The following is a 57671-nucleotide window of genomic DNA, read 5'->3' as shown; positions in this document are numbered from 1 at the left end:
TTGTCATTATCGGGCTGGTATTAAGGAAAAGGGCTGAACGAAGTAAAGACGATTATCTTTTAGGTGGTAAATCCATTCCATGGTATTTACTGGGGCTTTCCAATGCTTCGGGTATGTTTGACATTTCAGGGACTATTTGGTTGGTTACTTTAATGTTTGTTTATGGTATAAAAAGTGTATGGATCCCATGGCTTTGGCCGGTTTTCAATCAGATCTTCCTAATGGTTTATTTATCCAAATGGTTAAGACGATCAAACGTAACGACAGGTGCCGAATGGATCGGAACTCGATTCGGAACGGGTACCGGCGCTAAATTATCACACATGATTGTTGTTGTATTTGCTTTAGTTGTATGTCTAGGCTATTTAGCATACGGATTTATTGGCTTAGGAAAATTTGTAGAGATTTTCCTCCCTTGGGAAGTTATCAGTAACTATATACCTTTTCAGGTTTCGGCTCAATATGTTCCGCACTTTTACGGCGTTATTTTTACACTTTTTGCTGTATTCTATTCTCTATTGGGCGGTATGTCAGGAATTGTTTGGGCAGATGTAGTTCAATTTGCAATTATGACAGTAGCAGCTTTAGTTATTGGCTATTTAGGTTGGCAAGCTGTCGGAACAGGAAATCTGACCGTACCGGAACATTGGATGAGTCCGTTCAGCGGAGGCTTAGAACTCAATTGGTCTTCTGTGATACCAGAAGTACAAAGCAAAATAAAGTCCGATGGTTTCGGAATCTTCTCGATTTTTCTTTCAATGATGTTATTTAAAGGAATTTTGGTTAGTATCGCAGGACCTGCTCCTACTTATGATATGCAAAAAATATTATCTACCAAAAATGCTATTGAAGCTTCTAAAATGAGTGGTTTCGTATCCGTTATCCTAATGCCGATACGTTACTTAATGATTGCCGGATTTGCTGCCTTAGCTTTGGTTTACTATGAAAAGATAGACCTGTTGACTGCTTCCGGAAATCTGGATTTTGAGCTTATACTTCCTTCGGCTATTAAAACCTTTGTTCCTGTCGGGCTTTTAGGTTTATTACTGGCAGGGTTAATCGCTGCATTCATGTCTACTTTTGCCGGAACTCTTAATGCTGCTCAAGCCTATATTGTAAATGATATTTATCTGAAACATATTAAACCGGAAGCTAATGCTAAACAAATCAGAAATATGAATTATGCCACCGGAATTATCGTTGTGCTTATCAGTATTATATTGGGATTATTTGCTAAAAATGTAAACTCCGTGTTAAACATTATTGTATCTGTTCTTTATGGAAGTTATGTAGGAGCTAACATTTTAAAATGGCATTGGTGGCGATTTAACGGCGAAGGATTTTTCTGGGGGATGCTAACCGGATTAGTAGCCGCTTACTTCACTCCCATGCTTTTTCCTGAAGTAAACGAACTTTATTTGTTCCCCATTTTACTTATCGTCTCTTTATTAGGATCGATTATCGGAACCTATTCTGCACCGGCAACCAATAAAGACATTCTTAAAGAATTTTATTTAAACGTCCGTCCGTGGGGGTTTTGGGGACCTGTAAAAGAAGAAGTAATAGCTGAAAATCCTGATTTTAAATCTGATGCTAATTTCGGTCGTGATATGTTCAATGTATTGATCGGAACAATAGCACAAACGCTATTGGTACTAATACCGACGTACCTGATCTTTCAGCAAACCTTTCCGCTTTATATCTGCATCATTATTCTTGTTATATGCATTGCATTACTAAAAAAATTCTGGTGGAATAATCTAAGTGAATAAAATTTTTAACCGTCAATAATATGGAAATTAAAAACATGAAACATATAACCAATTACGAACAATTAAAGGCTGTACACGAAACCTTTCTGAATATCAGCAACAAACCATACGAGGAATCAAACGGGATTTACATGCGCTATAAAAATGCAATTGTTACCCCGAAACATATTCCTTTGGAATGGCGTTATGACCTGAACGCAGAAAACAACCCTTATGCTATGGAACGTATCGGTTTTAATGCAACATTCAATGCCGGAGCTATAAAATGGAAAGGAAATTATATATTATGCGTACGTGTTGAAGGAAATGACAGAAAATCGTTTTTTGCTCTTGCAGAAAGTCCTAATGGAATTGACAACTTCAAATTTTGGGAAAAGCCATGTGTCATTCCTCAAATCCCCGGAAATCCGGATACCAATGTATATGACATGCGTCTGACACAACATGAAGACGGATGGATTTACGGCATTTTCTGTACCGAAAGAAAAGATCCGAATGCTCCTAAAGGCGATACCAGTAGCGCAATTGCTAATGCCGGTATTGTTCGTACAAAAGATTTGGTTAATTGGGAGCGCTTGCCGGATTTGATTTCCAATACAGGTCAACAACGAAATGTGGTTTTACACGCTGAATTTGTAAATGGAAAATATGCGGTTTACACACGCCCTCAGGACGGCTTTATTGATGTTGGTTCCGGTGGTGGTATCGGTTTAGGTTATATTGACAATATGGAAAACCCTGTTGTTCAAAATGAAACCATTATTTTCTCTAAAAAATACCATACAATCTATGAATTAAAAAATGGCTTAGGTCCTGCTCCGATCAAAACCTCAAAAGGTTGGTTGCATTTAGCACACGGAGTGCGAAACACAGCTGCCGGTCTGCGCTATACACTCTACATGTTCATGACCGATTTGAATGATATAGGAAAAGTAACGTATGTTCCGGCCGGACATTTTATGGCTCCGATCAATGACGAACGCGTAGGAGATGTTTCCAACGTGTTGTTCTCAAACGGTTGGATTACTGATGAAGACGGAACCGTATACATCTATTATGCTTCATCCGATACCCGGATGCATGTAGCCGTTTCTTCTACTGACAGATTAGTAGATTATGTAATGAATACTCCTGAAGACACCTTTATTTCATCAGGATCCGTAGCGACTATTATTGATTTAGTTGATCGAAATAAAAATTTATAATCCTTGATCTTTTGATATGCCAACACCAGAAAGAAAACAAAATTTAAAAAACGAGGTCAGAGAAGAACTTAACCACATTTTAAACTATTGGAAAAGAAACACCATAGACACTGAAAATGATGGTTTTGTAGGACAAATCGATGCTTTTGAAAAAAAAGTTCTGAATGCTGAAAAAGGCTCTGTTCTCAATGCTCGTATTCTTTGGTCTTTCTCTGCGGCTTATCAGATCACACAAGATCCTTCCGATCTTGAAACAGCCACTAAAGCTTATCATTTTATTAATAGTTATTTTTTTGACAAAGAGTTTGGCGGGGTTTTCTGGAGTGTTGCATACGATGGAAAACCTTCTCAAACCAAGAAGCAGATCTATGCTTTAGCATTTACAATTTACGGCTTAGCCGAATACTATAAGATAACTCAGGATCAAAAAGTTTTACAAATGGCTATTTCGCTTTTTGAAACCATCGAAAAATATAGCTTTGACCCTGTAAACAAAGGATATTTAGAAGCCTTTACTCAAGAATGGAATCCAATTGAAGATCTCCGGTTAAGTGCTAAAGATGTCAACGAAAAGAAGACTATGAATACGCATTTACATATTGTAGAGGCGTATGCCAACTTATTTTTAGTTTGGCCAAATGAACTTTTACAAACAAAGATTATAGAAATTTTAGAGACGATCAATCACTATTTTATCAATACTAAAACCGGACATCTAAAACTCTTCTTTAATGAAGAATGGATTGAAAAACCAGATGTCGTTTCCTATGGTCATGATATAGAAGCTGCTTGGCTATTGCTTTGGTGTGCAAGAATTACACAAAATCAAGAACTGATTGAAATCTTTACTAAACACGCCTTACAAATGGCTGATGCTACTTTTGAAGGGATTGACCAGGACGGAAGTCTTTGGTATGAACTTGATCCTCAGAAAAATAATTTAATCACAGAAAAGCATTGGTGGCCACAAGCAGAACTTTTAATTGGGATGATCAATGCTTGGGAATTAACACAAGAAGAGAAATATTTTACTACTGCTGAAAAAAACTGGGATTTCATTAAGCGTTTTATCATAGACAAAGAAAACGGAGAATGGATCTGGGGTATTCATGGAGATTACAGTAAAATAATCAACGATAAAGCAGGTTTATGGAAATGTCCTTACCACAACTCCAGAGCTTGTATAGAACTGATTGATCGATTATAAAAACTATTGAAATGAAACATTATACTCTTTTCTCGGTATTGTTCCTTTTTTGTCTGTTTTCTCATGCACAAAAAAATATCGTTAAAAACGGAGGCTTCGAGTCGGATCTGCAATATTGGAATGGTTCTTCAGCAACCATCTCTCCTTATGATAAAAAAACAGGAAAGAACAGTTGCTTAATCAATCAATTTACCGGTAGCGAATGGAAAGGAATAGACCAGACTGTTAACATTCCGAAAGAAACATTTGCTTTAGAATGTAGTATATGGATAAAAACCGATGCGATTTCCGGAGGGAAAGAGCCTTATAACGCAGGCGTAATGACTGTAGAGTTCCTGACCTCTTCCGGAAAAAATATCAGTTATGAGAATATAGCTCAGATCAAAGGTTCTACCGCCTGGACTGAATATACAAAAACGGTTTTAGTCCCTTCTGATGCTAAAAAGATCCGAATTATGCTCGCGCTGGCTCAAACCGACGGTACTATTCTATTTGATGAAGTACAAGTTAATAAAATTTCTGAAGAGGAATACCATTCCACGGTACAAAAGAAAACCTCAGAAAAAGAGCAAAAAACCATAGTAAAAGTTATTGAACCGGTCTATTTCCAAAACGGTGATTTTGAAAACCAATTAGAATACTGGACAGGTAAAGCCCGTATAACCGACAAAAGCCATCAGGGAAAATTTGCAGTACTGGTATCTTCTCCGGCAAATGAATGGACTGCAATCGAACAGTCAGCAGACCTTCCCGAAGGTGCCGGGAAAATTCATATTTCAGGTTGGTTAAAAGCTGAAAATATTGTTCGGGGAAAAGAACCTTGGAACAACGGAATGTTTATCATTGAATTTACAAAAGACGGAAAAAATAAAACATCGGAAGACCAGCTTCTGGGAACTGTTACCAACTCTACTGAGTGGTTGTACTTTGAAAAAACATTAAGTATTCCTAAAGAGACAAAAAAGTTCAGGATCATGTTAGCATTAAGCAATTGTACAGGAAATTTATATGCTGACAACATCCAAATTAAATACTTCAGATAATGAAAAAAATATTTTTTTTCTTTTACACTACTCTTTTAATCGCTTGTTCCTCAACAGAGGAATCAAATTCCGTTGCTACTACAAATACAACAAATAACAACGGTATAACGCCTCAAAACGTGAGGAACTATATGGTTGATCCTAATGCTACTGATGAAACCGTTGCTTTGTTCTACAACCTGAAAAAAATGGCTGAAACAAAGTTTGCTATAGGTCAACAAGATGCTTTTAACAGCTTTTACAATAACGATAGCTCACAATCAGACATCAAAAAATCGACCGGATATGATCCCGCTCTTTTAGGATGTGATTTCATGTTCATTACGGATGATAATAACACAGGAGAAGCTTCTAATTGGTTCTACCAACAAGAATTAAAAATTATAACAGATGCTAAACAGGCGTATGACAATGGTATGTTTGTTACTTTTTCATGGCACATGCGCGAACCTTATGAGGGCCAAGAATTTTACACAAGTGAAATGACCGATTTCCAAAAATACAATGCTTTGATCAGTCTCCTACCCGGCGGTACAAATCATGAGTATTACAAAACAAAACTGGATAAAATAGCTACTGTATTAACTAACCTGAAAGGAACTGATAATAAACAAATTCCTGTCATTTTAAGACTATTTCACGAATTTGACGGAGGATGGTTCTGGTGGGGAAGCCAGTGGTGTACTGCAGCCCAATATCAGCAGTTATGGCAATTTACTGTTGAGTATTTAAGAGATACTAAATCAGTTCACAATATTCTCTATGCTTTTTCTCCTGACAATTCTTATAATACAGAAAGTCAGTATCTATCACGTTATCCGGGAGACACTTATGTTGATATTTTAGCAATGGACAATTACGGAGATTTTAATAATCAAGGTACTTCAGGAGCAACAACGGCAAACAATAAATTAAAAATGCTTTCTGATCTGGCTATTGCAAAGAAAAAAATTGCAGCTTTGAGCGAGACCGGCTATCAGGTTAGCAATGCCAATCCTCCTATAAATGGTTGGTTCTCGAATTATTTATATACTGCTTTAACCGATCAGAACATCCAAATTGCATATACCATGTTCTGGTATAACACACAAGATGCTTATTATGTACCAACCCCAACTAACTCTAATGTAAACGATTTTATAGATTTTACTAACAAGCCCAAAACGACTTTAGTAAATAATTTACCGAACTTGTACCAATTACCAAACTAAAAAATTATGAAAGCTATCCGTGCCTTTTTGCCCCTTCTTTTGATTATTATTTGTATTTCCTGTAATGTCGAAAAAGACAGTTTTATCAGCATTAAGGAATCTCAATTTATCAAAAACGGAGAACCTTATCATTATGTAGGAACTAATTACTGGTATGGAGGTCTTTTAGGCTGTAAAGAAGGTAATCAAAGTCGTTTACTAAGAGAGTTAGATGACTTAAAATCTAATGGCATTGTCAATCTAAGGATTATGATTGGTGCTGAAGGCGGAGATCAGGATTATACTGTAAGAGAACCTTTGCAACCTCAACAAGGTGTTTTTATTGAATCCCGTTTAGAAGGACTCGATTTTCTTTTATCGGAAATGAAAAAAAGAGATCTGACAGCTATTCTTTATTTTACGAACAATTGGGAATGGAGCGGCGGAATGGCTAAGTACTTAGAATGGAACGGATACGGCGTAGTTCCTAACCCTAATATTGCACCTAATACCTGGCCGCAATTCATGGCTTATACAGCACAGTTCCATACTTGTGAACCGTGTAAAGAAGCTTTAAAAAGTTACATCAAAAAAATTATTACCAGAACTAATTCTGTTTCTAAAGTAAAATATTCAGATGACCCAACTATTATGGCATGGGAAGTAGCCAATGAACCTCGTGTTTTTACTCCGGAAAATGAAAAAGCTTTTACAAATTGGTTAAATGATGTGACCGCCTATATTAAATCTTTAGATAAAAACCACTTGGTAACAACAGGCTCAGAAGGGAAAGCCGGTTCTAACGATGATCTGCTTACTTTTGAACGTACACACAATAATCCGAATATTGATTATTTGACCATGCACATCTGGCCTAAAAACTGGGGTTGGTATAAAATTGAAGACGAGGCTGGCTCTACTCCTGTTGCTATTCAAAATACACTGAACTATATAGAAGAACATATAAAAGTAGCTAAAAAGCTAAATAAGCCTATTGTTTTAGAAGAATTCGGTTATCCGCGAGTTCAGGAAAACTTAGACAGAAATGCATCAGCGGCATACCGCAATCAATTCTATAAAGCTGTTTTCCGGCGCTTGGACAAAGCTATTCAGACTAATGAACCTTTTGTTGCTTTGAATTTTTGGGGTTATGGTGGTTTCGGAAAGAACAATCCTGAAAATGGTAAATGGAATATTGGCGATGACTATACTACTGACCCACCACAAGAGCCGCAAGGTCTGAACTCCGTTTTTGCTACAGAAAAAAGTACCTTAGCTCTTATGAAAGACTTTAATTCTAAGTGGAATAACAACTAAATTATTCCACTTAGAATTGATTCTATTTGTTGCAATTCCTCTTCTGAAAAAGTCAACTGCTCTAAACTTTTTAAGTTTTCGTATAATTGCACAACAGAACTGGCACCTATTAAAACAGAAGTAATTCTTCTATCTTTTAACAACCAGGCGATAGCCATTTGTGCTAACGTTTGGTCTCTTTTTTGTGCCAACTTATTTAACAATTGTATCTTTTGAAGAATGTCTTCCGTTATGTCTGTTGTTTGTAAAGATCCGTTAGGATTTGATGCTCTTGAACCGGCAGGAATTCCTTTTAAATATTTAGAGGTTAATAGACCTTGCGCTAAAGGAGAAAACGCGATACATCCTACTCCATTCTCTTCTAAAACATCTAATAAGCCATCTTCAGGTGAACGCTCAAACATAGAATATTTAGGTTGATGAATTAAGCAAGGAGTTCCCAGATCTTTCAGAATCTTTATGGCTTCCTGAGCCTGCTCAGCATTATAATTACTAATCCCTGCATAAAGTGCCTTACCGCTTTTCACGGCATAATCAAGAGCCATCATGGTTTCTTCAACGGGAGTTTCAGGATCCGGACGATGCGAATAAAAGATATCCACATATTCCAGATTCATTCGTTTCAAACTTTGATTTAAACTCGTAATCAGGTATTTCCTAGAACCCCAATCTCCATAAGGTCCGTCCCACATCTTGTATCCGGCTTTCGTTGAAATGACTAATTGGTCTCGCATAAAACCTTGAAAATTCCGTTTAACGATTCCTCCGAAGTTTTCCTCTGCTGATCCCGGAACCGGCCCGTAATTATTTGCTAAATCAAAATGTGTGATCCCATTATCAAAAGCATTGACAATTATTTGCTCTGCATTTTTAAGATCATCAAAAGAACCGAAATTATGCCATAGCCCTAAAGATATTTGTGGTAACAAAAGTCCGCTTTTCCCACATCTGTTGTAATTCATATTTCTGTTTTTTTTACACAAAAAAGGATTGATGAAAGATCATCAATCCTTTTCAAAACCCTAACAAATTCTAGTATAAATGAAAAACACTATTCTTTGTATCAGAGGAGCTTGTTCCTATAAAAATTTGAAATTTACCGGATTCAACAATAAATTCTCCTTCACTATTATAAAAACCTAACTCTTTTTCAGTTAGTACAAACTCTACGGTTTTAGACTCTCCCTTATTCAGAGATATCATTTGAAAATCTTTTAATTCTTTTACCGGCCGGGTTAAACTTGCCACTACATCACGAACATATAACTGTACCACTTCCTTACCATCATAATTTCCAGTATTCTTAACTGTTACAGAAGCTTTTACAGGTTCTCCTTTTTTATAACTTTCTTTATCAAGAGTTATTTCTGAATACTCAAAAGTAGTATAACTCAATCCGTGACCAAAACTCCAAAGCGGTGTTTTTTCTACATCGCTGTAATGCGTCCAGAACACATTGTTATCTTTATCGATTGGTCTTCCCGTAGCATAATAATTATAGTAAATCGGGCATTGTCCCACATTTCTAGGAAATGACATCGGTAACTTACCGCTAGGATTGTAATCTCCATAGAGCACCTGAGCAACAGCATTTCCTGTTTCAGTTCCTAATTGCCAGGCTTCTACTATAGCCGGGATATGTTTGGCTGCCCAAGGTAAAGCTAGCGGACGTCCGTTATTCAAAACCAAAACAATATTGGGATTCACTTTGTACACTTCTTCTAAAAGTTCTTGCTGTACACCCGGAAGTCCAAGTTCTGTTCTGCTCCTTGCCTCTCCGGTCTGAAACCCGTGTTCCCCGAGAACCATTACTACTATATCACTTTCTTGAGCCGCTTTTTTTGCTGCTTCAAAGCTACTTTTATCAGTAGTGTTGATTTGAACTTCCTGAATAAAACTTACCGAACCTATAGTTACATCTGCTCCTTTTTCATAGCCCAATCGGTTGCCTGTATATTGCTGCATTCCTTCTAAAACAGATACAGCAGTTTCATCATCCGATGCTATGCGCCAACTTCCTAACGGACTGGTTTTATCTGCTGCCAAAGCACCGATTAAAGCAATTCTTTTACCTGTTTTAGGTAAAGGAAGTAATTGTTTGTCATTTTTCAGTAATACAATTGACTTTTTAGCCATATCCAATACAGCTTCTCTGTTTTCTTTACTTCCAATAACCTTTTGCTCGCGTTTTTCATCACAATAGCGATAAGGATCATCAAACAACCCTAATTCAAATTTTACACGCAGAATTCTTCTCACTGCATCGTCAATCAGTTTTTCATCTACTTTCCCTTCCCGAACCAATTTCGCTAATTCGTATACATATAAATGCGACTCCATGTCCATATCAGCTCCGGCTTCAACTGCTTTCAAAGACGCTTCTGTTCCGTCTTCTGCAAATCCCCAATTGATCATTTCTCTGATGGAAGCCCAATCTGTAATCACAAAACCGTCAAAATTCCATTTGTCTTTTAAAATATCACGTTGTAAAAACTTACTTCCTGTTGCCGGTACACCATTTAACGTATTAAATGAGTTCATAAACGTTCGCACTCCTGCATTTTTAGCAGCTTCAAACGGAGGCAGTACTAAATTATATAATGTTGGCATTCCGATATCTACCAAATTGTATTCCTTTCCGGCCTCCACAAAACCATAAGCTGCAAAATGCTTGGCGCAAGCTGCAATAGTATTAGGCAATCCTAAATCTTCTTTAGTCTCACCCTGAAAACCTTTTACTCTTGCTTCAGCTACCTTACTTCCTAAAAAAGCATCTTCTCCGGCTCCTTCCATAACCCTGCCCCAACGAGCATCTCTGGAGACATCTACGTTAGGTCCGAATGTCCAGTTAATACCAGAAGCAGAAGCTTCACCGGCTGCTACCTGAGCTGATTTTTTAATCGCTTCCATATCCCAACTTGCTGCTTCCGCCAGTGGTATAGGGCTTAACGTTTTGTAACCGTGAATCACATCAAAGCCAATGATCAGCGGAATTCCTAAACGGGTTTCCTCTACAGCTATTTTTTGTACGGCTTTAACTTCTTTTACACCTCTGACAGTTAACATGGAACCAACCCAACCTTTTTTAAGGTGCTCATACTTTAAAGCTGCCGAACCTCCTTCCGGAGCCGGACCGGTTACGTCCCAAAATCCGTTATATTGATTCATCTGACCTACTTTTTCTTCCAAGGTCATCTTTTGCAGTAACTGTTCTATTCTGGTTTCAATAGGCTCTTGTTGCTTCATTTTCTTTTTCTTTTGTGCATGGGCATAACTTCCCATGATAAGTAAGGTTAAGATGATTGTTCGTTTCATGGAATGGCAATTTTAAAAGTAGAAGCCGGTAATTCAGCTTCATTGAACAAATTAGACTGAACAGCATTTCCCCAAGCAAAACGGATGTATTCAGGATACTTTACTTTAGAACAACCGACTATTACTTTCCCTTCTACTATTTTGGCTTTCGCCTGATAAAAAACTCCATCATTTCCGGCAATTTCAAATAAATTCTCTTTGGTCGTAAAATGAAGGCTCTCGTTATGTTCAAAAGTAAGTTCAACTCCTTTTTTAACCTTTTTAGCACTTTGGATAGCCGGACTTTCAACAGTTCCTTTTAAAACATTATAATGCTGTTTTAAAGCCATATCCGCTAATCGGGTTCCTACCGTTTTTTTATTGGTCGGATGAATGTCATTTAAAGTTGCCACATCACTGATCACAACCATTCCTGTTTTTGGCAAAGCCAAAACTTGTCGCTGTAAATCACGGGTCATAGCAGCATAAGTACCTTCTCCTTCATATTGATAAGGTGCGATCTGTACATAATAAAAGGACAATTCCTCTTTCCATAGTTTTCGCCACGATTGAATCAATTCGGTAAATAATTGTTGATATGTAGATTCTCCTACATTACTTTCTCCTTGATACCACAAAAAGCCGGCTATTTTATAACCAATCAAAGGATAAATCATGCTGTTGAATGTTTTAGAAGGTTCAACCGGACAATATTCTGACAACTTACGGTCAATGGCCGTTTTATAATACGATTTATCATTTGAAAATACATTCTTAGGCATCCAGACTTCTGCCGGAGTACCTCCCCAAGCTGAAACAATCAAGCCCACCGGAACATCCGGTTCTATTTCCTGTAACCTTCTGGCAAAATAATAAGCAACGGCACTATTTTTTCGCATGGTTTCCGGAGTACAAGTTTCCCAATTGCCAATAGCATTGACCTGAGGATAATCGGCTGTGACCTTAGCAGTCCTGAAAAAGCGGATCTCAGGAAAATCAGCTTTTGCTATTTCTTCTTCTTTATTGTCAATTCCCCAATCGGCCGTCATTTCCATATTAGACTGCCCGGAACAAAACCAAACTTCTCCCAACAAGACATTGGTTAATTGCAATGTATTGTAACCTTTTATTTCCACTTCATAAGGTCCGCCCGCTTGTATTGTCTCAATGGTTAGTTCCCAATAAGCATTCGAATCGGCTTCGGTCTTATATTCTTTTTTATTCCAAGACGGAATTACTGAAACGGGTTCTTTTGGATTTGCCCAACCCCAAATCTTTACTTGTGAATTTTGCTGTAAGACCATTCCATCCGAAAAGCACGAAGGTAAATTTACTTCTGCATTCATAACTTGAATTAAAAACAAACTAAAAATTACAACAATTTTATTCATTTAGTATTTTTTTAAAGGTTTCTTTCAATTGCTGAGCCATAAACTTATGATCTTCTACATCCGGATGGTAATCACATCCTTGGGGTTCCATAGGCTTGTACTCAAAAATAGTAATCGGTTTATGTACGGTGTCTGTTTCAAAAGCTTCTTTAACTTTCTTTAAACATGCCATAAAAACATCGTTTTTTTCTCCTGAAACCATAGGACTGTTCAGTAAAACAAGCTGTGTATCCGGATAACGATTATAAATAGTCTTTATAAACTTGATATAGTTTGCTATGTATTTTTCTTCATTAAAAGGCAAACGTTCCTTTTTACCATCCCCGTCAGACAGGTCATTAGTTCCCAAACATATACTTACTAAATCCGGTTGGAAATCAGTGTTGAAAACTTTAGAAGTATCTTTATCTAAATTTAGATTTTCATAGACCTCCGGTAAATTAGGTTCTGACTCATGTTCATCGTTCCAATTGCGGTACATACCATAACCGGAAACAGAGCTCAGCAAGAAATCGGCATTCAGTTCTCTGGCTAAAACTGGACCATAAGCCCAATATGCATTATGTTGATCGAACCAGAAATCGGTGCTATGACATGGAATTGTCAGATCATTTCCCATGCCACATGTAATGGAATTCCCGATAAATTCAATTCTCTTTTTAGATTCTGCCGAAAAGGGGACTAAATTTGTTATTCCTGAGCCATCGAATAAGACTTTTCCATTGGCTGCTTCTGTTGCTTTAAAAACTTTTACATGATGAATAGTATCTTTTGTTTCTTCAATTTTTACCTTTTCAATACCTATTGAATCAATTGTAAACCGCCCTTTGTAAAACCCGTCTATCTCTAAAACATAATAATTATGATGTTTCCATGTATCAACACTCTCCATGTTAAACTCACAACTATTCCCTTTGTAGCTGAATTCAATTGAAGAAGCCGATCCCAACAGGTAGACCTTACGATCTGAAACGGCGTCAACTCTTCCGCTGGTATGAAACAGTGTTTCAGTTATTTTTTCTTTTTCTCCTGCACAACCTGCTAGCAAAAAAGCTAAAGCAAAAACTTTATAATTAATATTCATTTTTCAAAAAAATTAAGGATTATAAAATTAAGGCTATTTTTTTTGTACAAATAATACAATTACATCAAATTGTTATCAAAAAATAAACTATATCTGTAATGAATCAATCTTATTCTAAGTTTCTTAAAATACGCTTAACCTCTCTTTTTTTAACGTTAATTATTCTAATAAAACTGGTTAAAATGCTTAAATTTGTTAGAGTACATAACAAAATAAAACTAAACTTATGATGACCATAATTGCCACAACTGACTTTTCTGAAATCGCTCAGAATGCAGTTCAATATGCGGCTAACTTAGCTAAAGCAGCCAATATGAATTTAGTACTTTTCCATGCTTTCAATCCACCTATACACGCATCTAATGCGCAATTATCAGCAGAAACTTTTCAGAAACTGTTTGATATTAATTCAGAACGTTTGAAAGAGTTGGCTAAGGAATTAAAAAAGGAACACCATATTGAAACCCAATCAGAGATCACCTATTCTTTTGTTGAAGAACATTTAGTTACTTGCATTGAAAAATACAATGCCGGTTTATTAGTATTCGGTATGGCTGAAAAAAGCTTAGAACAGGAATTAATGGGTAATACAACAACCTCAGCTATCAGGAACATTAATATCCCTATAATCTCTGTTCCGTTAGAGACAAAATTCACACCGTTAAACAGAGTTTTATTTGCCTGCGATACACCGGATGAAATTCCGAGCCATGCTACTTCGCTCATTAAAAGCCTGATCGCTGCTCAAAATACAGAAATAGAAGTTTTCAGTGTTGATACAACTGTTGAAAAAATCAAAAAGGACAATCCTAAAACAAAAGAAGACGACGAAAAGGAGATCAACTATTATTACAAAAATATACAGTCGAAAGAAGTTATCGATGAAATTAAAAAAGAGATCAAAGATTTTAATGCAGACCTGTTAATTATGATGCCTAAAAAATATGGCTTTTGGGACTCAATGGTTCACAGAAGTAAAACCAGAGTTATGGCGTCGGGTTTAAGCATTCCGCTTTTATCTATACCTGCAAGCTATTAAAAATAAAAAGCTCCTAATAAACGGAGCTTTTTTATTTACTTAATATAAAATTCAATCTATTTATCTGGAATAATTCGGTGCTTCTTTAGTAATCGTAACATTATGCGGGTGACTTTCTCCGATACCGCTGGCTGTTAAACGAACAAAACGACCTACCTCTTGTAAAGTCGGAATATTTTTTGCACCGCAATATCCCATTCCGGCACGTAGACCTCCGATAAACTGAAGCATACTTTCCGCTAATTCGCCTTTATAAGGAACACGCCCTACAATTCCTTCCGGAACTAATTTTTTAACATCATCTTCCACATCTTGAAAATAACGGTCTTTAGAACCTTCTTTCATAGCTTCAACAGACCCCATTCCTCTATAAGATTTGAATTTTCTTCCTTCAAAAATAATAGTCTCACCCGGAGATTCTTTGGTTCCTGCCAATAATGATCCGAGCATAACACAATCTGCTCCTGCTGCCAAAGCTTTAGGAATATCTCCTGTATAGCGGATACCGCCGTCAGCTATAACCGGCACTCCGCTGCCTTTAATTGCTGCAGCAACTTCGAGTACGGCTGAAAACTGAGGAAAACCGACACCTGCGACAACACGCGTTGTACAAATGGATCCCGGACCTATACCTACTTTTACACCGTCTGCTCCGGCTTCTACTAAATATTGAGCGGCTTCCGGTGTTGCAATATTACCTACTACAACATCTAACTGAGAGAATTCCGCCTTAACTTTCTTTAAAACGTCTACTACACCTTTTGTGTGTCCGTGGGCCGTATCAATTATAACCGCATCAACACCTGCATTTACCAAAGCTCTGGCTCTTTCAACAGCATCAGCTGTAACACCTAATGCCGCTGCAACTCGTAAACGACCGTATTGATCTTTATTAGCCATTGGTTTCAAGGTTAATTTAGTGATATCTCTAAATGTAATTAAACCAATCAGTTTGAAGTCATCGCTAACAACCGGTAATTTTTCAATTTTATTTTCTTGCAAAATTTCTTCTGCCTGCGCTAAAGTTGTTCCTTGCTTAGCTGTAACCAGATTTTCAGATGTCATTACTTCTGTAATGGCTCTTTTATTGTCTTTTTCAAAACGCAGATCTCTATTGGTTACAATTCCTTTTAAAGTCATATCCGTATCCACTACCGGAATTCCTCCGATACTGAATTCTTTCATCACTCGTTTTGCATCTCCTACATTTGCTTCTAAGGACAAAGTAACCGGATCAATGATCATTCCTGACTCGGCACGCTTTACTTTGCGCACTTCTGCTGCCTGGCGCTCAATTGACATGTTTTTATGCAAAACACCTATTCCGCCTTCTCTCGCAATAGCAATTGCCATATCACTTTCGGTAACAGTATCCATTGCTGCCGAAATAATAGGAACGTTTAATGATATATTTCTGGAAAATTTACTTGAAATATTTACTTCACGAGGAAGCACTTGGGAATAATTAGGAATTAAAAGGACGTCATCATAGGTTAGACCTTCACCTACGATTTTTGAGTTGTGTGCTTTCATCGCAATCTGTTGTAGTTGTTAAATTGCATGCAAATATATAAATTTACTTCCACATTCTAAAACTTTAATACCAGTTTATCATGCAAAGTCTGTCACTTCATATTTTAGAGATCCTATTAGTTGTATTTATAATCTTAGGGATGCATTTTTATAAAAAAAGAGTCGGAATAGGAACGCTTTATGTTTTTATAGGAACGATCCAATTCTTTCAGACGTTATTAGTTTCTAACGTGTATGATAATTATTTAGGGGATTACAGATTTTCACCAGGTTCCACTATATTTTACACTTCTACTCTGTTTGCTATATTACTTTTCTTTCATACTGAAAACCTTGTCAAGACCAAAAGCCTTATTTACGGAATCTTGATCGCTAATATATCCATTACATTCTTTTCTCAATTCTTATTAGTACAAGACCACAGTATTGAACAATCCAGCGGACTGCTTTTAGAAGAGATATTGAGTTTTGAATTGACAATTTTCCTGATCGGGACAAGTTTACTTTATTTAGAAGCAATGTTTATCTTGTTATTTTATGATTTCTTAAATTATAAATTCAAGGATAAAGGTACCTTCCTGAAGATTTTTACAACGATGTCACTTGTATGCATCTTTGATTCTATTGCGTTCTATACGTTCTTTTATTTTACTCATGATAACTTTAAAGATCTGATCATTGGCAATATCATAGGAAAACAGATCACAGTGGGGCTATTTTCTATTTGTCTTTATTTCTATCTGAAATTCAATAAAAACATAAAACCGAAACGAACTCCAAGTGACTTTAAGGAAATATTGAAGATATTTACTTTTTAGTTTCTAGTGGTAGTAATTAAAAACTTTTAACGCCTCATTATAAGCGCTTTCAAAACTCATGGCACGACAATTGGTCTCTGCTTTTTGTGTATTGAAATAGGACAACAACTTCTCTGTCGGCATGTTTCCGGTTAAATCGTCCTTAGCCATAGGACAACCTCCATAGCCTTTTATTGCTCCGTCAAAACGTTTACATCCGGCTTTATAAGCTGCATCCACTTTTTCATGCCATGAATCCGGAGTTGTATGCAGGTGCGCCCCGAATTCAATATCCGGATATTCAGGAATCAAATTTGAAAATAAATAATTGATCACTTCCGGTGTTGAACTGCCAATGGTGTCTGAAAGGGATAAAATAGTAATTCCCATATTGGCCAATTTTTCAGTCCATTCGCCTACAATATCCACATTCCATGGATCTCCGTAAGGATTTCCGAATCCCATTGACAAATACGCCACGACCTCTTTATTAGTTCTGGCAGCTATATTTAATATTTCCTGCAAGGTTACAAATGATTCAGCAATTGTTTTGTGGGTATTTCTCATCTGAAAATTTTCTGAAATAGAAAACGGGAAACCCAAATATTGAATTTCGGAATGTACAGATGCTAACTCTGCTCCTTTAGTATTAGCCACAATAGCCAATAATTTACTTTTTGTTTGCGATAGATCAAGCTGAGCCAAGACCTCAGCAGTATCCTGCATTTGCGGAATAGCTTTAGGCGAAACAAAACTACCGAAATCAATGGTATCGAAACCTACTCTCAATAACGATTGAATGTACTGAACTTTTTTTTCTGTAGGAATAAAGGCTTTGATACCCTGCATGGCATCGCGTGGACATTCAATAATCTTTACCTGAGTAGTATTCATAAAAATCAAATGTAAAAAATTAATTCTTTTCTAACAGTTTTCGGTTGATCGCTTTAACTAAGCCCGGACCTTCATAGATGAAACCGGTATATAATTGTACCAAACTGGCTCCTGCTTCTAACTTTTCTATTGCATCTTCTGCCGAATGAATTCCTCCTACACCAATAATCGGAAATGCCTTATTACTCTTGTCTGAAAGAAAACGAATTACTTCAGTAGAACGCTTTGTCAACGGCTTTCCTGACAAACCTCCTGTTTCCTTTTGATTTTCCGAATGCAAACCTTCTCTTCCTATAGTTGTATTCGTTGCTATTACTCCGGCTATTTTCGTTTCTTTTACAATGTCGATAATATCCAACAACTGTTCGTTCGTTAAATCCGGTGCTATTTTCAACAAAATAGGTTTTGGCTTCTCTGCTCCGCTTGTTGTGGCAGGTTTTTCATTATTCAGATCCTGTAAAGTTTGTAACAACTTTGTTAACGGCTCTTTATCCTGCAACTCACGAAGATTAGGCGTATTGGGCGAACTCACATTAACTACAAAATAATCAACATAAGGGAATAATGCTTCAAAACAAATTTCATAATCTTTAACCGCTTCTTCATTAGGCGTTATTTTGTTTTTACCGATGTTTCCACCAATTAAAACACCTTTATTCTTTTTCAAACGCTCAACCGCTTCTTCTACTCCACCGTTATTAAACCCCATACGATTAATGATCCCCGAATCTTCTTTTAGGCGAAACAAACGCTTTTTAGGGTTTCCGGGTTGGGCTTTAGGTGTTAAAGTACCGATTTCTATAAAACCAAAACCAAAGTTTGACAACTCTTTATATAATTTTGCATCTTTATCAAAACCAGCCGCCAGACCAACCGGGTTTTTAAATTTTAAGCCGAAAACTTCTCGTTCTAAACGCTTGTCTTCAATACAATACAGTGCTTTAAAAAGGGAAGAAAAACCAATTTTATTCAGAAATCGGATCAAAGAAAATGTAAAGTGATGCACTTGTTCCGGATCAAAACAAAATAAAATAGGCCTTATAAATATTTTGTACATAATTTTTGTTGTGTTGCTTTGCAAAAATAAGAATTCAACAGTATTTATAATGAAATAAACTTAATAATTTACAATTCTTCAAAATTTAACCATAAGTAGTATATTTGTGTGAAATTTTAAAAAAGGCATCATGCAAGATATTATCAATCGTTTTATCAGTTACGTTACAATAGATACAGAATCCGATCCGAATTCTAATACTACTCCCAGTACAGAAAAACAATGGGATTTAGCCAACAAACTTGTGGAAGAACTAAAAGCTATGGGCATGCAAGACGTCACTATCGACGAAAATGCCTATATCATGGCAACCTTACCGAGTAATGTTGCTCATGATGTACCTACTATAGGTTTTGTAGCGCACTTTGATACAACTCCTGATTTTACGGGAGCAAATGTAAAACCTCAGATCGTTGAAAATTATGATGGTAGTGATATCGTATTAAATGCCGAACAAAATATTATCCTTTCACCCGATTATTTTGAAGATTTGCTTCAATATAAAGGACAAACTCTTATCACAACCGACGGAACTACACTTTTAGGTGCTGATGACAAAGCCGGAATCACAGAAATTATGACGGCTATGGATTATTTGATCAAGCATCCTGAAATCAAACACGGTAAAATACGTGTCGGCTTTACACCGGATGAAGAGATCGGACGTGGTGCTCACAAATTTGATGTCGAAAAATTCGGAGCTGAATGGGCTTATACAATGGATGGAAGTCAGATCGGTGAATTAGAATACGAAAATTTTAATGCGGCCGGAGCAAAAATCACATTTCAGGGGAAAAGTGTTCACCCGGGTTATGCTAAAGGAAAAATGATCAACTCCATGTTGTTAGCAAACCAATTCATTTCTGAATTACCGATAAATGAAGTTCCGGAGCGAACAACAGGTTACGAAGGTTTCTTTCACTTACACGATATTCACGGAAGCATTGAAGAAACTGTAGTAGAATTAATTATCCGTGATCACAATAAAGATCATTTTGAAGCACGTAAAGCTTTGATCCAAACTATCGCTGATAAGATCAATACTGCTTATGAAAAACAATTCGGCGGTCCTATTTGTGAAGCAATTGTAAAAGATCAGTATTTCAATATGCGTGAAAAAGTTGAACCGGTTTTCCACATTGTAGAAATTGCTGAGAAAGCAATGAAAGAATTAAATATAACTCCTATCATAAAACCGATCAGAGGAGGAACAGATGGCGCTCAATTATCTTTTAAAGGTCTACCTTGCCCTAATATCTTTGCCGGCGGACATAATTTTCACGGAAAATACGAATACGTTCCGGTTGAAAGTATGGTAAAAGCTACAGAAGTAATTGTAAAGATCGCAGAATTAACTGCACAAAAATAATTTATAAAAAGAGCTTTTTTAAAGCTCTTTTTTTATATTTGAGTCTTTAAAATAAATCTAAATAAAAACAACTTACATGACAAAATCTATAACTTCATTTCTACTCGCCTCTACTTTCTGCTGGTATGGTTTTGCCCAAGAAAGCAATTTAAAAAATCTAAGACAACTTACTTTTGGCGGTGACAATGCCGAAGCATATTTCAGTCCGGACGGCAAGAATCTTACCCTACAAATCACCAATCCGCAATTTGGTATACAATGTGATCAAATCTACATGCTGGATTTACAAAAAGACAACCACACTCCGGAAGATTTAAAACTGATCTCTACCGGATACGGACGAACTACCTGCTCATTCTTTATGCCCGACGGTAAACATATTTTATATGCTTCCACTCATGAAGGCGGACATGCTTGTCCTACTCCTCCCAAATCAACTGACGGCAAATATCTTTGGGCCATTTACCCTGAATACGATATCTATGTCGCTGACCTAAAAGGGAATATTGTAAAGCAACTCACCAATTCTCCGGGATATGATGCTGAAGCCGTTGTTTCTCCTGATGGCAAGAAGATTGTTTTTACCAGTACCCGAAGTGGAGATTTAGAACTTTGGATAATGAACATCGACGGTTCTGAAGTAAAACAATTAACATACGGTTTAGGATACGATGGCGGTGCATTCTTTTCACACGATAGTAAAAAACTGGTTTTCCGTTCGTCACGACCAAAAACCGAAGAAGACATCAAAGAATATAAAGAGTTACTAAGCAAAAATTTGGTAGCTCCTACCGAAATGGAGATTTACACCATTAATATTGACGGTACAGACCTGAAACAAGTAACTCATTTAGGCAAAGCTAATTGGGCTCCGTACTTTCATCCTTCGGATAAAAAGATCATTTTTTCATCAAACCATCATTCCACCAGAGGATATGATTTCCAATTGTTTATGATCGATACCGATGGAAACAATTTACGTCAAATAACATGGGAAAGCGAGTTCAATGCCTTTCCGATGTTTTCACCTGACGGAAAAAAACTGGTTTTCTCTAGTAACAGAATGCAAAGTAAACCGAGAGAGACTAATGTATTTATTGCCGATTGGGTAGATACTGATGAAGCCGAAATCGTAAACGATAAAAATCTAAAACAACATATCTCTTACTTAGCTTCTGATGCATTACAGGGTCGATTAACAGGTTCTGAAGGAGAGAAAAAAGCAGCAGATTACCTTGCAGCAGAGTTTAAAAAATTAGGTCTAAAACCATATAACAAGAAAAGTTATTTTCAAAAATTTGATTATAAAGTTCGCTTAAACCCTCATGACAGCACAAGTGTAAAAGCTAATAACGGAACCAATGTCATTGCCGTTTTAGACAATAAAGCAGACCGAACTATTGTTATCGGAGCACATTACGACCACTTGGGACTAAACGAACACCACCACTCTACAAAACCTAATTCTGAAGGAGAAATTCATAACGGAGCCGACGATAATGCGTCCGGTGTTGCAGGTGTCATGGAATTAGCCCGAATGTTATCGCAAAATAAATCCAAAGAAAATGTAAATTATGTTTTTGCCCTTTTCTCAGGTGAAGAAGATGGTCTGATAGGTTCCAAATTCATGGCAGAAACTTTAAAAGAAAAATTTCCGAAAGTGATCACTATGGTCAATATGGATATGATAGGACGCTTAAATAACAATAAAGCATTAGTAGTAGGCGGCGTAGGAACATGTCCGGATTTTTCAGAATTGATTGCGAAAAATAAACCAGCCGGATTCAATGTAACGGAAGAAAATACTGGAATAGGCCCGTCAGATCACACTTCATTTTATTTAAAAGATATTCCTGTTTTGTTTTTCTTTACAGGAACCCATACAGACTATCACAAACCAAGTGATGACGAGGATAAGATCAACTATTATGGTATAAGAGCTATTGTTGATTATGTCTTCAGAATTACGGATGCCATTTCAAATATGGATACGGTAACATTTACTAAGACTAAAGTCGAAGCAGGAAAAAAAGTCCCGGCCTACAAGGTAACATTAGGCATTATGCCTGATTATACAGATTATGGAGACGGTTTACACATTGATGGTGTTACTGACGGGCGACCTGCAGATAAAGCCGGAATACAATCCGGAGATGTTTTAACCCGAATAGGTGATTGTAAAGTAAAAGAAGTATATAGCTATATGGATTGCTTGTCTAAACTGAAAGCCGGTGACGAAAGAGAAGTAACCGTAATGCGTGATGGTAAAGAGTTGAAACTGAAAGTTGTTTTTTAATTAAATGGAAGAACAAAAGAAAAATCCCTGGAACAAGACCAATCAATGGACTGAAGAATTAGAGATACTTTTCTCTATAATCCGAAAAACTGATTTAGCAGAAACAACTAAATGGGGTGGTCCGGTCTTTACCCATAACGGAAAAAATGTAGTGGGAATAGGAGGTTTTAAGTCTTATTTCGGGATTTGGTTCTTTAACGGTGTTTTCTTAAAAGACAAAAAAAAGCTATTAATCAACGCTCAGGAAGGCACAACAAAATCGCTTCGGCAAATGCGTTTTCAATCAAAAGAGGAGATCGAAGAAGCTACTATAATTGCCTATATAGAAGAAGCTATTGCTGTTGAAAACAAAGGCTTATCTGTTAAGCCCGAGAAAAAAGAAGCTATTCATTCTGCCTTTCTTGAAGATTTTTTAAGTGAAAACCCTCACTTTAAAAGCAAATTTGAAAGTCTGACACCCTATAAGCAAAGAGAATATCTGGAGTTCATTGAAACAGCGAAACAGGAAAAAACAAAACTCATCCGTTTGGAAAAAATAAAACCTTTACTTGCAGAAGGTAAAGGTCTCAATGATCGCTATCGATAAAAAAATCCCAATCGTACGATTGGGATTTTTTTATTTCTTTTCATTTAGCTTAGCTGTCATTTCCATTGATAAAGCCGATTTTTCCATTTTAATTTTTCCGGCCATTGTTTCTATCACAACTGTTCCGTCTGAAATTTCAGCGATCTTGCCGTGAATTCCTGCCTTAGTAATCACCTTGTCTCCTACTTTTAAAGTAGCTTCAAATGATTTTTCTTTTTTTGCTTTTTGTTGTTGTGGACGGATCAGTAAAAAATAAAAAATTACTGCCATAAACAACAACTGCATTATAATCGTTGTATTCATTGATCTCTTTTTATTTGGTTAAAACATTAGCCTTAATTGCGAACGTTTCTTTTCCGTTCTCAGTATTAGTTGTCAAAGTAACTGTTTTGTTTTGCATACCTGATTTTCCAGAAGAATTAAAAGATACTTTGATCGGAGCCGATTCTCCCGGTTTTACCGGTTGTTTCGGATAAACCGGAACAGTACAACCACAAGATGCTTTAGCATCAGAGATTACCAGATCAGACTCTCCTGTATTTGTTACTATGAATTCTGTTTCTACAACATCACCTGAATTGATGGTTCCGAAATCATACTCTGTTTTATCAAAGCTTACTTTCGGTAATTTTCCGATCATGGCTTTTTCTGCTTCAACAGTAGCCATATCTTCATCTGTAATTTTGCCTTGAACATTATCTTTACACGAAACAGTTATTAAAGTAATAGCAACTGCTGCTAAGTAAATCATTTTTTTCATAATACTTGTTTTTTAGTTTTATAATAATCCTCTACCCGCTTTTTGCATGCGGTTATCTCTTTGAAAATCTCTTACCAGATTATCCAGAATACCATTGATAAAGATACTACTCTTCGGTGTTGAATACTCTTTGGCAATCTCTAAATATTCGTTGATCGTTACTTTTACCGGAATTGAGGGGAATTTCAATAGCTCACAAATAGCCATTTTTAAAATAATCGTATCCAATTCTGCTATACGATCAGCATCCCAGTTCGGTGTTTTATCAATATACTCTTTAGATAATTCCACTTCATTCAAAACCGTTTTTCTAAACAGGTTTCTCACAAATTCTTTATCGTCTTCGTCTCTGTATAATTTTGGCAAACGAATAGTATCATTTTCATCCTTTAAACCTTTTATTTGTTTTAAAATAAAAGTATTTACCAAAGGAAGATCATCCAACCATGTTAATTTATAATCTTCTAAATAATCGTATAATTGTTCATTAGGAGCTATGATCTGACTAAAAACATCTGCTATAAAATATTTTTCCTCTTCATACGTCCCGACCGGTTTGCTCATATAATCCTTATACAAATCACTAGCCTTAATTTCCCGGATCAGAAACAATATTAAATCGTCATTATTTTTCCAGTTCTTTATACTTCTATCCCCAAGGCTTTCCTGCAATTTCTCATTTTCCGCCAATTGCATTAAAACTTTATTAGAAATAAATTTACGGTTAGGATTGCGTTCTTCTTTAGTTGCCAGATGCTTTTTGGAAGCCATATCAAGGTATTCTTCCTCTTTTTCTCTGATTTCTACAAGGGCAGAAAGCAATAATAAATATAGATCCTGCATAATTTCAATGCTTTGATAAAGAAATCTTTCTTCCTTGTCAAGAACATCAGATTGATGTTGATGCATAGCATAGATTGTCTGCATCACTTTAATACGAATATGTCTTCTGTTTAACATACTTTAGTTTAAGAACTTTTTAAAATTAAGAAAGCGAAAGAGAATTTCTTTCGCTTTGCAAAAATACCAATAATATTTAAAAATTATTTATTCTGTAATTCTTTTTTTCTATCATCAATACGCTTTTGAGCGATAGATAAAGCAGCCTGATGTGTTGTGATGTTGTTTTTATCGGCAAAATCAAAAATTTCTAAAGCCGTGTTATAAATGTTCTCCGTTTTTTCTAAAACCTGCTCTTTTGTTAAATTAGCCAGTTCTGAGTAAACATTGATAACACCTCCGGCATTGATCAAGAAATCAGGAGCATATAAAATTCCTTTTTCTTTCAGAATTTGTCCGTGTGTTATTTCGTTTGCCAATTGATTATTAGCAGCACCTGCAATAACTTTAGCTTTTAATTTACTGATTGTTTCATCATTTACTGTTGCTCCTAAAGCACATGGCGCATAAATATCCACATCAGAAGCATACAGGTCAGTTCCTGTAAAAATCTTAGCACCGTACTTAGCACCTACCTGATGTAATCTGTCTTCATTAATATCCGTAATCGTAACTATAGCACCACTTTCTGTAAGGTGTTTTACTAAAACTTCACCTACATGACCAATACCTTGTACCAAAACTTTCTTACCTTCTAAATTATCCGTACCAAACTGATATTTAGCAGCGGCTCTTAATCCCATGAAAACCCCATAAGCTGTAATAGGTGACGGATTACCTGAACCTCCTTTTTCAACGGAAATCCCTGATACGTGTTTTGTAACTTCTCTTACAATATCCATATCTTTAGTTTCCATCCCAACATCTTCTGCTGTGATATATCTTCCGGATAAAGAATCTACATACTCCCCAAATTTACGCATCAATTCAGGTGTTTTTTCAGTCTTGGCATCACCGATTATAACGGCTTTACCTCCACCTAAGTTTAATCCTGAAATAGAATTCTTAAACGTCATACCACGCGATAAACGCAATACATCGTTAAGGGCTTCCCATTCATTAGCATACTTCCACATTCTCGTTCCTCCCAATGCAGGACCTAAAACTGTGTTATGAATACCAATAATTGCTTTTAAACCTGTATCTTTGTCATGGCAAAAAACAACTTGTTCGTGACCGTCAAAAGAAATTTGCCCGAAAACCGGTGCAACCTTTTGAAGTTCTTTTGCATTTAATACGTCTGCTATCATTTGAATTGAGTTGAAAATTATTCAATATTTTATGGCAATATTACGTAAAAATTTGAAATGATTCAAAAATTTAGTCTTTTTTTAGCAATTCAACAACAAACAACTGCTTTTAAAAGAAAAAATAAATTTTTAAAAAGTTAAGATTTAAACTGTTTTTAATTAAAAAAAAAGCTTTTTTCCGTTTTTAGATGAAAGAATTACAATATTTAAATAAATTTTTTATTAAATACAAATATCGATTCCTACTTGGAATCGTTATTACATTTATAGCCCAGATCTTCTCTTTATTTACCCCTGAACTGGTTGGTGACTCCATTCGATCTATAGAAGAATATACTCATAACAACCACGAAATCAGTATTGAAGTTGCCCAATCATTATTGGGTAAAAACATTATTCTGATCTTGGCTACTACACTTATTTCCGGTTTTTTTACGTTTCTGATGCGACAAACCTTAATCGTAATGTCCCGCTATGTAGAATTTGACCTCAAAAATGAAATTTATAATCATTACCAGATTCTGAGTCAGACCTTCTACAAGCAAAACCGTACCGGAGACTTAATGAGCCGTATTAGTGAAGACGTCAGTAAAGTCAGAATGTATGTCGGACCTGCCGTAATGTATTCCATGAATACACTGGTTCGCTTCTCTATGGTTATTATTTATATGTATAATATTTCTCCAAGACTTACTTTTTATTCTTTATTACCTCTTCCGTTACTCTCATACGGTATTTTTAAGATCAGTTCAGAGATAAATAAAAGAAGTGGCATTTTTCAGGCTAATCTTTCTACCTTGTCCTCTTTTGCTCAGGAAATGTTTTCCGGTATAAGAGTTATAAAAGCATACGCCATAGAAAAACAAAAAGAAAAAGAATTCACTGATCTGACAGAAGATAGTCGTAAAAAATTCATGAATTTAGCTATCGTAAATTCTTTATTCGGTCCTTTAATGATCTTACTTATCGGGTTAAGTAACTTGGTTGTTATATATGTTGGAGGCATGATGTATATCAACGGTTCCATTTCGATAGGGATCATTGCCCAATTCATTTTATATATCAACATGCTGACCTGGCCGGTTGCTTCCTTAGGCTGGGTTTCTTCTTTAGTACAAGAAGCTGAAGCTTCCCAAAAAAGGATTAATGAATTTTTACATACCGAACCTGAAATTACGAATAAAACCGATCACCATTTTGATATTAGAGGAAACATCAGCTTTGAGAATGTAAGCTTCATCTATCCGGATACCCGAATTAAAGCTCTGGATCATGTAAGTTTTCACATAAAACCAGGTGAAACACTGGCTATTTTAGGGAAAACAGGTTCCGGTAAATCGACACTTTTATCCCTTATCAGTCGCTTATATGATATTGAAAAAGGAAAGATTCTGATCGACGGTGTCCCGATTGACCAGGTCAACCTCAACGATCTGCGCAATTCAATCAGTGTAGTTCCTCAGGATGCTTTTCTGTTTTCAGACAGTATTGCAAACAATATTAAATTCGGAAATGAAGATGCCACAGAGGAAGAAGTGATTGAAGCCGCTAAACTGGCCGTTGTTCACGAAAACATTCTCCATTTTAAAGAAGGCTACAACACTGTTTTAGGGGAAAGAGGAATTACACTTTCAGGCGGACAAAAGCAACGTGTTTCTATTGCCAGAGCATTAATTAAACAAGCACCTATCTTATTGTTAGATGATTGTTTAAGTGCGGTTGACACGGAGACAGAAGAGCAAATTTTAGGAAATCTGGGATCTTTTTCTCAGGACATTACAACCATAATTGTGAGCCACAGAGTGTCCTCTGCTAAAAATGCTTCGCAGATCATTATTTTAGACGAAGGCAGAATTATTCAGCAAGGTACACATAATCAACTATTAGCAGCAGATGGTTACTATAAAGATTTATATTTTAAACAGCTTGCAGAAAAAGAAATTATATAAACTATTGCTTAATACATTTTTTTTTTAGACTTTTGAAAAACTTAAAACCATTTAATTGATAGATTGGACTATGAGAGAAAATGAAATGTTAGAACAAGAAGATATCTTTTCTAAAGTATTAAGAGCAGGTAGAAGAACATATTTCTTTGATGTGAGAGCTACTAAAGCAGATGATTACTATATTACTATCACTGAAAGTAAAAAATTCACAGAAGAAGATGGCTCATACCACTTCAAAAAACACAAAATCTATCTTTACAAAGAAGATTTTGCAGCTTTCAGAGACATTCTTGACGAAATGACATCTTTTGTAATTGACAAAAAAGGTGAAGAAGTAATTTCTGAAAGACATCAAAAAGATTTTAAAAGAGATTCTTTTTCAAATGAAACTACAGAAGAATCTGTTTCTGCAAAAAGCTTTACTAACGTAGATTTTGATGATATCTAAAATTTTTTTTATATTTTTAAAATAAAAGCCTCGCAAATGCGAGGCTTTTATTTTATTTCAGGATTTGAGCAGCGTGCTCCTTGGTTTTCACTTTTTCAATCACTTCTTCAATCACTCCGTTCTCATCAATTACAAAAGTTGTTCTGTGGATTCCGTCATATTCTCTTCCCATAAATTTCTTAGGTCCCCAAACCCCGAAAGCATTGATTACTTTCTTATCTTCATCTGCTAATAAAGGAAACGGTAAATCATTTTTTTCAATAAATTTAGTTTGCGCCTTAGCACTATCGGCACTTACACCTAATAACTCGTAATTCTGAGCTTTAAAACGTTCGTAATTATCTCTCAGATCACAAGCCTCAGCCGTACAACCCGGTGTACTTGCCTTTGGGTAAAAGAAAACTACTAATTTTTTTCCTTTATAATCCGCTAATTCATGCTCTTTACCATTTTGATCCAGTCCTGAAAAATTCGGAGCTTTATCTCCGGCTTTTAATGTTATCATAATACTATTAATTTTAATCGTTATTTTTGCTTCAAAGTATAAAATTACAAAAATGACAAAGAACGAAAAAGTAACATTTGTTATAAATACCTTAAATGAATTGTTTCCGGAAGTTCCTATTCCGCTCGACCATAAAGACCCTTATACTTTATTAATCGCCGTACTGCTATCTGCTCAATGCACTGACGAACGCGTAAACAAGATCACGCCTTCATTGTTTGCAAAAGCAGATAACCCATACGATATGATAAAAATGAGTGTCGAAGAAATTGCTGAAATTATTCGTCCATGCGGCTTAACTCCTATGAAATCGAAAGGTATTTACGGACTTTCAAAAATTTTAATTGAAGAACACAACGGAGAGGTGCCACAAAGTTTTGAAGCCCTGGAAAGACTTCCGGCTGTGGGACACAAAACTGCCAGTGTTGTAATGAGCCAAGCCTTTGACGTACCGGCATTTCCTGTAGACACACATATTCACCGATTATTATATCGCTGGGGATTTTCTAACGGAAAAAGTGTAGAACAATCCGAAAAAGATGCCAAACGTTTGTTTCCGATGGAATTATGGAACAAACTCCATTTACAGATCATTTATTATGGAAGATCTTATTCACCGGCAAGAGGTTGGAACTTAGACAAAGACGTTATTACCAAAACTATTGGCAGAAAGACTGTAATCAACGATTATCATAAAAAAAATGCCTCGTAAAATTACGAGGCATTTCCTAATTAGCTATCATTTCAAACGACAATTTCCCCACTTTCGTAACGTTAAGTGCCTTTGAATAGTTTAGTAAAAAAGAAACCGTTTCTTTTTTAGGTAACATCTCTTTTGTAGCTAATTTTTCTTTAGTGTAAAGTTTTGCCATAAATATCTATTAAAATCTATAGAGTTATAACGCACAAAACTTTTGTTTAGTATTTAATTCGTTAAAATTATCTGTTTTTTTTCAATTACTTTACGCAGGTTCATTAGCGCATAACGCATTCTTCCTAAAGCCGTATTAATACTAACTCCCGTTAGATCAGCTATTTCCTTAAAGCTCAAATCCTGATAAATCCGCATCACCAGAACCTCTTTCTGATCATCAGGAAGTTCATCTATTAAACGACTTAGATCCATTTCTACCTGTTCCAGTATGATCTTTCCTTCGATATTAGGATTATCGTCACTCATAAATGAGAATATCGAAAACTCTTCGGTATCTCTCTGCATAGGCATCTTCTTTGATTTCCTGAAATAATCAATAACCAAGTTGTGTGCTATACGCATGACCCAAGGTAAAAATTTACCCTCTTCATTATACGTTTTTGACTTTAAGGTTCTGATCACCTTAATAAAGGTATCCTGAAAGATATCATCACAAATATCTCTATCCTGAATTTTAGAATAAATAAAGCCGTAAATTTTGGATTGATGTCTTTCTATTAATGTAGCTAAAGCTTGTTCATTACCACCTACATAATTTTTTACCAAGACCGCATCGGAAAGTTCATATTTAGCCATAACAATACCTTTTAGTTTACTTGTGGGTTAAGAATCTCTAAAAAAGTATTTTTAAACTATAGGCCGTTTTCTTTACAATTGATTGTCAAATTTAATAGATTTTCTTTCAATTCACCAAATTATTTTCAAACTTTTTATCTAAAAGTTCATTTTTTTTCAATATTCAAGGGAATCACATTTTAAAAAAGCTTACAAATGTCTCAAAACAGGTGGTTATTGCTATTTTAGTTTAATGGCATACTTCTCCGATTCTGTACTTAATTTCCAATCATCAGTTCTAAATGGAACAGCTGGAAATCCTTCTTGATTAAATAGATTGCATTCTGATGCATCGCCCATCCAACCAAATCGAACTGCAACAACATTACTTACTTTATCACAAGTTAAAACAACTTTATTGTCTTCTATAGCAGCTTTTGTAAAATGAAAAACTTTATCTGCTCCGGCAACTTCAAAACCTTTTATATATCCGTATTTATCAGTTGTCATTAATCCTGAACCTGCATTTTCAAAAGTCAAGATTGTTTTTCCGTCTTTATTTTCAAATGATTTGAAGGTTGGTCCCGAAAAAACAACAGTCTTTTGATTGTATGTATTGTGTAAAGCAACAGCTGCCAAACGTTTTCCAACATCTTGTTTGTTTGTTGGATGAATATCATACGGATTAGTAACCAAATCAGTCGTAACAATCATTCCTGTGTTTTTAAGTTTTAACGTATTGGTTTGCGCTTCTCTAATTTCAGCCCAAGCACAACCTTCGTTACTATTTCCTTTTGTTGCAAAACTTGCCAATTGAACAAAATAAAACGGAAAATCAGAATTAAATTTTGTGCGCCAATCTTCAATCAACAATGGAAATGCTTTTTTGTACTGATGCGCTCTTGGTTCGTTACTTTCTCCTTGATACCAAATGACACCTTTAAAAGCAAAAGGAATAAGCGGATTGATCATTGCATTGTAACACAACGAAGGAAATTCGTTTTGGTTAACATTATCTAAAATAGATTCTACTTGAAATTTCCAATCACCACTTAAAGGAATTTCTTCTTTATCTGTTATAATTTTTAAAGCTTTACTATCGCCATGCATACCTCCACCAGCACCAGTATCAGTAATTCTAACGGCAATTACATTATCACCAACGTTTAGAATTTCTGTTGGAATAATATAACTTCTTTTAGCGTCCCAACCGTTAGTTTTTCCAACTTTTACACCATTTACATAGGTTTCATCATTATCATCAATTGCAGGAATTTCTAAAACCGCTGATTTCACTTTTTCCGTTAATGTAAAGTGTTTTCTAAGCCAAACCACGCCGTCAAAATTACCCAAAATTTGCTCTTCCCAAGGTTGCGGTTGATTCAACGTTAACCATTGGCTATCCTCAAAATTCGAATCTTTGTAAAAAGGAACTTTATCTGTTGTAAATTTTGTTTTTTGAATGGCTTCAATTCTTTTTTTAGCCAATATCATTTTGCTTTCTAACAACGAATCGATATTTACTTTTGGCATTTGAGCAATCATTTCTTTGAATTCATCGCTGCTTTCAAAACCTTCTCTGCTAATCCAAGTTTCAATATTGGTTCCGCCCCAAGTAGCATTAATTAAACCTATAGGAATATTTAATTTTTGCGTTATTTCTTTGGCATAAAAATAACCAACAGCTGTAAATTCGGCTACTGTATTAGGTGAACAAACTTGCCAAGTGGTATTTTTAAAACTCGAACTTGGAATCGAATTGATTTCGTTTGGAATATTAATATGACGAATCGTAGGAAAATTTACCTGCGCGATTTCATTTTTAGCATTATCCGATTGTTCAACCGTCCATTCCATATTGGATTGCCCTGAACAAAGCCAAACATCGCCCACTAAAATGTTGCTGATTGTGATTAAACTGCTTCCTTGAATAGTCAAAACATAAGGTCCTCCAGCCGTTTCATTATCTAAATAAACTGTCCATTTTCCATCTTTGTTGGTTTTCGCTTTTTTAGTTTGATGATGAAACTTTACCGTAACTGTTTTGTTCGGTTTATCCAATCCCCAAACCGGAATTTTCGTATTGCGTTGTAACACCATATTATCCGAAAAAATGGAAGCTACAGAAGTTTGTGCTTTTGCTATTACAGTAGAAAGCAATAAAACGATAAGGCTATATTTTAATTTCATTTATTGTACTAATTCAAAATTACTTATTAATCGAATATCTTCAGAAGAGGAACCAATCATCAAATCAAATTCACCAGCTTCAGAGATGTATTCAAGTTTATCGTTATAAAAAGAAAGTTTGCTTTTATCAATTATAAATGTAATAGTTTTAGTTTCACCTATAGCTAACTTTACTTTTTCGAAATCTTTTAATTCTTTTATTGGTCGCACCACGCAACCAACTTTATCACGAAGATACAACTGAACTACTTCTTCCCCTTCAAATTTTCCAGAATTCGTAAGTTTGAAAGACACTTCAATAGCTTCTGAACTTTTAATTTTTTGAGTGGACAATTTTAAATCTGAATATTGAAAAGTCGTATAACTCAATCCAAAACCAAACGGAAATTGAGGTGAATTTGGCAAATCGATATACGCTGATTTATATATTTTATCTTCACCTATAGCCGGCCTTCCGGTATTGAAATGATTGTAATAAATAGGAATTTGACCTTCGGTTCTTGGAAAAGTCATTGGTAATTTCCCAGATGGGTTATAATCCCCAAAAAGAATATCGGCAATAGCATTTCCAGCTTCAGAACCCAACCACCACGTATAAACAATGGTAGGCATATTTTCTGCTGTCCAATTAAATACTAACGGACGTCCTGCATTTATAAGAATAACAATAGGTTTACCTGTTTTTTGCAATTCTTTGATTAAATCTTCCTGAACTCCAGGCAATTGAATAGTACTTCTACTTTTGGCTTCGCCACTCATATTGAAAGCTTCACCAATACTTAAAATTACCACATCTGCTTTTTTTGCAACAGCAATAGCTTCTTTAAAACCCGATTTATCAGTGCCTTCTACTGAACATCCTTTTGCATAAAGTAGTTTTGTATTTTTTCCTACTTTTCGTTCCAAACCTTCCCATTGCGAAACAATATACGTAGAATCTACATCTTTTAAATCGATAGACCAAAATCCATGATTGATTCGCTTAGGTTTTACCATTGGACCAATAAAAGCAATGGTTTTCGTCTCTTTAGAAAGCGGTAAAATATTCTTTTCATTCTTCAATAAAACAATACTTTTTGAAGCAATTGCTCTTGCTGCTTTAGTATGTTCAAGATTAGTAAGAGCTGCTTTTTGACGTTCAGGATTTGAAAATTTAAAAGGATCATCGAATAAGCCCAATTCAAATTTTTTATAAAGAATACGCCTAACTGCATCATCAATAACGTCTAATGAAACCTTATTTACCTTAACTAACTCGACTAAATTGTTACGATATGCATTACTTTCCATATCCATATCCGAACCTGCTGTTATAGCTTGTAAAGCAGCTTCCTTACTATCTTTAGAATATCCGTGAGCAATCATCTCACCAATAGAACCCCAATCTGAAACTACAAAACCTTTAAAGTTCCATTTTCCTTTTAAAATGTCTCTTTGTAAGTAGGTATTTCCTGTAGCAGGAATTCCATTTAAATCGTTGAATGAATTCATAAAAGTAGCTGCTCCGGCATCCAAAGCAGCTTTAAAAGGGGGCAAAAAGGTTTCCCAAAGCATTCTATAACTCATATCTACTGAATTATAATCTCTACCACCAACCGCTGCACCATAAGCAGCAAAATGTTTCACACATGCCATAACTGCATCAGTATCTCCTAATTGATTTCCTTGAAAACCTTTAACACGCGCATAAGCTATTTTTGAACCCAAATAAGTGTCCTCACCTGCACCTTCCATTACTCTACCCCATCTTGGATCTCTACTGATATCAACCATTGGTGCAAATGTCCAATGTATACCTGAAGCAGATGTTTCAACCGCAGCAACTCGTGCACTTAATTCAATAGCCTCTAAATCCCAACTTGCCGCTTCTGCCAAAGGAATAGGAAAAGTTGTTTTGTATCCATGAACTACATCTAAACCAAAAAGTAATGGAATTTTTAAACGCGATTGCATAGCAAGCTCTTGAAATTGTTGAGTATGTTCAACAGTTTTAACATTAAGCATGGAGCCTAATAGTCCGTTTTTAATTTCGCTTTGTTTATTTGGATTTATTGTAATTGGACCTGTTGCTTCACTATCTCCAGAATATTGATTAAGTTGACCTATCTTTTCTTCCAAAGTCATCTTTTGCAATAATTCTTCGACTTTTCTATCAATCTCATTTTGTTGAGAGAAAGTTGTAGTAAAACAAAACAGTAAACCAAATATTAGGGCTATTTTTTTCATTTTAATGAATAATGGTTTGAATTGCTTTTGGTAAAATAATAATTTCTATGGCTTTAGTTCCAACACATAAAAGATAGTTTACTTGTTTGTCACTTTCATTCATGACAACTGTTACCATTTTGCCGTCAGGATTTAAAAATGAAGTTGTCAACAAACCACTTCTACTTGCCGAACTACTAATACGTTTCGCTCCTTTCTTGATAAATTTAGAAAAATGACCAATAAAATAATACGATGGTGTATAAATTAATTCACCGGTTTGTAAATCCGCATGAACTGGTGCAAAACAGAAATTCTTTACGTGATTGGGACCACCATTTTCGTCTAATAAAATATTCCAATCAGTCCAACCCACAGTTCCGTTATTGAAATCGTTAATCATAGATTTACCGTAACGTTCTCCATTAGCCCATAAATGAAATTTAGCAGCATCAAATTTTTCAACACAACCTTCTGTGAAAAATATGTTTTTATCTGGATACATTTCGTTTACAATACCAACATTTTGATACATTTGTTCTCCTCCACTCCAGTTTTCATACCAATGAAATCCAACACCCCAAACATATTTACTCGCTTCTTTATCATCTAAAACCGTGCTCGCTCTTTGCGTTATTAAATCTCTGTTATGATCCCAAATAGTGATTTTTTTATCTCCAAAACCCGCTTTTTTAAGTGTTGGTCCTAAATAATTTTTCAAAAAATCTCGTTCTTCTTCTGCAGTATATATACACGATTCCCAAATTTGAGTCGCCATAGGTTCGTTTTGAACGGTTAATCCCCAAACTGGCAAACCTTCTTTTTGAAGTGCATCAATATATTTCACATAATAATTAGCCCAAGATTGATAATACTGAGGCAATAACTTTCCGCCTCTCAACATATTATTGCTGTCTTTCATAAAAGCTGGTGGCGACCACGGACTGATATAAAATGAAGCTTTAGAACCTATTAAATTCATTGCTTTTTTAAGCATTGGAATTTTGAATCTTTTATCTACAGAAATATCAAAAGAATTCAAATCTTTATCACCATCTTGTACATAGGTATAACTTGCCGAACTGAAATCGCAGCTATTCATATTTGTTCTAAGAACAGAATATCCAATTCCGTCTTTTTCACTGAAATATGCATTTAAAAACTCTTGTTGTTTTTCTGGTGAAAGTTTGGCAAATACTTCTGCTGAAGCATCTGTAATTGCTCCTCCAATTCCTAGAAATGTTTGAAATTCTTTATTTGGATTAACAAAAATACACGTTTGTGTTTCTAAAGGTTGCTTTACTTCCTTAACCGTAAATTGATTATTTAATTTCGATAATCTTAAGTTTGTTCCATTTGCAGAAGTATAGACTTCTATCGTATTAGGGTTACTTGTATTAGTATCTTTAGATGACGAACAACCTATTGCCATCATAGCACTAAAAAGTAAAATCATTATTTTATTCATGATCTTATTTTGTTAAAAAACATAAGTTGCAACTGTTGCTCCGTCAAGAGAAGTTGTAACCCATTTCCCGTTTATTTTTATATTAAAATTTTCAGTTGAAGCACTTTCATTTAAAACAATAATAACTGTTTTTCCTGTTGGTGTTTTAAACGCTACGTTAGGTAAATTTGGTAACTGATTTGAAGCTATTCGTACTGAATTCATTGGAACAAACTTTGAAGCTTGCGCAATAATATAATAGCCTACATTTCTTTTATAAGTCTCACTATTTTCAATAGTTAATGCGCCTTTACATTGTGTACAACCACCGGGCGTATGAGGGTCAAAATTGCTATCACTAGCTAAATTCCATTCTAATGCAATTTTACTCCAATTGAGCATAGAACCGATGATAACGTTTTTTGTATGCCAAATTAAATCACCTGAAAAAGTACCTTCAGAACCTGTCCATTGCTCGGTGAAATACAAATTTTTATCAGGATGAATATTATGAACAACACTTAACGCCGAAATATCGCCTTCGTAAAGATGAAAAGCCGAACCGTCTACAAAAGGATTCGCAATTGGATCGTTCAAAACTTCCAAAGGATATTCCGGTTTGTTGCAATTGTGATCGTAAGCAATAATCTTTGTTTTAATTTTAGCATTTTTAAAGGCCGGACCTAAATGATTTTTGATAAAATCGGTTTGTTCAGATGTAGACATACTTAAACTTGGATTATTTCCCGGATGTAAAGGTTCATTTTGAGGCGTAATAGCATCAATAATAATTCCTTTCGATTGCATTTGTTGGATGTACTTTACAAAATACTGCGCATAAACGCCGTAATATTTAGGTTGCAATTTTCCTCCAATACTGCTATTGTTGTCTTTCATCCAAATGGGTGGTGACCAAGGTGTAGCTATAATTTTTATGTTTGGATTTATTGCTAAAATCTCTTGTAGCATTTTGATTAAATCGTTATTAGCTTCCAAACTAAATTTTGACAATGTCACATCCGTTTCACCAGCAGGAACATCATCATACGAAAAAACAGTTCCATCTAAATCTGAAGCGCCAATACTCAATCTTAAATAACTTATAGCAATGGAATTTGTAGAATTTCCAAATAGTTCTTGGAGCAATTGTTTTCTTTTCTCAGGGGCTAATTTATTGATAACTTCAACACTGCCACCTGTTAAAGTGTATCCAAAACCATCAATAGTTTGATAGGTTTCGGAAGTATCTATTTCAATACTAGGATAAGCATTATCATTTGTATTGAATCTTAAATTTAATTCTTGTCTTTGCAATTTTACTGACTCATCAGCTTTTGTAGTCCAAACTTGAACTTTGTTGTTCTTTTCAGATGATTGGCCAGAGCACGACACTATTAAACCAGCAAATATCCCACAAGAAAACAATACTATATTCTTAATCATTTTTTTGTTATTAATTCAATGTAAATAGGTTATTTACCTGAAATTCTTTTTTCTTTTTCAATAGATTAAAATCTAAACCAAACGAATATTTAGTTTGACTTTAACAAAATAGTTTTCAATATGAAATCCACTAATGAAAACTTCAATTTAAAATGTGTTTCAAAAAGAGTTCTCATTAATGGATTAAAAAAATTTAAATATTAATACCCAGGATTTTGCGTTAGCAATCCGTTTGCATCCAATTTATCTTGAGGAATTGGCCACAAAAGTCTGTTTTGATTAATATTTGATGCTGAAGGTAAAACAACTCCATTGCCATCTTTTTGCTGTGAAAGTATTTCAACCGCTTTACCCATTCTTTTAAGATCAAACCAGCGGTCGCCTTCAAATGCTAATTCCATCAATCTTTCCTCCAGAATTTTGTAAACAGCATCCGATTGGTCAACTGCACTAATAGTGCTGATTCCTGCTCTGGTTCTTACTTGGTTTACCAAAGCCATTGCTCCGGGAACATCACCTAAACTAGCTAATGCTTCTGCTTTTAACAATAAAATATCAGCTAAACGAGCAAGATAGAAATTTTGATTTCCGTTAGTATCTCTCATTTTATAGGCAAAAGGATAATTTGTAGATGACCAATACGTATCTGCCCAACCAACATTTGCAGTTGTAATAGTAGAAGCTTTTCTTTGAGTATCTCCATTAGCTGTAAAAGCCTGAACCAAAGTATGTGAAGGCGCATTAAATTTTTTCCAGTCAGTTCCTAAAAACATAAATGTATTCCATGCACCAATTGGGCTTCCCCATCCTTCTCCGTTAACTTCCCAAATAGATTCGTCATTTCCTTCGTGAGCACTGTCAAAAAGGTGATCGTAAGTTGGCAAAAGTATATATCCACCTGCAAGAACTTCGTCACAATATTGAATGGTTTTGATCCAATCCGGATTTGGCATTGTAGCATAAACTTTAGCTAAGAGTGCTTTAGCACCCATTTTATTTGCTTTAAACTTATTAGAACCATCAGGAGCCATGTCGATAGCGATTAAACAATCTTCGATAATTTGATCATAAACTTCAGCAACTGGTTTTCTAGTAGGAAATAAAGCATCAAATACCTCGTCAAAGTTTTCACTTGAAACGGAAAATACTGCTTGAGTTGCTATAGGACAATCTCCCCATAATTGTACTGCATGAAAGTGATTTAAGGCTCTGATTAAAGAGGCTTCACCAATCATTTCATCTCTACGAGTTGTAGTTAAATCTGAAGCTTGGTCTACATAATTAATGATAATATTACATGTATTTATATTGTTATAAATATCATTCCAATCTCCTTTCATCTGAGAATTAGTCGATAACATTTGATAAGTCTCATACTGAAAAATAGCAGGGTTATCTGCTCCAATATATGCATTATCAGACTGACCGTCTCCCGCTAACAAAAAATCTAATTGCCAATAACCGGAAGCAAAAGTTCCGTAAACTGCATTCATTCTTGATTCTGCATCAGCTGCATCTACTATTACAATTCCATTAGTATCAGTGATTGTATCTTCTGTAATAGGTGTTGTATCTAAATAATCTGAACATGATGATAAAAACAACACCATTACTATGACTGATGTTTTTAAAAAATTTCTAACTGATTTCATAATTATATAGTGTTTTTATATTAAAAGTTTGCTTTAAGACCAAAGATGAATGTTTTAACCTGAGGATAAGTTCCTAAATCGATACCTTGTCCAATTCCATTAGATTGATTAAATGCTCCAACTTCCGGATCGAAACCTTTATAGTTTGTAATTGTATATAAATTTTGCCCTGTTACATACAATTTTACAGAATTCAATTTTAAGCTTTCTAATTTGAATTGGTATCCTAAAGTAACTGCTTTTAATCGAACATACGATCCATCTTCAACATATCTATCTGAAACGTGTAAAGCATTAGGATCGTTAGCTCTTGGTACATCTGTAATTTGCCCAGGAGTTGTCCATCTGTTTAACACTTCAGTAGATTGATTGTTGTAATTGTTCATTAATGTTAAATCCATTCTTGAAGCATTAAAAATATCACCCCCCTGAGAACCTGTAATTAAAGCGTCTAATGTAAATCCTTTATAGCTGAAATTATTACTGAATCCGAATGTATAATCTGGATTTGGATTTCCTATAATTGTTCTGTCTTCAGGAGAAATTTGCCCGTCACCATTAACATCTTGATACATTAGAGAACCTGTTGCTGGATCCACACCGTCTACTTTGTAGCCGTAAAAACTTCCCACCGGGTTACCCTCTGTTAATAAAATTACACTCTCCCCAACAGAAGTTAAGTTCTGGAAAGGTAGCTTTTTAATCAAACCAAGAGATATTACTTCATTTTTATTAAACGAAATATTAAAATTAGTATTCCATGTAAACTCTCCTGTTAAATTTCTGGTATTTAAACCTAACTCTAAACCTTTATTTTCAATTTCTCCGGCATTATAATAATATGGTAATGAGAAACCAGGAAAATACGTGATTTGTAATAAGTCTTTAGTATTTTTCTTGTATACATCAGCTGTCAATTTAACTCTGCTATTCAACAAGCCTAAGTCTACCCCAAAATTAATATCGGTCACTGTTTCCCATTTTAGATCTGAATTTCCAATTTGATCTAATGTTGTTGCATCACTCAAAGGATTTGTGTAATTTAAATCATAGCTTGAATAAGCCGGTATTCCTGATAAATTACCTGTTTTACCCCAACCTGCTCTAAATTTTAGCTCACTAATAGAATTTATATTTTTAAAAAACTCTTCATTTGAAACTACCCAAGCAGCAGAAACTCCCGGGAAGAATCCCCATTTATTACCTGATGCTAATTGAGATGCCCCGCTTTCTCTAAACACACCGTTAAAAATATATTTATCTTTATAAGAATAAGTAACTCTTCCGAAATATGACAAACTTCTTATTTTATTTTCTCTATACTCATATGATTGATTTGTTGCTGCATCATAATCATAACTTCTCTGATTAATATCAAAACCAGTTCCTGAATTAGCATCTTTTGAATATTTGTTATTTTGCATTGACATACCTGCCAATAACTTTAGATCTGAATTTTCAAATTTCAACGAGTAATTTAACGTATTCTCAAAATTCAAATTAGCATAATTTAAGACAGTATTACTACCTCTACCTTTTATTGTAGTAGGATCGTTTTCTCCGTTTCTTCCCCAAACATTAGTATATGGATCAACAAATTGCACATTGTCTGATCTTGTTAAATCAAAAGATAACATTGGTTTCCACATTAAATTCGTCAAAATGTTCACATCAAAACTAACACTGCTTAGATACCTGTTAACAGCAGTTTCATTTTGTCTTGCTAATAAAGAAACCGGGTTTTCCCATCCTGATTGATACGGGTTTACAGCGTATTGACCATCCTTGTAACCGTCTTGATATGTTCCGTCAGGATTTGTTTCTCTGATGTTTAATTGGGAACCCCAAATAGGTAAAAATGATGGTGTTACTAAAGCGCTCATTACGGCTCCACCTTGTCCCACACTATTATTATCACTAATATATGATCCGTCAGATTGAATTACGTTCATGCTCACATCTGATTTTAACCAAGACGTTAAATCAGCATTCAATTTTACTTTTCCTGAAAATCTTTTGTAATTAGAAGGACTGATAATACCGTCCATCAATTGATAACCTAAAGCTCCATAAAATTTCAATTTATCAGTACCGCCGGCATACGAAAAATTATAATTTTGATCTATACCCGTTCTCAAGATTTCATCTTGCCAATTGGTATAAATACCTGCATACTTAGGGTCGTTTGCCGTTGTCAAATAACTTGGGTTTATTTCGCCTAATAATGTTTTATAATCCGATAGATTTAATACATCAACATTACTAACAGCTTTAGAAAATCCTAAATATGAACTAAATTGAAAATCATTTTTGTTTGCTTTTCCTTTTTTAGTTGTAATAATTATAACTCCTGTTGAACCATTTACACCATAGATAGCAGTTGCTGTTGCATCTTTTAAAATAGACATATCTACAATATCTTCAGTATTTAAACCTGATATATCTTTTGTCTGAACTCCATCAACTACATATAAAGGTTCATTTCCGGAGAAAATTGAACTAATACCTCTAATTCTTACATCAAAACTGGCTCCTGGCTTTCCTGAAGTCTGAACAACATTTACACCGGTGGCATTTCCTTGTAATGCCTGAGCTACATTTAAGATCGGACGGTTCTCAAAAGCTTCTGATTTAACTGTTGAAATAGCATTTGTTAAATTTTTACTTTTTTGAGTTCCGTAACCTACATTTACAATAACCTCTTGTAATTGACCTACATCTTCAAGTAAGGTAATCAACATTTCCCCGTCGGTGATTTGAACTTCACTAGTTTGGTATCCAACATACGAAACAATTAATTGTGTGGCATCATTAGGAACTGATAACGTAAAGTTTCCGTCAAAATTTGTAATTGTTGCTGCTTTAGTATTCTTCACGACCACATTAGCTCCGGCTAATGGAATTCCGTCTGCCACAACTTTTCCGGAAACAATTTTCTGCGCCTGAACAGATGAGATAAAAACTAAAAAAATAGATATAAAGAAAACATTTTCCTTAAATCTTTCTAAAAGCGGTTTAAAAATCATAATTAATAAGTTTTGTTTATTCATTTTTTACAAGAACATTTAATACCTTGTTAAGGAGATGTTAAATTATTCACTAATCCTTTTACTTGGTCGTAATCAACCTCAACAAAAAATATACATCTGTAAAAAAACATGTAGTTTTTTTAAGAATTATGAAAATAAGCCTTGAATTATAAGAAAAATGAAAAACGTAAGAATCATTAAAAAACAAAACTTTTTCATTACGAAAAGGTTGTTGTTGAGGTAATGTTGAGGTAAAATGACTAAAAATGTATAGTTAAACGCTTAAAATATAATCCACAAGTCCGTTGTCATGCATCAAATTCAGCTTTTTACGCAAACGATATCGTTTAATTTCAACACTTCTTATTGAAATGTTAAGCATAGGTGCAATCTCTTTTGAGCTGAGATTTAACCTTAAATAAGCACATAATTTCAGATCGCTCGGTGTTAAATTGGGATGCAACAATTTAATGCGCTTTAAAAAATCTTTATCTAGATTGTCAAAAGATTCTTTAAAAGTATTCCAGGAATCATCCTTGTTGATATTCTTTGAAATTGTAGAAATAACTGATTTTAGATTTTTACTATCGATGTTCTCTGCCGACTTTTTCAAATCTTCTTTTATTATTGCTAATAATTCGTCTTTTTTTATCAAACTCATATTTGAGACTGCTAATTCTTTATTCTTAGCATCTACATCCTGAACCAATTGTTCATTTCTAAGTTTTATCATTTGCTGCTCACTCTCTAATGCCGCAATCTCCAGCAATAAATTATTCTCTTCTATTAATTTCTGTTCCTTCTTTCTGTAATAGTTATGGTAGGCTTTGTTAATATAATAAGCCAGAATCAGAAGAATGATCGCATAAATAGTCCAGGCTAGATAAGTAGCATACCAAGGTCTTTTAATTTCAAATTGGTATTCAATTGTATTTATTGTTGGTATATTAGCTACTTTAGCTTTAACTCTGAATATATAATTACCCGGAGATAAATTTTTAAAACTCATATTTGATTTTGTGGTCCAATTACTCCACTTCTCTTGAAAACCTTCTAATTGATACTGATACATAACATCAATAAATCGGTCATATTGAGGTACAGAATAATTAAATACAATATTGTTTTCTGAATTATGTAAGACTGTTTTTTGGGATAAAGAAACGTATTTAGGTGCTTTTTCTAATTTACTTACTGAAACCGAATTCAATATTACACTATGACTTTTAACTTTAAAGTCAGATAGATTAATGATGAAATAGCCATCTGTCTTACCTATTAAATATTTATTATTGCCGATTTGAGCTATATTTTCATAACCCGCCATAGGATTCGTTATCGTAAAAGGTATTGAAATTTTATGCTTTCTGAGCTGAGAATCAAAATTTCCGGAAGTAACATAATAAATGGCATTTTTAGTGAAAAACCACATTTTATTTGACTGATCAACACTTACTTTCCCGGAAATATAGCCGCCTTCCACTAATATTTGACTTAAAAAAATGTCTTTTTCAAACTCTTTTGTTTTAGGATTTAATTGATATACTCCTTCTTTACCAATGAAATATATAATACCATTATATTTTACAAGTCCGATATTTTTCCCTTTTTTAGGTAACGGAAGTATTGTAAAATGAATAACTTCAGAAATATCTTTATCCGGTTCGACTTTTAGTAAACCTTTATATTCATGTCCAACGTAAATAATGTTGTCATTGGTTATTTCAAAATATCTGGACGAAATGTCAAAACCTTTGATCTTATTCTTAAAACGCCACCCCCCATTTGTTTTTTCTAAAACGGATAAACCATTATAATTACCTTGAATTAAAATATCTTTATTATTCGGATGAATGTTAAACTCCCAGGTACCGGATTCATTATAAATTAATTTAGCTTTATCTCCGTCAATGGTGAAAGTTCCTAAATCATGCCCGCAAAACAATTGGTCATCATATTCAAATAAAGTCCAAACTTGCCCTTTTGTACCGGTGATAAAATTAAAACGACTATTTTCTTCTGTATTCCTCCAAAACAATCCTTGATTGGTTCCTAAATAGATTTTATCTTTATACTTTACAGACGCATAAACCGTCCCTAAATATCCGGCGTCATCCTTATACTTTTTTATGGGAGACTGTAAATTAATACAATCAATCCCATTATCTAATCCTAACCATAAATTATGATCTGAATCCTCTTTAATTGATAATATTGTATTATTACTAATACCCGTATTTTGGGTAATATGATTTTCTATTTTTCCGTTAGCATCTAAAATATAGATTCCGTTAGAAATTGTTCCTAAAGCAAATCCTCCATGCGATAACTTTTGTGCACTAAAAACAGTATTCCGCTCTATTTCTTCTTCTGAAATAAAATGAAATTTAGACAACACCTTTTTTTCTAATCTAAATATTCCGGCTCGTTCCGTTTGAAGTAATATTCCCTCGCTATCTTTAAAAATTTCAACTATTCTGTTATTCCTGATTCTTGAATCATCAGATATTAATATAGACTTTCCATTGACGATTTCATACAAACCTTCACCAATTGCCTGAAAAAAGATAGAACTATCTACATTATAACATCTAAACAAATACGAATGATCATCAATAAAATTAAAGCTTTCATCTTTTGTATTGTAAATATAAATTCTATTAAAAGATTGAAACAAAACCCAATGATCTACGGCAACAATATTCCAGAAATGCTCATCCTCAATTAGTTTGCTTTTAATATTTTTACTGATTGATGTATAGTGCAATAAACCATTCGCTTGCCTTTTCCAAAACCCGAATTCCATATAACAGCCTGTATAAACCCTGTCTCCAACAACTTTTACAGAACGAATAATAGTTTCATTAGGTGAAGGATATAAATTCCAATTAGAACCATTAAACTCTAACAAGCCTTCATTATTGGCAAAAAAGACAAAGCTATTTTTGTCTTGAGAGATCATCCAGTTCTGATTTCCGGCATTGTATAAACTTGAAGGATATTTTACAATAGGGGGAAGTTCCTGAGCATTGCTAAGAACACTCAAAAAAGTAAATAATATATATAATTTTTTAATGAAAAAATTCATGTAATTTCAAATATTTAGCCCGTAAAAATATTATTTCAAAATCAATTGTTCAAATTTAATACTATTTTGAATTGTCTTTATTGTCTTTTTATAAATGACTATATTTGCAAATCTTACAAAAAACTATGAACACAACTGATTTTTCTAAACTTGAACCTAAAAAAAATATCCTGATTAAAGGTGCTCAATTGCACAACTTAAAAAACATTGATGTAGCCATTCCCCGAAATAAACTGGTAGTTATTACCGGATTATCGGGATCAGGAAAATCAAGCTTAGCATTTGATACACTTTATGCAGAAGGACAACGTCGCTATGTTGAAAGTTTATCGTCATATGCCCGTCAGTTCTTAGGTCGTTTAGACAAACCTAAGGTAGAATATATTAAAGGTATCGCCCCGGCAATTGCTATTGAACAAAAAGTCAATACCACTAATGCCCGGTCAACGGTAGGTACCTCAACAGAGATTTACGACTATTTAAAATTATTGTATGCCAGAATCGGAAAAACCTTTTCTCCTATTTCCGGACAAGAAGTAAAAAAGCATACGGTTACCGATGTTATTGAAGCTGTTAAATCCTTTGAACCCGACTCAAAATGGCTCTTACTGGCTCCGATCCATTTGGAAAAGGATCGACCGATTGAAGATAAACTTAAAGTTTTACTACAACAAGGTTTTGCCCGTATCCTAGTCCATAATGAAATGATCCGGCTGGATGCGATCGAAGGAATTGAATTAAACCCAAAAGAGATCTTTTTAATTGTTGACCGAATTGTCGTTAAGGACGAAGAAGAGTTTTTTAACCGTCTGGCAGATGCTGTTCAAACGGCTTTCTATGAAGGTAAAGGCGAATGCTTTTTACAAGAATTAAAAACGAACAAACAGCTATCATTCAGCAACAATTTTGAACTGGATGGCATAACATTCTTAGAACCTAATATCCATTTATTTAGTTTTAATAATCCGTATGGTGCTTGTCCTAAATGTGAAGGCTATGGAAATGTGATCGGTATTGATGAAGAATTGGTCATACCTAACACTGCGCTCTCAGTTTACGAAAATGCAATTTACCCTTGGCGTGGTGAAAGTATGAGCTGGTACCGTGACCAATTGGTTAACAATGCTTACAAATTCGATTTCCCGATTCACAAACCTTATTTTGAACTTTCTGACGAGCAAAAAGCTTTGATCTGGAACGGAAACCAATATTTCACGGGGTTGAATGATTTTTTTGCCGAACTGGAAGAGAAGAATTACAAAATCCAGAATCGTGTTTTATTGTCCCGCTACAGAGGAAAAACCAAATGTACGGTTTGTAAAGGCAAAAGGTTACGACAAGAAGCCAACTATGTAAAAGTAGACGGAAAAACAATAAGCGAATTGGTAGATTTACCTATTGTAAAATTAATACCTTTCTTCAAAGACTTAAAACTTACTGAATACGATGTTAAAGTTGCCAAACGTCTATTGATTGAGATCAACAACCGTTTAGCTTTTCTATCAGATGTCGGATTGAGCTATTTAACCTTAAATCGGAATTCGGCAACCTTATCCGGAGGAGAATCGCAACGCATCAATCTAGCAACTTCATTAGGCAGTAGCTTGGTCGGTTCTATGTATATTTTAGACGAACCGAGTATCGGTCTACATCCAAAAGATACGGAACGTTTGATCTCTGTGTTGAAAAATCTTCGTGATTTAGGGAACACCGTTATTGTCGTTGAACATGACGAAGATATTATGAAAGCAGCCGATATGATCATCGATATTGGTCCGGAAGCCGGAACGCATGGCGGAGAACTAGTAGCACAAGGAACCTATAATGAAATTCTGAAAGCAGATTCTCTTACGGCAAACTATCTTAGCGGAAAAGAGATTATAGAAGTACCTCAAAAACGACGCAAATTCAAACACCATATCGATATAATCGGTGCTCGTGAAAACAATCTTAAAAATCAGGATTTTATGTTCCCCTTAGATTGTTTAACGGTTATTACGGGCGTTTCAGGAAGTGGAAAAAGTACACTGGTAAAAAAGATACTGTTTCCGGCTATTCAAAAACAATTAGACGGTGTAGGCGAAAAGGCCGGGCAATTTTCTGAATTGAAAGGAAACTTTGCGAATATCAAACATATTGAATATGTAGACCAAAATCCTATCGGAAGAAGTTCGCGTTCTAATCCGGTTACCTATATTAAAGCGTATGATGATATTCGTGATCTGTTCTCAAAACAAGCGATTTCAAAATTACGTGGCTATCAACCAAAGCATTTTTCATTCAATGTCGACGGCGGTCGTTGTGAAACTTGTAAAGGAGACGGAGAAGTAACCATTGAAATGCAATTCATGGCTGATGTTCATCTGGAATGTGAAACCTGCCACGGAAAACGTTTTAAGAAAGAAATTCTTGAAGTCACTTTTGAAGGAAAAAATATTGATAACATCCTTAAAATGACCATTGACGATGCTGTTGAATTTTTTACTCAGCATAAGCAAACTAAGATCACACAAAAGCTGCAACCGTTACAAGATGTTGGTTTAGGTTATGTACAATTAGGTCAGTCCTCTTCTACTCTTTCAGGTGGTGAAGCACAGCGTATCAAACTGGCTTCTTTTTTAGTAAAAGGAACGGTTAAGGACAAAGCTTTATTTGTTTTTGACGAGCCTACAACGGGATTACATTTCCACGATATTAAAAAACTGTTAGCCTCTTTTGATGCTTTGATCGAAAAAGGGCATTCGATAATTGTAATCGAACACAATTTAGACTTAATCAAATGTGCCGACTATATTTTAGACATTGGCCCGGAAGGCGGAGAAAACGGCGGAAAATTAGTTGCTTTCGGTACACCGGAAGAAATTGTAAAGAATAAAAATTCGGTAACCGGAATATATTTAAAGGAAAAACTGAATTGATTTAATAATTTGAAGATTCCGTAATTTGAAAATGTCTGAATTTTATAGATCAAATTAACACATCACCCCATGAACATCAAACTTCTAACCATAGGAAAAACGGATAACAAAAACCTTCAGGCTCTGATCGATGATTATTCAAAGCGTTTGGGCTTTTACATTAAATTTGATCTGGAAATTATTCCCGATATTAAAAATGTAAAGAATTTAAGTGAAGCCCAACAAAAGGAAAAAGAAGGTGAATTGATCTTATCTAAGTTAACACCTACAGATCATTTGATCTTATTAGACGAGAACGGAAAAGAGTTTTCCAGTATGAGGTTTTCTGAATTTTTACAAAAGAAAATGAATGCCGGAATAAAGACACTGGTTTTTGTTATCGGCGGGCCGTATGGCTTCAGCGAACAGGTTTATCAAAAAGCAGCCGGGAAAGTTTCATTATCTCAAATGACCTTTTCCCATCAGATGGTTCGGCTATTTGTTATTGAACAAATCTATCGTGGTTTTACTATTTTAAAAAACGAACCATACCACCATCAATAATTAAATACTTTTTCTTTTAAAAATTTACTCATTTCGTAAAACTAACGTAACAAAGCGTTTTTATTAAGCCATTATTTTTGTTTTTGTTAAAATTTACAATATATTTAGCCAAAATTATTACCAATCACTAATTTAATTTTTACCTCAAAATTTATGAAAAATTTAATTACTATTCTAGTTGTTTTTATCAATTGTGTGGCCTTTGGTCAAATAAAAGTAATTGAAACTACTCCTATTATTAGATTAGGTGCTATCGGTCAGAACGATATGTACATTCAGACAGAAGGTGACAAATACACTTTCTTTTACAAAAACATCGAAAAAGAAGAAGAGATCACAAATCGTTCGTTCACGTTCCGTGACTTAGACAACGATATTGAAAAACTGGAAGACATTATTTTAGCCGGATTCACTGCTGATCCGTTATTAGATATTAAATTAGAATTACCTAACGATTATGTTTGGTTACACTACTCTAAAAATTTAGACAGAACTTATGTTCAGTTTATGTGTAGAAGCAAAGACGGTAATACTTCAGGTGTTTCTAAATCATTCAATTTAGAACAGATCGTTAAGATGTTTGAAAAGAAACTTCCTAAAAAATAATATTCTTAAAAAGATATATAAAAAAAGCTCCGCTATAAGCGGAGCTTTTTTTATTATAATTTACAACCACATTCCGGTAATTTCTTTTCGTCATAAACAAACTCGTACGATGAAAGCTGTATACGGTCAGAAGTAAGTTGCCACGCCAGTATTTTATTTTGAATGTATTGTTCATAAGTCAGATATTTGCTGAAATTCAAATGAATGATCGTATTCTTTCCATCACTCATAAAATCAGCAAAATCACGTACAAAAGGAACAAATTCTTCTCTGTCAATACCATTTCCGTCAATTGTAATTTCGTTCTCTTTATTAAAATTGATCGTCAGATTATTGTATGCTTGATACAATTCTGCATGTTCTTTTATATAGAATTTTGAGAAATCTTTATCGTAAAAATATTGCACATCCGTAAAAGGCAAAAAGGCTAAATTTTTCCCGATACTATCGGCATACGAATATACATTAACCGCATCTTCCCTTTTGTGCATCCCATTCTTTTTCTTTTCCTGCAATTGCTGTACTTCCGGAATCACAACATGTAACGGCAATTGTTTATCGATATTAAAGATCCAATTCGTTGTACCGATCGTATTCTTTCTATTGATCTTTGCAATAGTATCTTTCCCTTCTACTCTGAAAAACAGATAAACCGGGGAATGATCGTAGATCTCTTTCTGAACGGAAAGATCACTTTTAGGCAACTGAACGTCTTCCTGTTTACACGAGATCAAACCTAATAGTGATATTAAAATAATACTTCTTCTCATATTTAGCATAATTGTTCCATTATTGTAATACATTCAACTGCTTCTTTAACATCATGAACCCGTAATATATGAGCTCCTTTTTGCAAAGCGATCGTATTCAGAACCGTAGTCCCGTTTAAAGCATTTTGAGGTGTTGTTTCTAATAACTTATAGATCATTGATTTTCTTGAAATACCGATCAGTAAGGGTAATTCAAAAACCGACAAAAAATCAGTCCGCCTTAATAATTCATAATTTTGTTCTAAGGTTTTCGCAAAACCAAATCCCGGATCTAAAATAATATCATTAATTCCTAAGGCTCTTGCTGCACTGACCCTTTCCGAAAAATAATAGGTTACTTCTTTTGTAATATTCTCATATTGAGCCAATGATTGCATAGTATTCGGATTACCTTTCATGTGCATCATAATATAAGGAACCTGTAATTGTGCCGCAGTTTCTAACATGTTTTTATCCAATAAACCTGCTGAAATATCATTGATAACGGCTGCTCCGTTCTCGATCGCTTTTTGAGCCACCTGAGCCCTGAAAGTATCTATCGAAAGTAGTGCTTTCGGGAATCTCTTCAAAATAACAGCAATAATCGGTAAAATCCTGTTGATCTCCTCCTCTTCCGTTACGAACTCAGCTCCCGGTCTTGAAGAATATGCTCCAAGATCTATAAAAGCAGCCCCTTCGGAAAGCATTTTTTCAGTCTGATTTAAAAAATCGGAATCGGATTTATATTTCCCTCCGTCATAGAACGAATTGGGTGTCACATTTAAGATCCCCATTACTTTTGGAGTACTTAAATCGATCAAGTTTCCTTTACAGTTTATAGTCATGTCATTCTATATCAGATTAAAATAAAGATCAAAATTCAAAGTCTGCTTCTTTTCTCTTTATTCTTTCTCCTTAATTAATTACTTTTGAAAATTAATCAAACAAATATACGCTAAATAATGACCAATACGTCGCAACAATACGATAAAATAGTAACGATTTGCCGTGACTTGTTCAGCAAAAAAGCTAAAGATTACGGAACTGCCTGGCGCATTTTACGCTTGCCTTCCTTAACCGATCAAATCTTTATAAAAGCACAACGCATCCGAAGTTTACAGGAAAATGAAGTACGTAAAATCGAAGAAGACGAAACCTCAGAATTTATCGGAATTATCAATTATTGCGTAATGGCTTTGATACAAATCGAAAAAGGTATTGCCAGTCAACCCGATTTAAGTGCTGACGAAGCGATTCAATTATATGATGAAAAAATTGCATTGACAAAACAGCTAATGGAAGATAAAAACCATGATTACGGTGAAGCCTGGAGAGATATGCGGGTCAGCAGCCTTACGGATCTGATCCTTCAGAAATTGCTCCGTGTAAAACAGATCGAGAACAACCAGGGTAAAACTATCGTTTCAGAAGGAATTGATGCCAATTATCAAGATATGATTAATTATTCAGTCTTTGCCTTGATCCATTTAGGTAAAGCCGATTAACAACTGGTTAACATTTCATTGACAGCTTAATTGAAGTGAAAAAGTTAATTTTAGAAAAATTTAAAAAATGCGAAACATTAGTACACAAATTGCCCGAATTTTAGTTGGCGTTCTCTTTATTATTTCAGGATTAATCAAACTAAATGACCCAACCGGTTTTTCATTCAAATTAGAAGAATATTTCAGTGCAGATGTTTTAAACATGGAGTTTTTTATTCCTTATGCACTGCTTATTGCTTGTTTTGTTGTAATTTTTGAAGTTGTTTTAGGAGTTATGCTTCTTATCGGATTCAAACCCAAATTTACAGTCTGGAGCTTATTAGCCATGATCGTTTTCTTTACCTTTTTAACGTTCTACTCGGCTTATTTTAATAAAGTTACAGATTGCGGTTGTTTCGGAGATGCTTTAAAACTAACCCCTTGGGAATCTTTTTCTAAAGACGTAGTTTTATTAGTCTTAATTCTTATTTTATTTATCAACCAAAAATACATCCGTCCATTATACGGAAAAATAGGAGTGAACTATACTGTATTTGTTGCTTATTCACTTTGTTTATTCATGGCTTATTATGTTTTACAGCACTTGCCTATAATTGATTTCAGAGCTTATAAAGTAGGAACAGATATCAAAAAAGCGATGGAAATACCGGAAGGAGCACCTAAAAGTGAATACGAAATGGTATTTATTTATAACGTTAATGGTCTGGATACCGAAATCAGTTATGACGATGTAATGGCTAATAAAGTTCCGGAAGGTGCTGAATTTGTTGACCGAAAAGACAAACTGATACGAGAAGGATACATTCCTCCGGTACATGACTTTACGATCGAAAAAGACGAAAACGATTATACTGAAAGTGTTTTAGAAGAACCGAAAGTGATTATGCTTATTTCGTATGATTTAAAAAAATCAAAAGAAAATGGCATGAAGAAATTGGAAGATTTTTATCAAAAAGCAGCAGAAAAAGGATATCTGGTAATCGGAATGACATCTTCCGGAACAGATATTATTGAAGAGTATAAAAAGAAATACGGTTTAACATTCGACTATTATTTTTGTGATGCAACTACTTTAAAAACAATAGAACGAGCTAACCCAAGTATCGTTGTTTTAGAAAAAGGAGTTGTCGTTCAGAAGAAACATTTCAACGATATCGATAAAGTAGTGTTAAAATAATTCACAGGTCTATTTTTTACTTGTTGAATTGTTTACATTTGGATTAAACCAATAAATTAAAAAACAAAAATGAAAAAGATCGCATTATTATTTATCGGAGTTTTAGCTTTGATTTCTTGTGAAGCACAAAACAATACCGAATTTTCAAAAGAAGCGCTTGAAAATAAAATGATCTCTAAAGAAAACCAATCGGTTACTTTTCAAGAGATCATCGAACAATATAAAGGTAAAACCGTTTTTATTGATGTTTGGGCTTCTTGGTGTCCTGATTGCGTGAAAGGTATGCCAAAGGTAAAAGCGCTACAGAAAGAACATCCGGAACTGGTTTACCTATTCATTTCAATGGATAAAACCTACGATGCCTGGCTTAAAGGAATTGAAAAATACGAGGTAACCGGTGAACATTATCTTACTACAGACGGAATGAAAGGTATCTTCGGGAAATCAATTGCTTTAGATTGGATTCCTCGTTATATGATTGTAGATAAAACAGGAAAAATTGCTTTGTTCAAAGTAATTGAAGCTGATGATGCTAAAATCGAAGAAACATTAAGCAAGCTGGAATAATTGTTCAGTTACGCAATAAATTCAAAAACAAACCAAAATATATAAAGATTTATGAGAAAAAATATTGTAGCAGGAAACTGGAAAATGCATAAAACATACACAGAAACTCTTGCTTTATTAGATGATATCGTTGCTCAGAAAAAAGAAACTACGGCTGAGATCATTGTAGCACCAACATTCGTTAACTTAAAAGCTGCAGTTGATAAAGTAGCCAGTCAAAATATTACGGTAGCTGCTCAAAATATGCACCAGGCTGAAGGCGGAGCTTTTACTGGTGAAATTGCGGCAAATATGCTTACTGATATCGGTGTTCAAACTGTGATCTTAGGACATAGCGAAAGAAGAGCTTATTTTCATGAAACCGATGCTTTATTAGCCAATAAAGTAGATACTGCTTTAAAGCATGAAATGCGTGTCATCTTCTGTTTTGGTGAAGACTTAAAAGACCGTCAAAAAAACAATCATTTCAATATTGTGGAATACCAATTACGAGATGCGCTTTTTCACTTAGAAAAAGAAAACTGGAAATCTATTATTCTGGCTTACGAGCCGGTTTGGGCTATCGGAACCGGAGAAACTGCTTCTCCTGAACAAGCTCAGGAAATGCATCAGTTCATTCGCGAATTAATTGCTAAAGTATATGGAAATGATGTCGCTGAAAATGTTTCGATTTTATACGGAGGAAGTGTTAAACCGGATAATGCCAAAGAGATTTTTTCGAAACCGGATGTTGATGGCGGTTTAATCGGTGGCGCTTCATTAAAGGCAACTGATTTTCTGGCTATTGTAAACGCAATTTAAAAAAATAAAAAACAAATAATAAAAAAGTCCCGAAATCGGGACTTTTTTATATCTATTCATTCATAGAAATCAAAAACTCTTCATTATTCTGTGTCTTCCTGAAACGATCATAAATGAAGTCCATCGCTTCTACAGGATTCATATCGGCTAAATACTTACGCATGATCCACATTCTTTGGACAGTATTTTCATCTAATAACAGATCATCACGACGTGTACTTGAAGAAACCAAGTCTATTGCAGGGAAAATACGTTTATTAGCAATTCTTCTATCTAATTGTAATTCCATATTACCTGTTCCTTTAAACTCTTCAAAGATCACTTCATCCATTTTAGAACCGGTTTCTGTAAGCGCTGTTGCAATGATACTCAACGATCCTCCGTTTTCTACATTTCGGGCTGCACCAAAGAAACGTTTAGGTTTCTGTAAGGCATTGGCATCCACCCCACCACTCAATACTTTTCCTGAAGCCGGTTGTACCGTGTTATAAGCTCTTGCCAAACGTGTAATTGAATCTAATAAGATAACCACATCATGACCACACTCAACCAAACGTTTGGCTTTCTCTAAAACAATATTGGCAATCTTAACATGCTCCTGAGGTTCTCTGTCAAATGTAGAAGCTACTACTTCTGCTTTAACACTACGTTGCATGTCAGTTACCTCTTCCGGTCTTTCGTCAATTAAAAGTACGATCATATATACTTCAGGATGATTCGCCGCAATAGCATTAGCAACATCTTTCAGCAACATCGTTTTACCGGTTTTAGGCTGTGCAACGATCATACCTCTTTGGCCTTTACCGATCGGAGAAAATAAATCAATAATTCGTGTGGAAATAGTACTGCTACGTTCAGCAAGTCTGAATTTTTCTTTAGGAAAAACCGGAGTTAAATGTTCAAACGAAATTCTATCGCGTACCACTTGCGGATCGTGGCCGTTAATTTTTAGTACTTTTACCAAAGGAAAATACTTTTCACCTTCTTTTGGAGGTCTTACAACTCCTTTTACGGTATCACCTGTTTTAAGACCAAACAATCTTATTTGAGATTGTGACAAATAAATATCATCTGGAGAAGAAAGGTAATTATAATCTGAAGAGCGCAAAAAACCATAACCATCCGGCATCATTTCCAGAACACCTTCACTCTCTATAATTCCGTCAAATTCATAATCCGGCTCTCTATAATTCGGCTGCTTTGGATTATTTGCTCCTTTCTCACTATTGTGATGACTACTTTTCTTATAGTTGGGATTATTCGGATTATTAGCATTTGCTTTACTGTTTGGCACTTTTTGAACCGAAGAAGCTTGATGTTGTTCTGTCTTAACTTCCTCTTCCTTTACAACAACAGCTTCCTTATTTACACTCTGATCCTTTACTTCAGTCTTAGCGCGTCTGGTTGTCTGTTTTGCTACAGGTTTTGATTCTTCAGCTACTTCTTTAGCTTCCTTTTCTTCCAATGAAGGATTCTTAGCCTCATCAACCACTTCAGTACCCTCCGAGGTCTTAGCCTTTTTAACAATTCTAGTCCTTTTAGGCTTAGGAACTGCTTTATCTTCTTTTACTACCGGAGAAGTTTCCTCTGCTTTTACCTTTTCAGGATTAGCTGCTTGCATATCTAGAATTTGATAGATTAAATCTTCTTTTTTTAAAGAACGATATTTTTTTACATTAGCAACTTTGGCAATTTCTTGCAAGTCAGAGAGTTTCATCTCCTTTAATACTTCAATATCAAACATGAATATCTAACTGAAATTTTTATACGATTTATTATCGAAAAATGATAAGAAAAAAATGAGTTTATCTACAAACCGTAAAATGAAGTACTTACGGTTTTACATTGCAATAATACAAATAAAAATGCAGAAAACAATAGTTTTTTATAAAAAGAAACTATATTTTTGCATCAATAATCTAGAAAATGATTCAAAGAATTCAAACAATATACATGGGAGTTTGCCTGATTTTATCAGGTGTTTTACCCTTTTTTGTTTCATTATGGACTGATGCAAACGGTTTAGTTACTTTTGCTAAGGACTCTATTCTTTATTTATCACTTTTTGGTATTATTTCCTTACTAGCTTTAGTAAGTATTTTAAATTACAAAAAAAGGCAACTCCAATTTGTTTTAAACAGATTGAATATAATATTAAACTTTATATTACTAGGATTTTTTGTATATCGAACGCTAAGCTTATCCGGAGAAACTGAAATTTCTGAGAAGGGTATTGGGATTTTTCTTCCTACCATTTCTATCGTTTTACTTGTTCTGGCAAACAGAGCAATTAAAAAGGATGAGGATCTTGTAAAATCAGTAGATCGATTACGATAAACCTAACATCTTAGTTTATTAGTGCGTTAAAAAGTCTAACTCTTTAGTTAGACTTTTTTATTTTAATATCTTCCTTTCTTTACTAGCCGCACACTACCCTGTGATTTACTATTAGTAGCGATAGGTTTTACGGGTTCAGTTGCCATTTCAGGGAGTTCTGTAACTTGGCATAAACAACGATTCAACAGCCAAAACTACAACACCTCAAATCCTAAATATTTCACTATCGGTGATGCCAGAATCGGTGCTTCCTTAGTCGTAAATGCTATTGCTGACGGCAGAAACCTCGCCAAATACATTCATACAAACGATTTTAATCAATAAAAAGATTAATTAGATTCTCCTTTTCATTTCCTTTTCTTTTTTTAAAAGAGATACCCTATTATGTGTAAACTCCATTTCTCAAAAATAGGGTAAAAAAAAGAGGATCATATTTTATATGATCCTCTTAAAGAAAGGCGGCGACATACTCTCCCACAGGATCTATTGTGTGGTATGATGCACCTACCGGCGGAAATATCGTAGATCCGTCTACGGTGCTTACAGACGGTGCTTCTTATTATGCTGCTCATCAGGGAGCAAATTGTGAAAGTAGCGCTCGTTTGCAAATTGATGTAACGATCTTAGATGAGCCTACTCCTACTGCTAACATGACTTCACAAGAATTTTGTGCCGCTAACAATCCGACAGCCGCTGACATGCAAATCAACGAATCTTCTATTGTGTGGTATGATGCACCTACCGGCGGAAATATCGTAGATCCGTCTACTGCACTTACAGACGGTGCTTCTTATTATGCTGAAATGCCATTTGTATTTTGAGCTATATCGCTTTCTAATAAAATATTTCCCTTCCGGAATACAGGAAACTCTTGTTTCGTTCATCTTCCAAGGCAATTCTATGGTATTACATATCAATTTGCCTTCACATTCGAGTTTTCCATTAGTTCCTTCAGGGAAATAAGTTCTAGTTAACCAAATAACCATTACACGCCACCATCAACTTTAACAATCGATAACGGGTTGAAAGCACCATTTTT

At 34.8% G+C, this 57671-nt stretch carries 47 protein-coding genes and 1 pseudogene (1 of these 48 running past the window's edge); 23 read left to right on the top strand and 25 right to left on the bottom strand.

Features of this window, described 5'->3' with window-relative positions:
- The 6 genes in view from NHF50_RS13400 to NHF50_RS13375 are tightly spaced (at most 35 nt apart) and all read left to right on the top strand, a layout consistent with a single transcriptional unit that may run on beyond the window.
- A protein-coding gene (locus tag NHF50_RS13400) for a sodium:solute symporter family protein (protein WP_252776930.1) crosses the window boundary here: on the top strand, positions 1-1772 show its 3' portion. It extends 55 nt beyond the left edge of the window; the window shows 1772 of its 1827 coding nt (coding positions 56-1827); its start codon lies beyond the left edge, outside the window; its stop codon occupies positions 1770-1772.
- A gap of 35 nt (positions 1773-1807) precedes the next feature.
- Positions 1808-2977, top strand: coding sequence for a glycosidase (locus NHF50_RS13395; protein ID WP_218925773.1), 1170 nt, complete (start codon positions 1808-1810; stop codon positions 2975-2977).
- A 16-nt stretch (positions 2978-2993) separates the two neighbouring features.
- The gene (locus tag NHF50_RS13390) at positions 2994-4184 is read left to right on the top strand and encodes an AGE family epimerase/isomerase (RefSeq protein WP_252776929.1); all 1191 of its coding nucleotides are present in this window, start codon (positions 2994-2996) and stop codon (positions 4182-4184) included.
- Positions 4185-4195: 11 nt separating this feature from the next.
- Complete coding sequence (locus NHF50_RS13385) at positions 4196-5227, top strand: carbohydrate binding domain-containing protein (RefSeq protein WP_252776928.1); 1032 nt, start codon at positions 4196-4198, stop codon at positions 5225-5227.
- The gene (locus NHF50_RS13380) at positions 5227-6438 is read left to right on the top strand and encodes a glycoside hydrolase family 26 protein (protein ID WP_252776927.1); all 1212 of its coding nucleotides are present in this window, start codon (positions 5227-5229) and stop codon (positions 6436-6438) included. The genes NHF50_RS13385 and NHF50_RS13380 overlap by 1 nt, the downstream gene beginning before the upstream one ends.
- 6 nt (positions 6439-6444) lie before the next feature.
- On the top strand, positions 6445-7734 hold the full coding sequence (locus NHF50_RS13375; RefSeq protein ID WP_252776926.1) for a cellulase family glycosylhydrolase: 1290 nt from the start codon (positions 6445-6447) through the stop codon (positions 7732-7734).
- Here NHF50_RS13375 and NHF50_RS13370 read toward each other — a convergent pair.
- The 4 genes from NHF50_RS13370 to NHF50_RS13355 form a co-directional block, all read right to left on the bottom strand.
- On the bottom strand, positions 7731-8696 hold the full coding sequence (locus NHF50_RS13370; RefSeq protein ID WP_252776925.1) for an aldo/keto reductase: 966 nt from the start codon (positions 8694-8696) through the stop codon (positions 7731-7733). The two genes, NHF50_RS13375 and NHF50_RS13370, sit on opposite strands and share 4 nt — an antisense overlap.
- 70 nt (positions 8697-8766) lie before the next feature.
- Positions 8767-11049: a beta-glucosidase BglX gene (gene bglX / locus NHF50_RS13365; protein ID WP_252776924.1), complete on the bottom strand. Its 2283-nt coding sequence runs from the start codon at positions 11047-11049 to the stop codon at positions 8767-8769.
- Positions 11046-12419, bottom strand: a complete 1374-nt coding sequence (locus NHF50_RS13360) for a sialate O-acetylesterase (RefSeq protein ID WP_252776923.1) — start codon at positions 12417-12419, stop codon at positions 11046-11048. The genes bglX and NHF50_RS13360 overlap by 4 nt, the downstream gene beginning before the upstream one ends.
- Positions 12412-13503, bottom strand: coding sequence for an SGNH/GDSL hydrolase family protein (locus tag NHF50_RS13355; protein WP_252776922.1), 1092 nt, complete (start codon positions 13501-13503; stop codon positions 12412-12414). Before NHF50_RS13355 ends, NHF50_RS13360 begins: the two co-directional genes overlap by 8 nt.
- 226 nt (positions 13504-13729) lie before the next feature.
- Here NHF50_RS13355 and NHF50_RS13350 point away from each other — a divergent pair, with 226 nt between their 5' ends.
- Positions 13730-14542, top strand: a complete 813-nt coding sequence (locus tag NHF50_RS13350) for a universal stress protein (RefSeq protein WP_245896410.1) — start codon at positions 13730-13732, stop codon at positions 14540-14542.
- 60 nt (positions 14543-14602) lie between these two features.
- Here the strand turns inward: NHF50_RS13350 and guaB are convergent, their stop codons facing one another.
- Positions 14603-16075, bottom strand: a complete 1473-nt coding sequence (gene guaB / locus NHF50_RS13345) for an IMP dehydrogenase (RefSeq protein ID WP_109570123.1) — start codon at positions 16073-16075, stop codon at positions 14603-14605.
- An 80-nt stretch (positions 16076-16155) separates the two neighbouring features.
- On the opposite strand from guaB, the gene NHF50_RS13340 reads away from it, so the two are divergent.
- Entirely contained in the window at positions 16156-16893 is a 738-nt protein-coding gene (locus tag NHF50_RS13340) for a hypothetical protein (RefSeq protein ID WP_146193478.1), read from the top strand.
- Between the two features lie 3 nt (positions 16894-16896).
- Here the strand turns inward: NHF50_RS13340 and NHF50_RS13335 are convergent, their stop codons facing one another.
- Positions 16897-17766 (bottom strand): hydroxymethylglutaryl-CoA lyase, encoded by an 870-nt coding sequence (locus NHF50_RS13335; protein WP_252776920.1) that lies wholly within the window; start codon positions 17764-17766, stop codon positions 16897-16899.
- Positions 17767-17785: 19 nt separating this feature from the next.
- The gene (locus NHF50_RS13330) at positions 17786-18823 is read right to left on the bottom strand and encodes a quinone-dependent dihydroorotate dehydrogenase (RefSeq protein ID WP_109570120.1); all 1038 of its coding nucleotides are present in this window, start codon (positions 18821-18823) and stop codon (positions 17786-17788) included.
- A gap of 130 nt (positions 18824-18953) precedes the next feature.
- Between NHF50_RS13330 and pepT the strand changes: the two genes are divergently transcribed.
- From pepT to NHF50_RS13315, 3 genes are all read left to right on the top strand, one after another.
- Positions 18954-20192, top strand: a complete 1239-nt coding sequence (pepT, locus tag NHF50_RS13325; RefSeq protein ID WP_252776919.1) for a peptidase T — start codon at positions 18954-18956, stop codon at positions 20190-20192.
- Between the two features lie 76 nt (positions 20193-20268).
- The gene (locus NHF50_RS13320; protein ID WP_252776917.1) at positions 20269-22488 is read left to right on the top strand and encodes a M20/M25/M40 family metallo-hydrolase; all 2220 of its coding nucleotides are present in this window, start codon (positions 20269-20271) and stop codon (positions 22486-22488) included.
- 4 nt (positions 22489-22492) lie between these two features.
- Complete coding sequence (locus NHF50_RS13315; RefSeq protein ID WP_252776915.1) at positions 22493-23074, top strand: YdeI family protein; 582 nt, start codon at positions 22493-22495, stop codon at positions 23072-23074.
- Positions 23075-23104: 30 nt separating this feature from the next.
- On the opposite strand, the gene yajC is transcribed toward NHF50_RS13315, so the two are convergent.
- The 4 genes from yajC to NHF50_RS13295 form a co-directional block, all read right to left on the bottom strand.
- The gene (gene yajC, locus NHF50_RS13310; protein WP_109570116.1) at positions 23105-23377 is read right to left on the bottom strand and encodes a preprotein translocase subunit YajC; all 273 of its coding nucleotides are present in this window, start codon (positions 23375-23377) and stop codon (positions 23105-23107) included.
- Positions 23378-23387: 10 nt separating this feature from the next.
- The gene (locus tag NHF50_RS13305) at positions 23388-23834 is read right to left on the bottom strand and encodes a DUF1573 domain-containing protein (RefSeq protein WP_109570115.1); all 447 of its coding nucleotides are present in this window, start codon (positions 23832-23834) and stop codon (positions 23388-23390) included.
- An 18-nt stretch (positions 23835-23852) separates the two neighbouring features.
- Complete coding sequence (gene nusB, locus NHF50_RS13300) at positions 23853-24794, bottom strand: transcription antitermination factor NusB (protein ID WP_245896408.1); 942 nt, start codon at positions 24792-24794, stop codon at positions 23853-23855.
- Positions 24795-24877: 83 nt separating this feature from the next.
- Positions 24878-25984, bottom strand: a complete 1107-nt coding sequence (locus NHF50_RS13295; protein ID WP_109570114.1) for a Glu/Leu/Phe/Val dehydrogenase dimerization domain-containing protein — start codon at positions 25982-25984, stop codon at positions 24878-24880.
- Between the two features lie 188 nt (positions 25985-26172).
- Here NHF50_RS13295 and NHF50_RS13290 point away from each other — a divergent pair, with 188 nt between their 5' ends.
- Both NHF50_RS13290 and NHF50_RS13285 read left to right on the top strand, forming a co-directional pair.
- Entirely contained in the window at positions 26173-27933 is a 1761-nt protein-coding gene (locus tag NHF50_RS13290; RefSeq protein WP_252776914.1) for an ABC transporter ATP-binding protein, read from the top strand.
- Between the two features lie 70 nt (positions 27934-28003).
- Positions 28004-28381 (top strand): PUR family DNA/RNA-binding protein, encoded by a 378-nt coding sequence (locus NHF50_RS13285; protein WP_109570112.1) that lies wholly within the window; start codon positions 28004-28006, stop codon positions 28379-28381.
- A 52-nt stretch (positions 28382-28433) separates the two neighbouring features.
- Here the strand turns inward: NHF50_RS13285 and bcp are convergent, their stop codons facing one another.
- Positions 28434-28886 carry a thioredoxin-dependent thiol peroxidase gene (bcp, locus tag NHF50_RS13280; protein ID WP_252776912.1) on the bottom strand — a complete coding sequence of 151 codons (453 nt, stop codon included), beginning with the start codon at positions 28884-28886 and terminating at the stop codon, positions 28434-28436.
- A 52-nt stretch (positions 28887-28938) separates the two neighbouring features.
- On the opposite strand from bcp, the gene nth reads away from it, so the two are divergent.
- The gene (gene nth, locus NHF50_RS13275; protein WP_252776911.1) at positions 28939-29598 is read left to right on the top strand and encodes an endonuclease III; all 660 of its coding nucleotides are present in this window, start codon (positions 28939-28941) and stop codon (positions 29596-29598) included.
- A 16-nt stretch (positions 29599-29614) separates the two neighbouring features.
- Here nth and NHF50_RS13270 read toward each other — a convergent pair whose 3' ends face one another.
- The 9 genes from NHF50_RS13270 to NHF50_RS13230 all read right to left on the bottom strand — a co-directional run bounded on the left by NHF50_RS13270 (position 29615) and on the right by NHF50_RS13230 (position 45429).
- Positions 29615-29758: a hypothetical protein gene (locus NHF50_RS13270; RefSeq protein WP_170108213.1), complete on the bottom strand. Its 144-nt coding sequence runs from the start codon at positions 29756-29758 to the stop codon at positions 29615-29617.
- 53 nt (positions 29759-29811) lie between these two features.
- On the bottom strand, positions 29812-30396 hold the full coding sequence (locus NHF50_RS13265; protein WP_109570109.1) for an RNA polymerase sigma factor: 585 nt from the start codon (positions 30394-30396) through the stop codon (positions 29812-29814).
- Between the two features lie 219 nt (positions 30397-30615).
- Positions 30616-32565, bottom strand: a complete 1950-nt coding sequence (locus NHF50_RS13260; protein ID WP_252776910.1) for a sialate O-acetylesterase — start codon at positions 32563-32565, stop codon at positions 30616-30618.
- Entirely contained in the window at positions 32566-34791 is a 2226-nt protein-coding gene (locus tag NHF50_RS13255) for a glycoside hydrolase family 3 N-terminal domain-containing protein (RefSeq protein ID WP_252776909.1), read from the bottom strand.
- Between the two features lies 1 nt (position 34792).
- Positions 34793-36238 carry a glycoside hydrolase family 30 beta sandwich domain-containing protein gene (locus NHF50_RS13250; protein WP_374672838.1) on the bottom strand — a complete coding sequence of 482 codons (1446 nt, stop codon included), beginning with the start codon at positions 36236-36238 and terminating at the stop codon, positions 34793-34795.
- Between the two features lie 12 nt (positions 36239-36250).
- A complete protein-coding gene (locus tag NHF50_RS13245; RefSeq protein ID WP_252776908.1) occupies positions 36251-37660 on the bottom strand; it encodes a glycoside hydrolase family 30 beta sandwich domain-containing protein in 1410 nt (469 codons plus the stop codon).
- Between the two features lie 200 nt (positions 37661-37860).
- Positions 37861-39312 (bottom strand): RagB/SusD family nutrient uptake outer membrane protein, encoded by a 1452-nt coding sequence (locus NHF50_RS13240; protein ID WP_252776907.1) that lies wholly within the window; start codon positions 39310-39312, stop codon positions 37861-37863.
- A gap of 20 nt (positions 39313-39332) precedes the next feature.
- On the bottom strand, positions 39333-42362 hold the full coding sequence (locus NHF50_RS13235; RefSeq protein ID WP_252776906.1) for a TonB-dependent receptor: 3030 nt from the start codon (positions 42360-42362) through the stop codon (positions 39333-39335).
- A 253-nt stretch (positions 42363-42615) separates the two neighbouring features.
- Complete coding sequence (locus NHF50_RS13230; protein WP_252776905.1) at positions 42616-45429, bottom strand: triple tyrosine motif-containing protein; 2814 nt, start codon at positions 45427-45429, stop codon at positions 42616-42618.
- A gap of 125 nt (positions 45430-45554) precedes the next feature.
- Between NHF50_RS13230 and uvrA the strand changes: the two genes are divergently transcribed.
- From uvrA to NHF50_RS13215, 3 genes are all read left to right on the top strand, one after another.
- Positions 45555-48347 carry an excinuclease ABC subunit UvrA gene (gene uvrA / locus NHF50_RS13225; protein WP_252776904.1) on the top strand — a complete coding sequence of 931 codons (2793 nt, stop codon included), beginning with the start codon at positions 45555-45557 and terminating at the stop codon, positions 48345-48347.
- A 69-nt stretch (positions 48348-48416) separates the two neighbouring features.
- The gene (gene rlmH, locus NHF50_RS13220) at positions 48417-48890 is read left to right on the top strand and encodes a 23S rRNA (pseudouridine(1915)-N(3))-methyltransferase RlmH (protein ID WP_252776902.1); all 474 of its coding nucleotides are present in this window, start codon (positions 48417-48419) and stop codon (positions 48888-48890) included.
- A 153-nt stretch (positions 48891-49043) separates the two neighbouring features.
- The gene (locus NHF50_RS13215; protein WP_109570107.1) at positions 49044-49496 is read left to right on the top strand and encodes a hypothetical protein; all 453 of its coding nucleotides are present in this window, start codon (positions 49044-49046) and stop codon (positions 49494-49496) included.
- A 53-nt stretch (positions 49497-49549) separates the two neighbouring features.
- Here NHF50_RS13215 and NHF50_RS13210 read toward each other — a convergent pair whose 3' ends face one another.
- Together NHF50_RS13210 and folP are read right to left on the bottom strand one after the other, a co-directional pair.
- Positions 49550-50266: a hypothetical protein gene (locus tag NHF50_RS13210; protein WP_252776900.1), complete on the bottom strand. Its 717-nt coding sequence runs from the start codon at positions 50264-50266 to the stop codon at positions 49550-49552.
- Between the two features lie 2 nt (positions 50267-50268).
- Positions 50269-51090, bottom strand: coding sequence for a dihydropteroate synthase (folP, locus tag NHF50_RS13205; protein ID WP_252776898.1), 822 nt, complete (start codon positions 51088-51090; stop codon positions 50269-50271).
- A gap of 117 nt (positions 51091-51207) precedes the next feature.
- Here folP and NHF50_RS13200 point away from each other — a divergent pair, with 117 nt between their 5' ends.
- The 4 genes from NHF50_RS13200 to tpiA all read left to right on the top strand — a co-directional run bounded on the left by NHF50_RS13200 (position 51208) and on the right by tpiA (position 54295).
- Positions 51208-51750, top strand: coding sequence for a DUF1599 domain-containing protein (locus tag NHF50_RS13200; protein WP_252776897.1), 543 nt, complete (start codon positions 51208-51210; stop codon positions 51748-51750).
- A 67-nt stretch (positions 51751-51817) separates the two neighbouring features.
- Positions 51818-52927: a BT_3928 family protein gene (locus NHF50_RS13195; RefSeq protein WP_252776896.1), complete on the top strand. Its 1110-nt coding sequence runs from the start codon at positions 51818-51820 to the stop codon at positions 52925-52927.
- A 69-nt stretch (positions 52928-52996) separates the two neighbouring features.
- Entirely contained in the window at positions 52997-53494 is a 498-nt protein-coding gene (locus NHF50_RS13190; protein WP_252776895.1) for a TlpA family protein disulfide reductase, read from the top strand.
- 51 nt (positions 53495-53545) lie between these two features.
- Positions 53546-54295, top strand: a complete 750-nt coding sequence (gene tpiA, locus NHF50_RS13185) for a triose-phosphate isomerase (RefSeq protein ID WP_252776894.1) — start codon at positions 53546-53548, stop codon at positions 54293-54295.
- Positions 54296-54347: 52 nt separating this feature from the next.
- Here tpiA and rho read toward each other — a convergent pair whose 3' ends face one another.
- Positions 54348-56039, bottom strand: a complete 1692-nt coding sequence (gene rho / locus NHF50_RS13180; protein ID WP_252776893.1) for a transcription termination factor Rho — start codon at positions 56037-56039, stop codon at positions 54348-54350.
- A 182-nt stretch (positions 56040-56221) separates the two neighbouring features.
- Here rho and NHF50_RS13175 point away from each other — a divergent pair, with 182 nt between their 5' ends.
- Both NHF50_RS13175 and NHF50_RS15825 read left to right on the top strand, forming a co-directional pair.
- Positions 56222-56632, top strand: coding sequence for a DUF4293 domain-containing protein (locus NHF50_RS13175; RefSeq protein WP_109570100.1), 411 nt, complete (start codon positions 56222-56224; stop codon positions 56630-56632).
- Between the two features lie 482 nt (positions 56633-57114).
- Positions 57115-57243, top strand: a pseudogene (locus NHF50_RS15825) (hypothetical protein); the annotation flags it as partial.
- Between the two features lie 45 nt (positions 57244-57288).
- On the opposite strand, the gene NHF50_RS15820 reads toward NHF50_RS15825, so the two are convergent.
- Positions 57289-57618, bottom strand: coding sequence for a DUF5675 family protein (locus NHF50_RS15820; protein ID WP_308219321.1), 330 nt, complete (start codon positions 57616-57618; stop codon positions 57289-57291).
- Positions 57619-57671: the final 53 nt, after the last annotated feature.

Origin of the sequence: Flavobacterium sp. NRK F10, assembly GCF_024054235.1 — a bacterium.
Taxonomy (GTDB): Bacteria; Bacteroidota; Bacteroidia; order Flavobacteriales; family Flavobacteriaceae; genus Flavobacterium; species Flavobacterium sediminis.
This window is presented reverse-complemented; position numbering and strand designations above follow the sequence as displayed.

Coding starts and splice junctions, on each gene's coding strand:
- NHF50_RS13190 (WP_252776895.1), top strand. CDS start 52,997: ATGAAAAAGATCGCATTATTATTTATCGGAGTTTTAGCTTTGATTTCT.
- tpiA (WP_252776894.1), top strand. CDS start 53,546: ATGAGAAAAAATATTGTAGCAGGAAACTGGAAAATGCATAAAACATAC.
- yajC (WP_109570116.1), bottom strand. CDS start 23,377: ATGAATACAACGATTATAATGCAGTTGTTGTTTATGGCAGTAATTTTT.
- nusB (WP_245896408.1), bottom strand. CDS start 24,794: ATGTTAAACAGAAGACATATTCGTATTAAAGTGATGCAGACAATCTAT.
- NHF50_RS13290 (WP_252776914.1), top strand. CDS start 26,173: ATGAAAGAATTACAATATTTAAATAAATTTTTTATTAAATACAAATAT.
- NHF50_RS13395 (WP_218925773.1), top strand. CDS start 1,808: ATGAAACATATAACCAATTACGAACAATTAAAGGCTGTACACGAAACC.
- NHF50_RS13235 (WP_252776906.1), bottom strand. CDS start 42,362: ATGAATAAACAAAACTTATTAATTATGATTTTTAAACCGCTTTTAGAA.
- NHF50_RS13360 (WP_252776923.1), bottom strand. CDS start 12,419: ATGAATAAAATTGTTGTAATTTTTAGTTTGTTTTTAATTCAAGTTATG.
- NHF50_RS13350 (WP_245896410.1), top strand. CDS start 13,730: ATGATGACCATAATTGCCACAACTGACTTTTCTGAAATCGCTCAGAAT.
- nth (WP_252776911.1), top strand. CDS start 28,939: ATGACAAAGAACGAAAAAGTAACATTTGTTATAAATACCTTAAATGAA.
- guaB (WP_109570123.1), bottom strand. CDS start 16,075: ATGAAAGCACACAACTCAAAAATCGTAGGTGAAGGTCTAACCTATGAT.
- folP (WP_252776898.1), bottom strand. CDS start 51,090: ATGACTATAAACTGTAAAGGAAACTTGATCGATTTAAGTACTCCAAAA.
- NHF50_RS13340 (WP_146193478.1), top strand. CDS start 16,156: ATGCAAAGTCTGTCACTTCATATTTTAGAGATCCTATTAGTTGTATTT.
- NHF50_RS13315 (WP_252776915.1), top strand. CDS start 22,493: ATGGAAGAACAAAAGAAAAATCCCTGGAACAAGACCAATCAATGGACT.
- NHF50_RS13200 (WP_252776897.1), top strand. CDS start 51,208: ATGACCAATACGTCGCAACAATACGATAAAATAGTAACGATTTGCCGT.
- bglX (WP_252776924.1), bottom strand. CDS start 11,049: ATGAAACGAACAATCATCTTAACCTTACTTATCATGGGAAGTTATGCC.
- NHF50_RS13210 (WP_252776900.1), bottom strand. CDS start 50,266: ATGAGAAGAAGTATTATTTTAATATCACTATTAGGTTTGATCTCGTGT.
- NHF50_RS13295 (WP_109570114.1), bottom strand. CDS start 25,984: ATGATAGCAGACGTATTAAATGCAAAAGAACTTCAAAAGGTTGCACCG.
- bcp (WP_252776912.1), bottom strand. CDS start 28,886: ATGATAACATTAAAAGCCGGAGATAAAGCTCCGAATTTTTCAGGACTG.
- NHF50_RS13175 (WP_109570100.1), top strand. CDS start 56,222: ATGATTCAAAGAATTCAAACAATATACATGGGAGTTTGCCTGATTTTA.
- NHF50_RS13375 (WP_252776926.1), top strand. CDS start 6,445: ATGAAAGCTATCCGTGCCTTTTTGCCCCTTCTTTTGATTATTATTTGT.
- NHF50_RS13390 (WP_252776929.1), top strand. CDS start 2,994: ATGCCAACACCAGAAAGAAAACAAAATTTAAAAAACGAGGTCAGAGAA.
- NHF50_RS13285 (WP_109570112.1), top strand. CDS start 28,004: ATGAGAGAAAATGAAATGTTAGAACAAGAAGATATCTTTTCTAAAGTA.
- NHF50_RS13240 (WP_252776907.1), bottom strand. CDS start 39,312: ATGAAATCAGTTAGAAATTTTTTAAAAACATCAGTCATAGTAATGGTG.
- NHF50_RS13195 (WP_252776896.1), top strand. CDS start 51,818: ATGCGAAACATTAGTACACAAATTGCCCGAATTTTAGTTGGCGTTCTC.
- rho (WP_252776893.1), bottom strand. CDS start 56,039: ATGTTTGATATTGAAGTATTAAAGGAGATGAAACTCTCTGACTTGCAA.
- NHF50_RS13265 (WP_109570109.1), bottom strand. CDS start 30,396: ATGGCTAAATATGAACTTTCCGATGCGGTCTTGGTAAAAAATTATGTA.
- NHF50_RS13385 (WP_252776928.1), top strand. CDS start 4,196: ATGAAACATTATACTCTTTTCTCGGTATTGTTCCTTTTTTGTCTGTTT.
- NHF50_RS13230 (WP_252776905.1), bottom strand. CDS start 45,429: ATGAATTTTTTCATTAAAAAATTATATATATTATTTACTTTTTTGAGT.
- NHF50_RS13250 (WP_374672838.1), bottom strand. CDS start 36,238: ATGAATAAAATAATGATTTTACTTTTTAGTGCTATGATGGCAATAGGT.
- NHF50_RS13255 (WP_252776909.1), bottom strand. CDS start 34,791: ATGAAAAAAATAGCCCTAATATTTGGTTTACTGTTTTGTTTTACTACA.
- NHF50_RS13270 (WP_170108213.1), bottom strand. CDS start 29,758: ATGGCAAAACTTTACACTAAAGAAAAATTAGCTACAAAAGAGATGTTA.
- NHF50_RS13215 (WP_109570107.1), top strand. CDS start 49,044: ATGAAAAATTTAATTACTATTCTAGTTGTTTTTATCAATTGTGTGGCC.
- NHF50_RS13260 (WP_252776910.1), bottom strand. CDS start 32,565: ATGAAATTAAAATATAGCCTTATCGTTTTATTGCTTTCTACTGTAATA.
- NHF50_RS13370 (WP_252776925.1), bottom strand. CDS start 8,696: ATGAATTACAACAGATGTGGGAAAAGCGGACTTTTGTTACCACAAATA.
- rlmH (WP_252776902.1), top strand. CDS start 48,417: ATGAACATCAAACTTCTAACCATAGGAAAAACGGATAACAAAAACCTT.
- NHF50_RS13320 (WP_252776917.1), top strand. CDS start 20,269: ATGACAAAATCTATAACTTCATTTCTACTCGCCTCTACTTTCTGCTGG.
- NHF50_RS13380 (WP_252776927.1), top strand. CDS start 5,227: ATGAAAAAAATATTTTTTTTCTTTTACACTACTCTTTTAATCGCTTGT.
- NHF50_RS13245 (WP_252776908.1), bottom strand. CDS start 37,660: ATGATTAAGAATATAGTATTGTTTTCTTGTGGGATATTTGCTGGTTTA.
- NHF50_RS13355 (WP_252776922.1), bottom strand. CDS start 13,503: ATGAATATTAATTATAAAGTTTTTGCTTTAGCTTTTTTGCTAGCAGGT.
- NHF50_RS13330 (WP_109570120.1), bottom strand. CDS start 18,823: ATGTACAAAATATTTATAAGGCCTATTTTATTTTGTTTTGATCCGGAA.
- pepT (WP_252776919.1), top strand. CDS start 18,954: ATGCAAGATATTATCAATCGTTTTATCAGTTACGTTACAATAGATACA.
- NHF50_RS13305 (WP_109570115.1), bottom strand. CDS start 23,834: ATGAAAAAAATGATTTACTTAGCAGCAGTTGCTATTACTTTAATAACT.
- NHF50_RS15820 (WP_308219321.1), bottom strand. CDS start 57,618: ATGGTTATTTGGTTAACTAGAACTTATTTCCCTGAAGGAACTAATGGA.
- uvrA (WP_252776904.1), top strand. CDS start 45,555: ATGAACACAACTGATTTTTCTAAACTTGAACCTAAAAAAAATATCCTG.
- NHF50_RS13335 (WP_252776920.1), bottom strand. CDS start 17,766: ATGAATACTACTCAGGTAAAGATTATTGAATGTCCACGCGATGCCATG.